Consider the following 43,441-nt stretch of genomic DNA (forward strand, 5'->3'; position numbering starts at 1 on the left):
GCCTGCACCGCCAGGTGCAACGCCACAAGCGACGACGAACACGCCGTGTCCACAGTCACCGCCGGCCCCTCGAACCCGAACGAGTACGCCACCCGGCCCGAGGCGATGCTGCCCGCGTTGCCGAGACCGAGGTAGTCCTCCACGCCCGCCGGCGGGGTCTCCGGCGGGTGGGCGTACCCGCTGTGGGTCATGCCGGCGAAGACCCCGACCCGGGCGCCCTTCAGGCTTGTGGGGTCGATCCCCGCCGTCTCGACGGCCTCCCACGAGGTCTGCAGCAGCAGCCGCTGCTGCGGGTCCATGGCGAGGGCCTCGCGCGGCGAGACCCCGAACAGCCGAGGGTCGAACTCGGCGGCGTCGGCCACGAATCCGCCCTCCCGGACCGAGGAGGTGCCCGGCCGGGACCGCTCCGGGTCGTAGAGCGCGTCGAGATCCCAGCCGCGGTCGGTGGGGAAGGAGGCGATCGCGTCACCGCCGGACGCGACGAGATCCCACAGTTCCTCGGCGGTGCGCACCCCGCCGGGGAACCGGCAGCCGATGCCGACGATCGCGATGGGCTGCTGCGCGTCGGCCTCGACGTCCCGGAGCCGTTGCCGGGTCCGCCGCAGGTCGGCGGTGACTCTCTTCAGGTACTCCCGGAGCTTCTCTTCGGTGTCCATCAACCCAGCCCATCGCGATTCACGGCGGAGACTCGACGTAAGCGACGGTACGAATGCGCAGAAGTCTCAGGCGACACCTGTATCTGTCGTTCGGCTCGCTCGGCCGAGAGCCACGCAGATCCCCATCTGCCGGGAGAAGTTATTGGTTGCGCGCGAGCGCGGACAACCCCTAACCAGGCAACCGACCAGCTAGGGGTGTCCGGTCCCGACCCGTCGCACTAGCGTCGCCTCGACCGGGTCCGCGCCGATCCGGTCGGCAACCGCAGCCGCCGGAAGGACCACCAGAGGATGACGACGCCAGATACCGACAACGGCTTGTGGGTGCGACGCTTCCACCCCGCTCCGGGCGGCGCGAGGCGGTTGGTGTGCCTGCCCCACGCCGGCGGGTCGGCAAGCTTCTACTTCCCGGTGTCCCGCGCCCTCTCCCCCGCCGTGGAGGTGCTGTCGATCCAGTACCCGGGACGGCAGGACCGGCGCCACGAGAAGTGCATCGGCGACATCCACGACCTCGCGCGCGAGGTGTTCACAGTGCTGCGGCCCTGGCGGGACGAGCCGCTGGCCATCTTCGGGCACAGCATGGGGGCCAGCCTCGGCTTCGAACTCGCCCGGCTCATCGAGCAGGACGGCGGCAGCGTCGCGCACCTGTTCGCCTCCGGGCGCCGGGCGCCGTCGAAGTCACGGCACGAGACGGTGCACCTGCTCGACGACGAGGGGCTGCTGGCCGACGTCCGGAAGCTGAGCGGCACCAACTCCGCCGTCCTCGGGGATCCGGAGATGCTGCGCGCCGCGTTGCCGGCGATCCGCAACGACTACCGGGCCGCCGAGCGGTACACCTACCGGCCGGGGCCGCCGCTGAGCTGCCCGATCACCGTCCTCACCGGTGCCGACGACCCGAAGACGACTGTCGAGGAGGCCCGGGCGTGGTCGGACCACACCACCGCGGCGTTCGACCTGAAGGTCTACCCGGGCGGGCACTTCTTCCTCGCCGAGCACCAGCCGGCGATCCTGCGGGCCATCTCGACGGCACTGAGCGCGGCGCCGGCGGTCTGATCCCACCGGACGAGGGGCCCGTCCGCCGGTCGTCACGACCGGTCGGCGGGCCCCTCGTCCGTGCGCGGTGTCACCGCTTGTGGCCGACCGCGATCACGTAGTCCATCTGCGCCAGCTCACGCTTCATGAGGTCCTGGTTCTTCCAGTGGGCCGCCATGCTCTTGCGGACGGCCGGCTTGACGACGGCCCGGAACGCGGGGTCGTTGGTCCGCTCGGCCATGTACGCCCGCCAGCCCTCCCAGGTCTGCTCCTTGATCGAGCGGACCTCCGGGTTGGCGAAGCCGGCCTCGACCAACTGCTGCCGGTACGTGTCCCGGTCGTGCCAGTTCTCCTTCGGGATGCTGAACTTGACGAAACTCAGCGGGCCGGACTGGATGGCGGCGCGGACGACGTCGCCGCTGACCGGGATGATGTCGGCCGTGGCGAGCACGCCGCCCGGGCGCAGCACCCGCAGCGCCTCGGCGAAGAACGCGCTGCGCGGGTAGAAGTGGAAGGCGGACTCCAGGGCGACGACCCGGTCGAAGGTGTTGTCCTCGAAGGGCAGTTCGGTGGCGCTGCCGAGCCGGAAGTCGGTCCGGTCCGCGAGCCCCTCCTCCTGCGCCCGGCGCTGTGCCGCCTCGACGTGGTGCGGGGTGATGTTCAGGCCGTACACCTTGGCGACCTGGCGCTCCCGCAGCCACTTGAAGTCCTGGTCCCCGTAGCCGAAGCCGACGTCGAGCACGGTGTCGTCCGGCTTGAGCCCGGCGGCGTCGGCCAGCTTGTCGGCCAGCGCGTCGGCGGCCGTGTCGATGTCGGTGACCCCGTCGGACCAGTAGCCCACGTTCATGTAGTGGGTACGGCGGGCCGCGAACTCCACGTCGGGTGACTGGATCTCGTAGAAGCGCCGGACCCGGGTGATGGGGTCGGCGGTGAAGACCGTGCGGATCGCCCGGCCGGCGATCTTCAGGTTCTCGAACATGTCGGTTCCTTCCGGTGGGTGGATGCCGATCAGCCGCGCCGGATCTGCCGGCGCAGATCCTCGACGAGCGCGGGCACAACGGCCGGGTCGGCGGCGGTGCCGAAGACGTAGAAGTCGGGCCGGACGAGCACCGCCACCGCGTCGTACCGCTTGAGGTGGGGCAGGTACACGTCGTCGAGGTCGAAGGCCGTCGGCGCGGCGCCGGATCCGGGTACGGGCGCGCCGGCGGGAACGATCCGGACGACCCGCGTGCCGAGCGTGTCCAGGAAGGCCCGGGCGTCGGCGTCGAGCAGGTCGTCGGGGTCCTCGGCGCAGAGCAGGACGAAGCCGGTGCCGACGACCTCGTCGAAGAGCCCGGCGCGGCCGTCGACCTCGACGCGGCCCTGCGGCATCGGGGCGCCGGCGGCCTCGCAGCCGCTGTGCAGGATCCCGCCGGACAGGGGCTCCAGCAGGGACCGGGTGCGCGGGCGGGCGGTACGCCGGCGCAGCTCGGCGAGCATCGCGGCGTCGCGGCCGGCCGCGGCGGCGCGGTCGGTCTCGCAGATCACCGTGCCCGAGTCCATGGACATCCGGATGGCGTGCTGCACGTGCGCGCAGCGCTCCTCCTGGTAGGTGTCCAGCAGGGCCTCGTTGGCGAGGCCGCGGTGCACCAGGTCGAGCTTCCAGGCGAGGTTGAGGGCGTCGCGGAAGCCCGAACTCATCCCCTGCCCCATGAACGGCGGCATCACGTGCGCCGCGTCGCCGGCGAGCAGGATCCGCCCGGAACGCCAGCGCCCGGCCGAGCATGCCTGGGTGGTGTAGACGCCGTACCGCTCCAGGGTGGCGTTGTCGGGGGTGATGTCGAAGAGGCCGAGCAGCCGCCACACGTTGGCGGCGCTCTCGAACTCCTCGCGGCTCTCCCCCGGCACCCGCATGAACTCCCACCGCCGGTGCCCCGGGCCGGCCGACACGGCCGTGCGGGGCCGCGCCGGGTCGCAGACCTGCAGGTTGTTCGGCTTGAACTCGCGGGCCTCGTGCGGGACCACGTCGCAGACCAGCCAGTCGTACGTGAAGCCGAGGTCGGTGACGCCGCTGCCCAGGTGCTCCCGCACGAAGCTGTTGGCCCCGTCGCAGCCGATGACCCAGCGGGCCGCGCGGACCTCCTCGCCGTCCGGGCCGGCGATGGTCACCTCGACCCGGTCGTCGTGCTCGACCAGGCCCGTCACCTGGTACGGGCGCAGCACCGTGACACCTGGCAGCTCCGCGCCCCGCTCGGCGAGCAGCGCCTCCAGTCCCGGCTGGTAGAACGAGACCGAGTCGGGCCAGCCCATCGGGCCGTTGCCGGTGACCTTGACGTGCAGCAGGGTCCGGCCGAAGCCGTTCTTGAAGGTGTACTCGCCGGACGACTCCACCACCGGCCCGAGGCGGTCGGCGACGCCGGCGGCGGCCAGGACACGGCTCGCCTCCCCGTCGTACGACACCGCGCGGGGGAAGTTGTAGGGAGTGGCCCACCGCTCGACCGCCGTGACGGTGAGCCCTCGCTGCGCCAGCAGGATCGTGAGCATCTCACCGACGGGGCCGTAGCCCACGATCAGGACGTCGGTCGTCAGCATCGGTATCGGTTCCTCAGGGGTCGGTCGGACACGGGGTCGGCTTGCGGCGGGCGGGGCGGCCGGACGGCCATCAGATGCCGAGTTCGGAGTCGATGAGGTCGAACAGGTCGTCGTCGCTGGCCAGTTCGAGATCGAGGTCGGGATCGCCGCCCGTGCCGGCGCGCATCGTCCGCCACTTGGCGATCAGCACCTCCAGGCGCGACCCGATCTGGTCGTGCAGCTCCGGTTCCACAGTGGCCTCGGTCAGCGAGCGCTCCAGGTTCTCCAGGTCCGCGAGGATCGGCGGGGCCGCCGGTCCGGTGTCCGGCGCCAGCTCGGACACCAGGTACGTGGCCAGCTCGTTCGGATCCGGGTAGTCGAAGATCAGCGTGGCCGGCAGGCGCAGGCCGGTGGCCGTGGTCAGCCGGTTGCGCAGCTCGACGGCGGTCAGCGAGTCGAAGCCGATCTGGCTGAACGCCCGGCCCGGGGCCACCGCCACCCGGCTGCCGTGCCCGAGCACGCTCGCCGCCTGCTCGCGTACCAGGTCGACCACGAGGGTGTGGCGCTCGGGCCCGTCCAGCGCCGCCAGCTCGTCGGCGAGCGTGCGCCCGCCGCCGGCCGGGGTGGCCGCCCGCGCCGTCGGCCGCTCCCGGCGCAGCAGCCCGCGCAGCAGCGCCGGGGGCCGCTCGGCCCGCTCGCCGAGCGCGGCGACGTCGATCCTCGTCGGCACCAGCACCGGCTCGGCCAGCCGCAGGCCCGCGTCGAACAGGGCCATCCCCAGCTCGGACGGGATGGCGAGCTGCCCGTCACGGGCGGTGATCCGGGGATCGGTCCGGTCCAGCTTGGCGGTCATCTCGCTGGCCTGCTCCCACAGCCCCCAGGCGAACGACCGGCCCGGCAGCCCCTGCGCACGGCGGGCCAGCGCGAGCGCGTCGAGGAACGCGTTGGCCGCCGCGTAGTTGGCCTGACCGGGGACGCCGAAGACTCCGGCGCCGGAGGAGAAGAGCACGAACCCGGCGAGGTCGAGGTGGCGGGTGAGCTCGTGCAGGTGCCACGCGGCGTCGAGCTTCGGCGCGAAGACCGTGTCGACGCGCTGCGGGGTGAGGGCGGTGACCACCCCGTCGTCGAGCACCCCGGCGAGGTGCACGACGGCGGTCAACGGGTGCCGCTCCGGTACCGCCGCCAGCACCCCGGCGAGGTTGTCGCGGTCGGACACGTCGGCCGCCACCACCGTGGCCTCGGCCCCCAGGGCCCGCAGTTCGTCGAGCGCCTCGGTCGCGCCGGGGGCCCGCTCGCCGCGGCGGCTGACCAGCAGCAGCCGCCGTACGCCGTGCGTCTCGACCAGCCGCCGGGCGACCAGCCGGCCCAGTGTCCCGGTGCCGCCGGTCAGCAGCACCGTGCCGTCGGGGTTCCACGCCCGGGGCATGGTGAGCACCACCTTGCCGACGTGCCGGGCCTGGCTGACGTGCCGGAACGCCTCCGGCGCCTGGCGGACGTCCCACACCTGGGTGGGCAGCGGGGTGAGCGTCCCCCGTTCGAAGAGCCCCAGCAGAACGACCAGCATGCGCTGCACCTCGTCGGGCTCCTGCAGGGTCAGGTCGAAGGCGGTGTAGGCCACCCCCGGATGGTCGACGGCGACGCGGGCGGCGTCGCGGATGTCGGTCTTGCCCATCTCGACGAACCGCCCGCCGCGCGGCAGCAGCCGCAGCGAGGCGTCGACGAACTCGCGGGCCAGCGAGTCCAGCACGACGTCCACGCCCCGGCCGCCGGTGGCGTCGGTGAAGCGGGTTTCGAAGTCGAGGGTCCGGGACGAGGCCAGGCGCTCCTCGTCGAGACCGAGCGCGCGCAGGGCGTCCCACTTGGCGGGGCTGGCGGTGGCGTACACCTCGGCCCCGAGGTGGCGGGCGAGCTGCACGGCGGCCATGCCGACGCCGCCAGCCGCCGCGTGCACCAGCACCGACTCGCCCCGGGTGAGCCCGGCCAGGTTGACCAGCCCGTGGTACGCGGTCAGGAAGACCACCGGCACGGACGCGGCCTCGACGTACGACCAGCCGGCCGGCATCGGGGCCAGCAGGCGGCGGTCGGTGACCGCGACGGGTCCGAAGCAGCCCACGAAGACACCGAAGACGCGGTCGCCGGGGCGCAGGTCGGTCACCTCGGCGCCGACCTCGACGACCTCGCCGGCGCCCTCGCCGCCGAGCGGGCCCGCGTCGCCCGGGTAGAGACCGAGCGCGTTGAGCACGTCGCGGAAGTTGAGGCCGGCGGCGCGGACGCGGACCCGGACCTCGCGGGGGCCGAGCGCGGCGTCGGCGGCGTCGGTGGCGACCAGGGTGAGGTTCTCCAGGCTGCCGCGCACCGGCGCGTCCAGCCGCCACGCGGCGGCGGGCGGTGCGGGCAGCTCGCCGGCCGACCCGGCCCGCGCCAGCCGCGGCACGTACGCCGCGCCGACCCGGATCGCGGCCTGCGGCTCGTCCGCCGCCAGGAGGGCGGCCACCTCGTCCGGGCCGATCCCGTCGCCGTCGACGTCGACGACGACGATCTGGCCCGGGTTCTCCGACTGGGCGGAGCGCACCAGGCCCCACGCCGCCGCGGCGGCCGGGTCGGTCACCTCGCCGGCGTGGTGCACGGCCACCGCGCCCCGGGTCACCAGCAGCAGCCGCGACGCCGCCCAGCGGGGCTCGGTGAGCCAGCGCCGGACCAGGTCGAGGGCCTGCACGGCGGCATGGCGCGCCGCGCGGGGGGTGGGCTGCGCGGGGTGCGCGCCGAGCGGCACGAGCACCGCCCCGGGCAGGGCCAGTCCGGCGTCCACCGCGTCGGCGAGCCCGTCCAGCCCGTGGTGCAGCGGGAACCCGTCCAGGCCGGGGGCGACGGCCACGGCGTCGACCGGGGTGGCCGTCTCGACGGGCGGCAGCGGCGTCCAGTCGACGCGGAACAGGGCGTCGCGGGTGGCCCGGTCGTCGGTGACGGCCAGCTCGGTGGTGGAGATCGGGCGCATCGTCAGGGCGGCCACCTCGGCCACCGGGGCGCCGGTCGGATCGGCGACGGTCAGCGCGATGGCGTGCGGCCCGACCCGGGTCAGCCGTACCCGCAGGGCGGTGGCCCCGGTGGCGTGCAGGCTGACGCCGTTCCAGGCGAACGGCAGCAGGAGCTGGCCGGCCCCGGCCCCGGCGAGACCGCCGAAGTGCGCGGCGTGCAGGGCGGCGTCGAACAGGGCGGGGTGCAGGCCGTACCGGTCGGCGTCGACCCGCTGGGCCGCCGGCAGCTCCACCTCGGCGTAGACCTCGTCGCCGCCGGTCCACACCGCGCGCAGGCCCTGGAACGCCGGCCCGTACGCGTACCCGTCGGCTTCCAGGCCGGCGTAGAAGCCGGTCAGGTCGACGGGCCGGGTGTCGGGCGGCGGCCAGGCGGTGAGCTGCGGCGACACCGCGGGCTGGTCGGCGCGGAGGGTGGCGCTGGCGTGCCGGGTCCACGGCTGTCCCGCCGGCGCGTCGGCGGGCCGGGAGTGCACGGTCACCGGCCGGCGTCCGTCGCCGGCGCCCGCGCCGACCGCCACCTGCACCTGCGTCGCGCCGTCGGCGGGCAGGGTCAGCGGGGCCTCGATGACCAGCTCGTCGAGGAACGGGTGGCCGACCTCGTCGCCGGCGCGCAGGCAGAACTCCACCAGGCCGGTGCCGGGCACCAGCACGCTGCCGGTGACCCGGTGATCGGCCAGCCACGGCTGCGCGTCGGCCGACAGCCGCCCGGTGAACAGGTGGCCCCTCGTCTCGGCCAGCACGACCGACGCGCCGAGCAGCGGATGACCGGCGGCGTCCAGACCGGCGGCGCCGACGTCGCCGGGGCCGGAGACCGGCCGGGGCCAGTAGCGGCGGTGGGCGAACGCGTACGTGGGCAGGTCGACGCGCCGGCCGCCGGCCAGCGCGGGCCGCCAGTCCACCGCGGCCCCGGACACGTGGAGCTGCGCCAGGGAGAGCAGGAACCGCTCCCGGCCGCCCTGGTCGCGTTGTACCGAGCCGACCACCACGGCATCGCCGTCGTGGTCGGCGAGGGTCTCCTCCACGCCGACGGTGAGCACCGGGTGGGGGCTGCACTCGATGTACGCGTCGTGGCCCTCGGCGGCCAGCGCGCGGATCGCCCGTTCCAGCTCGACGGGCCGGCGCAGGTTGCGGTACCAGTAGTCGGGCCCCATCTCCTCGCCGTCGAGCCAGCGCAGGTCGGTGGTGGAGAACAGCGGCACGGCGGCCGGGCCGGGGGCGATGCCGGCCAGCACCTCGGCCAGCTCGTCGCGGATGCGTTCCACCTGGGCGGAGTGGGAGGCGTAGTCGACGGCGATGCGCCGCACCCGGGCCTGCTCGCCGGCCAGCTCGGCGAGCAGTTCCTCGACCGCCTCCGGCTCGCCGGAGACCACGACGGCGGCCGGCCCGTTCACGGCGGCGACCGAGATCCGCTCACCGAAGCGGGCGATCCGATATCGGACCGTGTCGGCCGGCAGCGCGACGGAGGCCATCGCCCCGTGCCCGGCCAGGGCCCGTAGCGCGCGGCTGCGCAGCGCCACCACCCGGGCCGCGTCGGGCAGGGAGAGCACCCCGGCGACGCAGGCGGCGGCGATCTCGCCCTGGGAGTGGCCGACCACGGCGGCCGGCTGCACGCCGTACGAGCGCCACAGCTCGGCCAGCGACACCATCATCGCGAACAGGGCGGGCTGCACGACGTCGACCTCGTCGAGGCCGGGCGCGCCCGGCGCCTGGCGCAGCACGTCCAGCAGCGACCAGTCCAGGTACGGCCGCAGCGCCGCGTCGCAGGCCGCCATGCGTTCGGCGAACACGGGGGCCTGGTCGAGCAGGTCCAACCCCATGCCGAGCCACTGGGAGCCCTGCCCGGGGAAGACGAAGACGCACCGGCCGGTGGGCCGCGCCTCGCCGCGCGTGACCGCCGGGTCGGGCCGGCCCTCGACCAGCGCGTCGAGGGCGTCGGCGACCCGCTGCGCGGACGCGGCTACCAGCACCGCTCGGGAGTCGAAGGCGCCCCGGCTGGTGGCCAGCGACCACGCCACGTCGAGGGGCCGCTGGTCGGGCCGGGCGGCGAGGTGCTCCCGCAGCCGCCGCGCCTGGCCGGCGAGCGCCTGCGGGGTACGCGCCGACAGCAGCCACGGCAGCGCGCGCTCCTGCGGCGGCTCGGATTCGGCGGCCTCCGGCGGCGCCTCGGCGACCGACTCGACGATCACGTGGGCGTTGGTGCCGCTGATGCCGAACGACGAGACGCCGGCGCGCACCGGCCGGTCCGCCGCCGGCCACGGGCGGGCCTCGGTGAGCAGCTGCACCGCTCCCGAGTCCCAGTCGATCCGCGAGCTGCGGCGCTCGGCGTGCAGGGTGCGGGGCAGCCGCCCGTGCCGCATGGCGAGGACCATCTTGAGCACGCCGGCGACGCCGGCCGCGGCCTGGGTGTGCCCGAGGTTGGACTTGACCGAGCCGAGCAGCACCGGCGCGGCGCCGGCCGGGCGCTGCCCGTACGTGGCGAGAATCGCCTCCGCCTCGATGGGGTCGCCGAGTGACGTGCCGGTGCCGTGCGCCTCCACCACGTCCACGTCGGCGGCACTCAGCCCGGCGGCGGCGAGCGCGGCCTTGATGACCCGTTCCTGCGACGGTCCGTTCGGGGCGGTCAGCCCGTTCGACGCGCCGTCGGAGTTGACCGCCGAGCCGCGCACGACGGCCAGCACGGGGTGGCCCCGGCGGCGGGCCTCGGAGAGCCGCTCCACCACCAGCATCCCGACGCCCTCGGACATGCCGAAGCCGTCGGCGTCCTCGGCGAACGCCTTGCACCGCCCGTCGGCGGCGAGACCGCGCTGGCGGCTGAAGCCGGTCAGCCCGGCCGGGGTGGACATCACCGACACCCCACCGGCCAGCGCCAGGTCGCAGTCGCCCTGGCGCAGCGCCTGGACGGCCAGGTGCAGCGCCACCAGCGACGCCGAGCAGGCGGTGTCGACGGTGACAGCCGGCCCCTCCAGCCCGAGCGCGTACGCGACCCGGCCGGAGAGGACGCTGCCGGCGGTGCCGGTCAGCAGGTGCCCCTCGTCGGCGGTGACCTCGCCGTCGTCGGAGACGACACCGGGGGCGACCCGGTCGGCGTAGTCCTGCCCGTGGGTGCCGGCGAAGACGCCGGTGCGGCTGCCCCGCAGGGTGGCCGGGTCGATGCCACCGCGTTCCAGCGCCTCCCAGGAGGTCTCCAGCAGCAGCCGGTGCTGCGGATCCATGGCGAGGGCCTCGCGGGGGCTGATGCCGAAGAACTCGGCGTCGAAGTCGGCGATGCCGGTGAGGAACCCGCCGGAGCGCACGTACGTCCGGCCGGGCGTGCCGGGCACCGGGTCGTGGAGGTCGGCCAGCGGCCAGCCCCGGTCGTCGGGCAGGTCGCCGATGACGTCGTCGCCCGCGTCGAGCAGCCGCCACAGCTCCTCCGGGGAACCGATCCCGCCGGGGAAACGGCAGGCCATCGCGACGATGGCGACCGGCTCGTCCAGGGCGACGGTGCTCGCGTCGGCGACCTCGGTGGCGGCGGTGCCGAGCAGCCGGGCGTGCAGGTGCGCGGCGAGCAACTCGGGTGTGGGGTGGTTGAACACGGCGTGCGGGGCGAGCCGGACCCCGGTGACGGCGGTGAGCCGGTTGCTCAGCTCGACGGCCATCAGCGAGTCGAAGCCGAGGTCCTTGAACGGGCGGCGCGGCTCGACCTGCTCGGGGCCGGTGTGCCCGACCACTGTGGCGCACCGGGCGCGTACGAGGTCCAGCAGCAGTTCGGCGCGCTCGGGCTCGGCGAGTTCGGCCAGCCGGTCGGCGAAGCCCTTCGCGGCGGCGGGCGCGGAGGCGGCGTTGACCGCCCGGCGGGGCGGCGGGGGCAGCAGCGCCCGCAGCAGGGCGGGCACCTCGCCGGAGGTCCGTACGGCGGCCAGGTCGAGCCCGATCGGCACGAGCGCCGGCCGGTTCACGTGCAGGGCGGCGTCGAACAGCGCCAGCCCGGCGGCCGTGTCGAGGGGGCGGGTGCCGCCGCGGGCGAGCCGGGCCAGGTCGGCGGGGCTGAGCCGGCCGGCCATCCCGTCCTCGGCGGCCCACAGCCCCCAGGCCAGGGCGCTCGCCGGCCGGCCCTGGGCACGGCGGTGCGCGGCGAGCGCGTCGAGGAACGCGTTGCCGGCCGCGTAGTTGCCCTGGCCGGGGCTGCCGAAGGTGGCGGCGGCCGAGGAGAAGAGCACGAACGCGGCCAGGTCGAGGCCGGCGGTGAGCTCGTGCAGGTGCCAGGCGCCGTGCACCTTGGCGCGCAGGGTCCGGGCCCAGCGGGTCGGGTCGAGGTCGGTGAGCAGGGCGTCGTCGGTGGCCCCGGCGGCGTGCACGACGGCGACGAGCCGGTCGGCCAGCGGGGCGATGACCTCGGCGAGCGCCGCTCGGTCGGCGACGTCGGCCGCGACCACCCGCACTGTGACACCGGCGTCGGTCAGCGCGGTCGTCCAGTCGCCGGCCCGGCCGCTGCGGCTGACCAGCACCAGTTCGGTGACGCCGTGCGCGGTGGCGAGGTGGGTGGCGACGTGCCGGCCGATCCCGCCGGTGCCGCCGGTGAGGAGCACGGTGCCGCCGGCCAGGGCCGCGAGCGGCGCGCCGGCCGGGGGCCGCTCGACGGGGCGGAGGCGGGGCAGCAGTGCGCGGCCGTCGCGGACGGCCACCTCGGGTTCGTCGTCGGCGGCGGCCAGCGCCGAACGGATGGCGGCGTCGTCGGTGGTGTCGAGGCTGAGCAGGAGGAAACGGTCGGGCTGTTCGGCCTGGGCGACGCGGAGCAGCCCGGCCACGGGGGCGTGCACCGGGTCGCCGTCGCGCACGGCGAGGGCCAGGCGGGTGGTCTCCGCGCGGGGGTCGGCCAGCCAGGTCTGGAGCACGTCGAGCACGGCGAGGCCGACGGCGTGCGCCCGGTCGGGCACCGGCCGGCCCGGCTCGCCGTCGCCGACCCGCAGCACCAGCAGCGGCGGCAGCGGCCCGTCCGGCGGCGTGCCGTCGGCGAGCGTCCAGGAGGGCGCCGGGGTCGCCGGGAACGCGGCGGGCAGCCAGTCGACGGCGTACAGCCCGGCGGGGGTGGTCGCCGGCGCCGGCGGGTCGGCGGGCGGCAGGTCCACCGGCCGCAGCACCACCCGGTCGGCGTCGAGCACGGGCCCGCCCGCGTCGTCGACGGCGCTCAGCGTCACCGCGTCCGCCCCGGCGGGGGCCAGGCAGACGCGCAGCGCGTGCGCCCCGACGGCGTGGCGGCGCACGCCCGCCCACTCGGTGGGCAGCAGCCGGGCGGTGGGCCCGGCGTCGGCGACCGACGCGAAGCCGGCGAGCGGGAGCAGGCGCAGGGCCGCGTCCAGCACCAGCGGGTGCACGCCGTACCGCTCGGCGTCCGGGTCCCGGGCGTCGTCGGGCAGGCGTACGTCGACGTAGAGCCGGTCGGCGGCGACCCACGCGGCACGGGCCAGCTCCCCGGCCGGCGCGCGGTGCGGCGGGGCGCTCAGGTCCACCGGCCGTGCCCCGGCAGGTGGCCAGGCGGGGGCGAGGGCGCCCCGGCCGCTCTCCGGGTCGACGGGTGCGAGCACGGCCTCGGCGACCTCCCGCCAGGGCAGCCCCTCGCCGGCCCGGACGTGACAGTGCGCCACCCGGCGTCCGTGCTCGTCCGGCGCGCCCACGTCGATCTGCACCTCGAGGGTTGCCTCGGCGGGCAGCGGAACCGGCTCGGGCACGCGCAGCCGCCGCACGCTCGGGGCGCCGAGCTGGTCGCCGAGGTGGGTGAGCATGTCCAGCAGGGCGGTGGCGGGCAGCAGCGGCGCCGTGCCGTCGCCGGGCGCGGCCAGCCACGGCGAGGTGGCCGTGGCGATCTGCCCGGTGCAGACCACCTGCCCGGTGCCGGCGACCGCCAGCAGGCCACCGAGCAGCGGATGCCCTGCGTCGGCCAGTCCGGCGCCGACGGGACCGCCGGCGCCGGTGGGAGCGGGCAGCCAGTAGTGCCGGCGCTGGAAGGCGTACGTGGGCAGGTCGACGCGGCGGTGCGGGCCGGGGCCGGCGAGGGCGGCACGGTCCACCGCGACGCCCCGCACGTGCAGCCGCGCCACGGCGGCGAGCAGCGCCTCGGCCTCGCCCGCGGTGCCCCGTACGGCGGGGACGAAGGCCAGCTCGTCGGCCTCGGCGACGAGGCAGTCCTGGGCCATCGCGGTGAGCACACCGGCCGGGCCGATCTCCAGGAAGGTGGTGACGCCCTGCCCGTGCAGGGCCCGTACGCCGTCGTGGAAGCGGACGGTGCCCCGCACGTGCGCCACCCAGTGCTCGGGCGAGCAGAGCCGGGCCGGGTCGACGGGGTGGCCGGTCAGGTTGGACACCACCGGCAGGTGCGGGGTGCGGTACGTGAGGCCGGCCGCGACCGCGCGGAACTCGTCGAGCATCGGGTCCATGCGCGGCGAGTGGAACGCGTGCGACACCCGCAGCCGGCTGGTGCGGCGCCCGGCCGCGCGCAGGGTGTCCGCGACGGCCAGCACCGCGTCGGTGTCGCCGGACAGGACGACGCTGGTGGGACCGTTGACGGCGGCGAGGCCCACCCGGTCGGTCAGGTGCGCGGCGACCTCGGCCTCGTCGGCCTCGACGGCGACCATCGCGCCCCCGGCGGGCAGCTGCTGCATCAGCCGGGCGCGGGCGGCGACCAGCGCCGCCGCGTCGGCGAGGGAGAACACCCCGGCCACGTGCGCGGCGGCAAGCTCGCCGACGGAGTGGCCGAGCACCGCGTCGGGGCGGACCCCCCAGTGCTCCAGGAGGCGGTAGAGCGCCACCTCGAAGGCGAACAGGCCAGGCTGGGTGTACAGGGTCTCGTCGAGCAGTTCGGCCGGTGCGGTGCCCTCGGCCGCGAGGACGACGTCCGCGACGGGGAGCGGGGCGTGGCCGGCGAGGCAGCGGTCGAGTTCGGCGCAGGCCGCGTCGAAGGCGGCCGCGAAGACGGGGTACGCCGCGTGCAGCTCGTGGCCCATGCCGGCGCGCTGGCCGCCCTGCCCACCGAAGAGCAGGCCGAGTCGGCCGTCGACGACCCGGCCGGTCAGCACGCCCGGCAGGTCCGGGTCCGGTCCGCCGCGGGCCAGCGCGCCGAGCCCGGTCCGGGCGGACTCCGCGTCGCCCACCAGCACCACGGCCCGGTGTTCGAGAGCGGCGCGGGTGGTGGCGAGGGCGTGCCCGGTGTCGGCCGGGTCGGCGTGCGCCCCCGGCCCGTCGAGCCAGGCCAGCAGGCGGGCCGCCTGGTCACGCAGCGCCTCGCCGGAGGCAGCCGCGAGCAGCCACGGTACGGGCGGCCGAGCGGTGGCGGGCGGCGACTGCCGGGCGGCGTCCCCGGCGGCGGTCGGCGGATCGGCGGGGGCCTCGACGATGACGTGGGCGTTGGTGCCGCTGATGCCGAACGACGAGACGCCGGCCCGGCGGGGCCGGCGTACGTCGGGCCACGGGCGGGCCTCGGTGAGCACCTCGACCGCGCCGGCGGACCAGTCCACCTCGGACGTCGGGGCGTCCACGTGCAGGGTGCGCGGCAGTGTCCCGTGCCGCATCGCGAGCACCATCTTGATCACCCCGGCGGCCCCGGCGGCGGCCTGGGTGTGGCCGAGGTTGGACTTCAGCGAGCCCAGCCGCAGCGGTTCGGCGTCACCGCGGCCCACCCCGTACGTGGCGAGCAGCGCCTGCGCCTCGATCGGGTCGCCGAGGGACGTGCCGGTGCCGTGCGCCTCGACGGCGTCCACGTCGGCGGTGGAGAGCCCGGCCGCGTCCAGCGCCCGGCGGATGACCCGCTCCTGGGCGGGCCCGTTGGGGGCGGTCAGCCCGTTGGACGCGCCGTCGGAGTTGACGGCGGAGCCGCGCAGCACGGCGAGGACGGGGTGCCCGTGCCGGCGGGCGTCGGAGAGCCGTTCCAGCAGCAGCACGGCGACGCCCTCGGACCAGCCGGTTCCGTCGGCGCCGTCGGCGAACGCCTTGCACCGGCCGTCCGGGGCGAGCCCGCGCTGCCGGCTGAACTCCACGAACGCCTGCGGGGTGCCCATCACCGCCACGCCGCCGGCCACGGCGAGCGAGCAGTCCCCGGCGCGCAGGGCCTGGGCGGCAAGGTGCAGCGCCACCAGCGACGACGAGCACGCCGTGTCGACGGTGACAGCCGGCCCCTCCAGCCCCAGCGCGTACGCGACCCGGCCGGAGACGACGCTGCCGGCGGTGCCGACGCCGAGGTAGCCCTCGGTGCCGGGCGGCGCCTGGCGCAGGTTCGCGGCGTAGTCGTGGTGCATGACGCCGGTGAAGACGCCCGTGGCGCTGCCGCGCAGCGAGGTGGGGTCGATGCCGGCCCGCTCGAACAGTTCCCAGGACGTCTCCAGCAGCAGCCGCTGCTGCGGGTCCATGGCGAGCGCCTCGCGCGGGCTGATCGCGAACAGGGTGGCGTCGAAGTCCGCGGCGCCGGTGAGGAAGCCGCCCACCCGGGCGTACGAGGTGCCGGGGCGGTCGGGGTCGTCGGAGAACAGGTTCGCCAGGTCCCAGCCCCGGTCCGTGGGGAACTCCGTGAGCCCTTCCCGGCCCTGGTCGACCAGCTCCCACAGCTCCTCGGGGGAGGCGACGCCGCCGGGGAGCCGGCAGGCCATGGCGACGACGGCCACCGGATCGTCCCCGGTGGACGGCGTCACCGCCGGGTCCGTCGTGGGAGCGGCCTGCGCGGCGGCACCGCGCAGCCGGGCGGCGAGGTGCCGGGCGAGGGCCTGGGGGCTGGGCCGGTCGAACGCGGCCGTGGCGGAGAGCCGTACCCCGGTGGCCCGGGCCAGCCGGTCGCGCAACGCGACCGCCGCGACCGAGGTGAAGCCGAGTTCCTTGAAGGCGCGGCCGGGGCGGACCGCGGCCGGGCCGGGCAGCCCGGCCACCTGGGCGGTGGCGGCGCGGACCAGGTCGAGCAGGAGCCGGTCCCCCTCGGCGGTGGTGAGCCCGGCCAGCCGGCGGCGCAGCTCGGCGGCGTCCCGGTCGTCCGTGGCGTCGCCGGGCTCGGCCACGGGCCCGCGCCAGGCGGGGTGCGCGGCGTCGGCGTGGCCCGCCGGGCGGGCGAGCACGACCAGGTCGGCGCCGTCGTGGGCCACGTCGAACGCGGCGAGGTCGGCACGGACGGCCGCCGACGCGGTGCCCGCTGCGGGTCCGGTCGCCGCCGGCCCGCGCTCGGCGGGCGCGGTCGTGCCGACGAGCCGGGCCGGGTGACCGGCGGCCCGGCGGCGGGTGGCCAGGGCGTGCAGGGCTCCGACGGCCGAGGCGGCCCGTTCCCGGCCCGCGGCGCCCAGCAGGAGGGCGGACGGCGCGAGGACGGTGAACGCGGCCCCCGGGTGCCGGCTCGCGGCGTCCAGCGTCGCGGCGAGGCCGAGCAGCCGGGCTGCGGCCTCGGCGTCGGCCAGGTCGTCGTCGCACGGGCAGAGGAAGACGGCGCCGAACGCCTCGTCGCCCGCCCGCTCGGCGGGCAGCGGAACGGCTTCCGCACCGGCGGAGGTGAGTTCGGCGGCCAGGTCCGCCAGGGCCGGGGCGGGCGTCGCGCCAGTGTGCAGCAGCCGCAGCCGGCGGGCGCGGTGCGCGGCGACGAGGTGCCGGGCCAGCGCGGCGCCGGTCGGTCCGTCGGCGCCGGTGACCAGGACGGGGCGCTCCGGGTCGGCCACGGTCGCCGGCCGTCCCGGCACGGTCGCCGGGGCGGGCACGGGGGCCGCGTGCCGGGCCGCCCCGGCCCGCAGGGCGACCTGCGCGGCGCCGGCGTCCACGACGGCGGGCAGCAGGGCGAGCGAGCGGTCCGCGGCGTCGTGGTCGACCAGCACGATCCGGTCCGGGTACGCGGCCTGCAGGCTGCGCCCGACCGCCCAGACGGCGCCGGCCGCTGGATCGGGCCCGGCCCACCCGGCGGCGTCGCCCCCGGCGGCGGCTCCCCCGGCGACGTCTCCCGCAGGGGTTTCGCCTGCGGCGGCGTCTTGCGCGGGGGCGTCGCCCGCGCTGCCGGCACCGCTCGTGCCGGGGCCGTTGGCCGCGTCGCCGGCCGGGCCGGTCAGCAGCATCAGTCGGGTGCCGGCGAAGCGGTCGTCGTCGAGCCAGCCACGCAACCGGTCGGCGAGGTCCGCCGCGTCGGCGTCGGCCGGCCCGGCCAGCAGCACCGTCACGTCGGGCGCGTCGGGAGTCTCGCGCAGGGTGGCCAGATCCCGGTGGGCCCGGAACCGCTCCCCCGGCGACGCCGCGCGCAACGGCTCCACCAGCGGTTCGCTCCCGGCGCCGACGAGCGCCCAGCGGCGGGCCGGGGCGGCGGCGTCCTGCGCGGCCGCCGGGACGGGCGCCGCCACCGGCGGTACGGCCGCCAGGTCCAGCGGTCGCCAGGCGAGCAGGCTGAGCGCCTCGTGGTGGCTGCCGTTGACCGCCCGCAGCCGGGCCGGCCCGTCGAGCAGGAGCCGGCGGGTGACCTTGCCGGACGCGGTGCGGGGCACCTGCCCGATCTCGTACAGCGCCTCGGGGACCTTGTGGTAGCTGAGCCTCTCCCGGCAGGCCGCGTACCCGGCACGGGGGTCGAAGCCCTCCGGCCCCGGGACCACGAACGCCACCGGCACCTCGCCGAGCACCTCGTGCGGCCGGCCGGTCACCGCCACGTCGGCGACGCCGGGCACCGCGCGCAGCGCCTCCTCCACCTCGCCCGGGTGGATCTTCTCCCCGCCCCGGATGATCAACTCCTGGTGGCGGCCGGTGACGAAGATGTTGCCGTCGGCGTCGCGGCGGGCCAGGTCGCCGGTGCGGTACCAGCCGTCGCGCAGGGCGGCGGCGGTGACCTCCGGCAGGCCGTGGTAGCCGAGCATGACGCTCGGACCGCTGACCCAGACCTCCCCCTCGGCGCCGGTCGGCACGTCCAGACCCGTCTGCGGGCTGACCAGGCGCACCTCGACGCCGGGCACCGGGCGCCCGCAGGAGCCCTCGACCCGGGGCTGCTCCGGCCGGGTGACGGCGATCGAGCCGCAGGTCTCCGTGCTGCCGTACGCGTCGAGCAGCGGCGCGTCGAAGACCTCGTCGAACGCCCGCCGCAGCGCGCCGGTGGTGATCGCCCCGCCGACCAGGCAGACCCGCAGGGCCGGGGCGCGGAAGCCGGTCTCCCGGGCGGCGGTGACCAGGTGGTGGTACATGGCCGGCACACCGGCGAGCACTGTGGCCTCGTCCTCGTCGACCGCGCGCAGCACGTCGTCGGCGGAGAAGCCGTCGATGAGCCGGGCCGTGGCCCCGACCGCCGTCACGCTGAGCACGCACCCGATGTGCGAGAGGCTGTGGAACAGCGGCAGTGGCCAGACCACCCGGTCGGCGGCGGTGAGCCCGGGGATCGGCACGTAACAGGCGGCGACCGACCAGAGGCAGGTGCGCTGGGTGGAAAGGACACCCTTGGGCCGGCCGGTGGTGCCGGAGGTGTAGAGCATCCAGGCCACCTCGTCGAGGCCCAGGTCGTCGCGGGCCCCCACGGACGGCTCGGTGTCGACCAGGTCGCGCCAGGCGACGACCCCGTCCGGAACCGGGTCGTCCCCGGTGACCACGATCCGCAGGGCCGGCCGGCCGGTACGCAGCCGCAGCATCTGGTCGAGGTGACGCGGGTCGGTGACCACCAGCACCGCGCCGGAGTCGTCCAGCAGATGGGCCAGTTCCGCGTCGGTGCTGTGCGGATTCACCGGCACGCCGACCGCGGCGGCCCGCGTGACGGCCAGCCAGGTCTCCACCGTCTCCACCCGGTTGCCGAGGCAGAAGGCCACCCGGTCGCCCCGGGCGACCCCGGCCGCCGCCAGGTGACCGGCCAGCCGACGGGTCCGCGCCGCCAGATCGGCGTATCCGACCGCCCTGCGGTCGTCGCGGAATGCGACCTTGTTCCCCGACCTGGCGGCGTGCGCCTCGATCAGATCGGACAACGGCTGGATCAGGTCGCTCCGAAGCATGTCACCACATCCATCCGTCGGCGAGACTCCTCATCCGCGGCGTAGACCTCGCTCGCCGTAGCGGCCCAAGTCTTCCGAGCACCCTGCCGGTGTCCTACCCCTGTCACCCCCTAAGTCGTCCCCAGTTCGGAGCGCCGATCGGGTGGTGGAACGGGCCCGCGGGCCGATGATGGGGCGACCCCCGCGGACCGTCGAATCCCGTGCTCCACCCGCCCGTCAGCCGAGGTGCCGTCGTTGGAACGCTGCTGGTTGTTCGCCCGTTCGGCCGTACCGGCCGGCGGCTGCCCGGGCACGCGGCTGACCGAGCTGGTCGGCACCGTCCTGACCGGGCTGGTCGCCGCCGCCCGCCGGGCCGATCCCGGCATGGACTGGTTCTTCGACCCGGAGGACTCCCCCGCCGGGCGGCTGAGCCTCGGCTTCCATGCCGCCCCCGCCGCGCTCGACGCGGTACGGGCGGGACTGCTCGCGTACGACCCGGGAGCGTCCCTCGCCGAGGACCGGTACGTCGTGCGCGACCCCGCGCGGGGCGGCCCGCTCGCGTTCGCGGGCAGCGAACTGGCCCTCACCCTGCTCGGCGGCGACGTGCCCTGGCTGGCGGGCGGCGAGTTGCCGCTGGCCGTGGCGCACCTGCGGCACCTGACCGGGCTGATGCCGGCGGCCGACCGCCTGGCGTTCCTGTTCCTGCACTGGCAGGAACGCAGCCAGCGGCTCACCGGCGCGCAGCGGCGGGACCTGGCCGCGCAGGCCGACGCCGGGGCGGAGAAGATCGTCCTGTCGGCCGGTGACCTACCGCTGGGCGGGGACGTGGCAGTGGCGTGGCAGCGCTACCTGGACCGGGTGACCGACGTGGTGGGCCACGACCACCCGACGGCGCCTCCCGGGTTCCTGCTGGCGCACCACGCGCAGCTCACCCACGATCGGTGGGGCATCCGGCCGGAGGTCGACTCGCTGGCCGCGCTGGCGCTGCGCCTGTCGATGGTGCGGGGCAGCCCGGCCGCGACCGCGCCGGCCCGCGTTCCGCAGAGGAGGCAGCAACCACATGCACACGCCGGTACCTGACCGTCCCGCCAGCGAGCCGGCCCGCGTCGAGGTGGCACTCGGGGAACGGTCGTACCCGGTGCTGATCGGTCCCGGCGTGCGCCACCGGCTCCCGGCGGAGGTGGCGCGGATCGGCGCCCAGCGGGTCGTGGTGGTCTCGGCCCGGCCACCGGAGTGGACGCCCGACCCGGGCGTGCCGCACCGGGTGGTGCCGGCCCGCGACGGCGAGCACGACAAGAACCTGACCACTGTGGAACAGCTCTGCCGGGCGTTCGCCGAGTTCGGGCTGACCCGGACGGACGCGGTGGTCTCGTGCGGCGGCGGCACCACCACGGACGTGGTCGGGCTGGCCGCCGGCCTCTACCACCGGGGCGTACCGGTGATCCACCTGCCGACCTCGCTGCTGGCCCAGGTGGACGCCAGCGTCGGTGGGAAGACCGCCGTCAACCTGCCGGAGGGCAAGAACCTCGTGGGCGTGTACTGGCAGCCCCGGGCGGTGCTCTGCGACACCGAGCACCTGGGGACGCTGCCGCAGCGGGAGTGGCGCAACGGGTACGGGGAGATCGCCCGGGCGCACTTCATCGGCGCCGGTGATCTGCGTGACCGGCCGGTGGCGGAGCAGATCGCCGCGTCGGTGGCGTTGAAGGCCCGGGTGGTGGCCGCGGACGAGCGGGACTCCGGCCTGCGGCACATCCTCAACTACGGCCACACGCTCGGGCACGCGTTGGAGCGGGCCACCGGCTTCGGCCTGCGCCACGGTGAGGCGGTCGGCGTCGGCACGGTCTTCGCGGGCCGGCTGGCCGGCGTCCTCGGCCGGATACCGGCCGACCGGGTGGCCGAGCACCACGACGTGGTGGCGGGCTACGGGCTCGACACCACGCTGCCCGGCGGCGTCGACCACGACGAGCTGATCACGCTGATGCGCCGGGACAAGAAGGCCACCTCGGGCCTGTCCTTCGTCCTGGACGGACCGGGCGGAGTCGAACTGGTCGCCCGCGTCCCCGAGGCCGCTGTGCGTACCGCACTTTCCGGCATGTGAGGCCGACACCGCCGGGTGCCCGTTCGCCGGCCGGCGCCGCGGGGGCGGCCGGGCCGGCGAACGGATGACGAGCCGCCGGAGCCGAGCCCCGGACCGGCGCGTCAGGTGCCCAGGGCCCGCTGGATCTGCGCCACCAGCACGCCGCAGGCGTACCGGTCCGCGGCCCCGACCATGCCGACGATGGTCGCCGGCAGCGGGCCGTTGTCCGTCTCCGCCGGGTCGTGGTGCATGAACACGACGAACTGCCCCCGGTCGATGAACGGCGCGAGGATCGGTTCGGCGTCGACGCCGGGGGCCAGTGAGAAGAACGTGGTCATGGCGCACGGATGCCGGCCCAGCAGCGAGCTGCGGTGCAGCAGCGAGGTGGTGGCCCCGCTGACCCGGAAGTTCGGGTCGATGACCCGCAGGGCGCCGTCGCGGCCGATCCCGGCGTCGAAGGAGCAGTAGCCCCGGTACCCGAGCTCACTGGCCTTTCGGACCCCTACGGTCAGCGCTTCGACCAGTTCCTCCGGGGGCTGGTCGTCGTCCATCACACAACCGACCCACGTCGAGGTGGGCTGCGGCAGGTGTACCGACGATCCGAAGTAGTGCACCGATCCGCTCTCGGTCACGCCGAACTGGATACCCCAGATCGTCTGGAAGGGCACCTCCTCCTCGACGATCCACTGCTCGCTCACCTGTTCCAACTGGTTGAACAGGGAACGGTTCCGCCGGTCCGCCAACCGACGGGTGAAGATCGCAATTCCGCTGGACACCTCGACCCCGGCCGGTTTGATGACCGCCGGCCGGCGGTCCCGCGCCACGATCCGGCGCACCTCGGCGGGGGTGGCGACCTGCCGGCGGGGCAGGTACTCCGGCGCGACCAGAGTCTCCAGCACGGTCTTGTTGTTGAGGCGGGCGACCAGATCCGCGGGCACCCGGGCGCGAGCGGCCCGCAGCAGCGGGTCATGCGGAGGAAACTGGAACTCCAGCGTCTCGCCCCGCTCGACGGCTTCCCGCGCGTACCGCACCGCCTGCGCGCCGGAACGGAACTTCCGCAGGTCGCTGGGCGTCTTCAGACCACTCCGGCTGAGCAGACGCAGCGACTTGTCCGCGCTGGAGCCGGTGCTGCAGATCGCCGCCGACTGGTGCGGAAGGGTCAGGTGCAGACCCGTGATCATGTCCAGGCCGTTGTGGAGAGCGGCGCCCGCGCCGGCGAGATAGGGGCTGTCGGCGGTGGCCGACGGGTCGGGCGGTCGGGCCAGGACCACCCCGTCGTGTGCGAACACCTGTACCTGGATGGGCGCCTGCATCTAGTCTCCTGACATGCCGGCCCGGTGCGGGCCTCGGGGTGGCGGTGAAACCGGTGCGCCACGGCCACGAACAGCGGAGAACGTGGCCGAAGGGGTGGGCTCCCGGTCCTGATGCGGCCGCTCGGCCGCGAGAGCCGGGCGTGCCGCGTGCACCGACCGGACGGTCGTGAGCTGGACCGGCCGGGAAGCCGGCTGGCTCATGGCCAGCGTTGCGGCGGCGAGGTGCACACCGCCGGTCAGCGGTTGAGTTTCCAGCCACCGACCGGCGTCATGATCGAAAGATCATAGTCACTATGCACTGCCCCGGGATGGGCCAGACAGGCGAACGCGGACGGCTCTTTCGCCGCCGAGGCCGCCGATACTCCTAGCGGGACCATCGACTCGGGCTGACCGAAAAGCTGTTCTTCAGAAGGGCTGGAGTCGCCGGACGGCGCTGTCGCAGCCCGCGCTGTCGACTGCCCGGATTCCGACGGCCACGCCCCCTGCCAGCTCACATCGCCGGCCCGGCCCCGACGCGGCCGGCGGGCACCGCCGAAACGTCCCGGGCCTGCCCGGGGAGGAGATCTCCGGCTGATGCGCTAGGGGTCGACGTGCCGATCTCTAGGGGTGTACGTCACTGCACAGCGCTTCGTATGGTCGGGCCCCGTCGGCTCGTCGTTGCCACTCTCAGCGCACCGGATCGGGTGGCCCGCGAGCGGTGCCGCCCGTCGACGCGCCTCGCGCCAACCCCCGCCGTCCGGCGTACGGCATCCCGGCTGACCGATCGTCGCGGCCCTGAGCCTTTCGGTCGTCCCCTTTCGATCGGAGGTCGAGCTGTTGTCTGTCGGGTTCGATGGCGCCCAGGCCGCGGACGGCGCGGTTGCTCTGGAACTCGTGGGGGACCTGCGGAGGCCGGCGGTGTGGCCCGCGCGGGCGGCCTCGGTGCACCGGGTGCTTCCCGCCTGGCCGTCGCGCGTGACACCGGCCGGGCACGTCGTGGTGGCGGGGCTCGTGGCGGTCCTGGCCCGCTGGACCGGCCAGGACGAGGTGGTGCTCGGGCTGGCCCCGGCCGGTGGGTCGGTGGCGCGGGTGGACGTCTCGGGCGACCCGGGATTCGGGGAGTTGGCGGCGCGGGTGGGACTGGCGTGGACGGCGCCGGTGACGGGCCCGGACCGGCCGGACCCGGTGGCGGTGGAGTTCACCGACGGTCCGGTGGCGGAGACGGGACCGGCCGTGGTGGACGTCGACATGGTGGTGCGCGTGGCGGCGGACGGGTCCGTGCTGCGGGTGGACTACGCGGTGGAGGGATTCTCCGCGCAGTTCGTGCGGGGACTCGTGGCTCAGGTGGTGGTGCTCGTCTCCGCCGGTACGGCGGCGCCGCAGGTCGCCCTGTCGCGACTGCCGTTGCTGGACGCCGCGGAACGGGAGCGGTTGCTGACGTGGGGGCGCGGCCCGGTGCGGGAGATCCCGGGTGAGCCGATCCACGAGCTCGTGCTGAGCTGGGCGCGGCGGTCGCCGGAGGCGGTGGCGGGTGTCGCGGGCGACGAGGTGCTGACGTACGGGGAGCTGGATCGCCGGTCCGGGCTGCTGGCGGCGTACCTGCGGTCGGTGGGTGTCCGTGCCGGTGACGTGGTGTCCGTGGCGTTGGAGCGCGGGTTGTGGTCGCTGGTGGCGGCGATGGGCGTGCTGCGGGCGGGTGCCGCGTACACGCCGATGGACGTGTCGTGGCCCGCGGAGCGGATGCGGGTGCTGCTGGCCGACCACGGCGCGCGGGTGGTGTTGACGGTCGGTGCGGTAGCGGCCCGGATTCCCGCCGGGGACGGGGTCACGGTGGTGGCGCTGGACGACGGCTGGCCCGCGGTACCGGCCGGTGCGGTGGCGGATCTGCCTGCGGTGCCGGTGGACGCGCCGGCGTTCGTCATCTACACGTCGGGTTCGACAGGCACGCCGAAGGGCGTGGTGCTGTCACACGAGAGGCTGGCGAACTTCCTGGCGTGGATGACCGGCGAGTGCGCCATCGGCCCCGGCAGCCGGATGCTGCACTCGGCGGCACCGGTCTTCGACGCCGCGTTCGGGGAGATCTTCGCCGCGCTCACCGGCGGGGGCCGCGTCGTCGTGTGCCCGCGCGACGATCTGCTCGACGCGCGCCGGCTCACCGACCTCGTCAACACCCAGGGCGTCACGCACACGTTCGGACCGGCCACCAACATCGCCCCGCTCGACCCGGCCGCCTGTCCCGGCCTCCGCTGCGTCATCTTCGGCGGCGAGGCCGTCCCGCCGCGGCTGGCCCAGCGGTGGCTGACGGCGGGCACGCGGGTGGTCAACGCGTACGGGCCGGCCGAGATCGCCGTGGCGTGCACCTGGTTCGACGCGTCGGCCGGGTGGGGTGGCGCGTACGTGCCGATCGGCTGGCCGATGCCGAACCGGCAGGTCCGCGTCGTCGACGCGAACCTCGACCTCTTGCCGGCCGGGGTTCCCGGGGAGATCCTGATCGCCGGCTTCGGCGTCGCCGACGGTTACCTCAACCGCCCCGAACTGACCGCCCAGCGGTTCGTCACCGACCCGTACGGCGGCGGGCTCGCCTACCGCAGCGGCGACCTGGGGAGGTGGAACAGCGCCGGCGCGCTGGAGATCCTCGGCCGGATGGACCACCAGGTGAAGGTCAACGGCATCCGCATCGAGCTGGGCGAGATCGAGAGCATCCTCGCCCAGCACCCGGAGGTGGAGACCGCAGTCGTCGTCCGCCGCGAGGACCGGGGCGTGGCCCGGCTCGTCGCGTACGTCACCGGGCGCGACGGCCGCACCCCGGCCACCGGCGATCTGCGCGATCACGCCGCGGCCCACCTGCCGAGCTACATGGTCCCCGCCGCCGTCGTCGTCCTCGACCGCTTCCCCCTCGGCGGCACCGGCAAGATCGACCGGAGTGCCCTTCCCGCACCCGGCGCCCAGCGCCCCGACCTCGGCGTGCCGTACGTCGAGCCGGCCACCGAGGGCGAGCGCCTCGTCGCGGAGGTGTTCGCGAGCGTGCTCGGCATCGAGCGGGTCGGCGCCCGCGACAGCTTCTTCCACCTCGGCGGCACGTCGTTGCAGTCCGCCGCCGTCGCCGCAGGCATCGACGAGGCCGCCGACGTGGTGGTGCCCGTCTCGCAGATCCACCGCACCCCCACCCCGCACGAGCTGGCCCGGTGGCTCGCCACCGCCCCCCGCCGTACGGACACCGGCTCGACCGCGGGACAGGCCCGGCAGCGCCCAGGACCGGTCCCGCTCGCGCAGCAGGTGGCGAAGTGCCTGATGTCGCCGCTGGAGGTCGTCGTCCCGGTCACCTGGTGGATCGAGGGTGAGCTGGACCTGCGAGCCCTCATGGCCGCCCTCGGCGACCTCCACCACCGCCACCAGGCCCTACACGCCCGCTACCGGCGCACCGACCCACCAACCGCAATCATCCCACCCAACCCCGGCATGCCCCAGCTACGACTCCTCGCCGACGCCGCCACCGAACACGACGCCCTCGACCAACTCGCCGAAGCAGTACAACAACCCCTCGACTACACCCAAGGCCGCAACTGGCGCGCCGCCCTGATCCGAAACAAAACCACCAACCGAATCCTCTTCGGCATCGGCATCCACCACATCGCCTTCGACGGCTGGTCATACGGACTACTCGTCCGAGACCTCACCCACGCCTACACCGCACGACACACCGGCCACAAACCCACCTGGACCCACCCCGCACCCACACTGCACCAGTCCCACGACGAATACACCCGCCTCCGCAACGCCGCCGACCTGCAAACCCAACGAACCTACTGGCGCGAACAACTACGCGACCTACCCCGCCAAGGCGAAGGCCCGGCCACCGCGCCCCTGGAGCAGGCCCTCGCCTGGGGACCGAAGGCGGGCCACACCGTCACCGTCACCCCCGAGGTGCTCGACCGCTGGGACCGGGCCGCCCGCGACCAGCGCTTCAGCCGCTCCAGCTACTTCGTGGCGGCCTTCGCCTCGGCGCTGCGCGCCATCCATCAGCAGGACGACATCGCCCTGCTGATGGTGGTCGCCAAACGCGGCAGCCGCGTCCTCGACTCCGCGTTCACCACCCGGCTCAACCTCAACTGCGTGCGGGTGCGCTTCGACGGGCCGCACGACGACAAGCTGGTCCTGCGGGTCGACGAGACGATCCGCGATCTCATGCGGGCCCAGGACGTTCCCTTCGCGGAGACCGCCGACGATCCCGCCGCCGGGCTCTCCGGCGAGGTGGTCGCGAGCCTGCCGACGTTCGTGTTCCAGGACAACGTGGTGGTGCCGCTGGAGCTGCCCGGCTGCCGGGCCGAGGAGGTCGTCGACCCGTACGCCCGGGAGGTGCCCAACGGGCTCACGGTCGAGGTGCTGCCCCGCGTCGACCATGCTCTCCTGCGCGTCACCATCCGCACCGACTACCTGCCGTACAGCTTCGCCGAGGAGCTGAACCACCACATGCTGCGCTTCCTCGAAGACGGGCCGGCGGGTACGCCCACCGCCGGCTGACCGTCCGCCCCTGCGTACCGGACCGCTCGTCGCCGCGTGGCACGCGGCCCGTTGTCCCGAGAGTTCGTGGTTGTCCCTTCCGGCGCACCCCTCTGGGTGGCGCCGGCCCTGATCGGAGGCTGGCTCAATGTCTGTCGGAATCGTCGGTGCGCAGACCACGGATGTCGCTGGGCCCGGCTTCGAGATCCTCGACCTGATGGGGGACCTGCGCCGGCCGGCCGCGTGGCCGGCCCGGGCGGCCTCCGCGTACCGGCGGGTCGACCTGCCCGTCCCGGCGGGGGCGCGCTCCCCCGGCGCGGTGCTGCTGGCCGGTCTGCTGGGGGTGCTGGCCCGGTACACCGGCCAGGCCGAGGTGGCGGTCGGTCTGTCGTCGGGCGGCGTGCTGCGGGTCGACGTCGCGGACGAACCGGGCTTCGGCGAGCTGACGTCGCGGGTGGCCACGGCGCTGGCCGGACCGGTCGCGCACAGCGCGGGCGCGGCGGGGCCGGTGGTCGTCGGGCTGGTGGACGCCCCGGTGGCCGAGGTGGGGCCGGACGTGGTGGACGTGGACATCGTGGTGACCGTCGCGGGGGACGGGTCGGCGCTCCGGGTGGACTACGCCGCCGACGGCTTCTCGGCGGACTGGGTGCGGGGCCTGGTGGACCAGACCGTGTCGTTGCTGTCGGCCGGGGTCCGGGAACCCGGGGTGCCGCTGGGCGCGCTGCCGCTGCTGGGCGCGACCGAGCGCGAGCGGCTGCTCGCGTGGGGCCGGGGCCCGGCCCGCCCGGTGCCGGGTGCGCCGCTGCACGAGCTGGTGCTCGAATGGGCGCGACGCACGCCGGACGCGGTGGCCGGCGTCGCCGCCGGGGAGGTGCTGACGTACGCGGAGCTGGCCCGCCGCTCGGGGGAGTTGGCCGCGCGGCTACGGTCGATGGGCGTACGGCCCGGGGACGTGGTGTCGCTGGCGCTGGACCGCAGCATGTGGACGCTCGTCGCCACCCTGGCGGTGCTGCGGGCGGGGGCGGCGTACACGCCGATGGACGTGTCCTGGCCGGCGGAGCGGATGCGGATGCTGCTGGCCGACCACGGCGCCCGGGTCGTCCTCACCGTCGGCGAGGTCGCCCCGCGTGTCCCCAGACCTGACGGCGTACGGGTCGTCGCCCTCGATGCCGACTGGCCCACCGTGACGGCGGCCGAGGCGGCCGACCTGCCGGTGGTGGCACCCTCCCGGCCGGCGTTCGTGATCTACACGTCCGGCTCGACCGGGACACCGAAGGGCGTCGTGCTGACCCACGAGCACCTGACGAACTTCGTCACCTGGATGCGGGAGGAGTGCGCGGTCGGGCCGGACAGCCGGATGCTCCATTCCTGTTCCCCGGTCTTCGACGTGGCCCTCGGCGAGATCTACACCGCGCTGACCTCCGGTGCCCGCGTCGTCGTCAGCTCCCGCGACGATCTTCTCGACGCCCGCCGGTTGACGGAGCTGATCGCCAAGGAGCAGGCCACCCACGCGTTCTGCCCACCCACGAACCTCGCCGCCGTCGATCCCGCCGACTGCCCCAGCCTGACGTGCGTGACCCTCGCCGGGGAACCCATTCCGCCCCGCATGGCGCACCGCTGGACGGCCGCCGGTGCCCGCCTGATCAACGCGTACGGGCCCGCCGAGGCATCCGTCGCCTGTACCTGGTACGACGCGTCGAAGGGCTGGCCCGGCGCGTACGTGCCCATCGGCCGACCCATGCCCAACCGGCAGATCCGCGTCGTCGACGCCAATCTCGACCTCGTCCCCATGGGCGTCCCCGGCGAGATCCTCATCGCCGGCGCCGGCGTCGCCGACGGTTACCTCAACCGCCCTGAACTGACCGCCCAGCGGTTCGTCACCGACCCGTACGGCGGCGGGACCGCCTACCGCACCGGCGACCTCGGCCGGTGGAACGCCGCCGGAGCGCTGGAGATCCTCGGCCGGATGGACCACCAGGTCAAGGTCAACGGCATCCGGATCGAACTCGGTGAGATCGAGGCGACTCTCGAACAACACCCGGACGTCGGCACCGCCGTCGTCACCCGTCGCGAGGACCAGGGCACCGCCCGGCTCGTCGGCTACGTCACCGGACGCGACGGCCGCGCCCCCGTCACCGCCGACCTGCGGGCACACGCCGCCGCGGTGCTCCCGCCCTACATGGTCCCCGCCGTGATCATGGTCCTGGACCGGTTCCCCACCGGCGGCACCGGCAAGATCGACCGGCGGGCGCTACCAGAGCCGGGCTCGCGCCGTCCCGACCTCGACGTGCCGTACACCGAACCGGCCACCGACTCCGAACGCCTCGTCGCGGGGATCTTCGCGACGGTGCTCGGGCTGGACCGGGTCGGAGCACTCGACGGGTTCTTCCACCTCGGCGGGACCTCCCTGCAGTCCGCCGCCGTCGCTGTCGCCCTCGACGAGGCCGCCGACGTCGCCGTGCCCGTCTCGCAGATCCACCGCACCCCCACCCCGCAAGGGCTGGCCCGCTGGCTCGCCACCGCCCCCCGCCGCCCCGGGGCCGAGCCGGCGCCGTCCGTCACCGGCCGTCCCGGCCCGTCGAAGCCCGTCCCGCTGACCCCGTCCGTCGCGAAGTGCGTCGTGCTCCCCTTCGAACTGGTCTGCCCGACCACCTGGTGGATCGAGGGTGAGCTGGACCTGCGAGCCCTCATGGCCGCCCTCGGCGACCTCCACCACCGCCACCAGGCCCTACACGCCCGCTACCGGCGCACCGACCCACCAACCGCAATCATCCCACCCAACCCCGGCATGCCCCAGCTACGACTCCTCGCCGACGCCGCCACCGAACACGACGCCCTCGACCAACTCGCCGAAGCAGTACAACAACCCCTCGACTACACCCAAGGCCGCAACTGGCGCGCCGCCCTGATCCGAAACAAAACCACCAACCGAATCCTCTTCGGCATCGGCATCCACCACATCGCCTTCGACGGCTGGTCATACGGACTACTCGTCCGAGACCTCACCCACGCCTACACCGCACGACACACCGGCCACAAACCCACCTGGACCCACCCCGCACCCACACTGCACCAGTCCCACGACGAATACACCCGCCTCCGCAACGCCGCCGACCTGCAAACCCAACGAACCTACTGGCGCGAACAACTACGCGACCTACCCCGCCAAGGCGAAGGCCGGCCGCAGGAGATCCTGGAACAGACCCCGACCTGGGGCCCCAAGACCGGGCACATCGTCGCCGTCCCGCCCGAGCTGGTACGGCGCTGGGACCGGGCCGCCGCCGAACACCGCTTCAGCCGTTCCACCTACTTCGCCGCCGCCTACGCCTCGGCGCTGCGCGCCATCCATCAGCAGGACGACATCGCCCTGCTGATGATCGTCGCCCAGCGCGGCAGCCGCGTCCTCGACTCCGCGTTCACGAGCAGGATCAGCAGCAACTGTCTCCGGGTCCGGTTCGGCGGCCCGGAGAAGGACCTGATGCGCGCCCTCCAGCAGACCGCGGACGAGCTGATGGCCGCGCAGGACGTCTCCTTCCTGGAGATGGTCACCGACGACCCGGTCCTCGACCTGCCCCGCGAGGTGATCAACAGCCTGCCCTCGTTCGCCTACCAGGACAACCTCGTCCTCCCGCTGGACCTGCCCGGCTGCCGGACCGAGGAGGTCGTCGAACCGTACGCCCGGGAGTGGTCCGGTGCCTGCGTCGCCGAGGTGCTGCCCGGCGACGAGAGTGTCCTCCTGCGGGTCACCATCCGTACCGACCTGGTCCCGGCCCCCGCCGCCGAGATCCTGGCCACCGGCATGCTGCGCTTCCTGGAAGCCGGCCCCGAGGCGGTCAGCGACACACGCTGACCACAGCCTGGCGGCAGCGCGCCGGGCTGCTCACGTGAGCAGCCCGGCGCGCTCCGGTCCGGGTCAGTGGACGAGGGCCGCCGGGCAGTGCGCCAGCAACTCCGCCGGGGCGTGCACGACCAGGTCGGGGCCGGCCGCGAGCAGCGCCGCGATGTCCCCGCCGTGCCACGTCGTGGCGACGGCCGTCGCCCCGGCGTCCCGGCCGCTGAGCAGGTCGATCACCGCGTCGCCCACCATCATGGCCTCGTGCGGCGGCACGTCGAGGTTGCCCAGTGCCTGGAGCACGATGTCCGGGGCAGGCTTGGGACGGGCCACCTCGTCGGAACCGATCACCTGGCCGAAGAGGCCCAGCACGCCGAGTTGGTCGAGCAGGGAGCGGGCCCTCGGGCCGGCCTTGCCGGTGGCGATCCCCATCCGGATGCCACGCGAGTGCAGGGTCTCCAGGGTCTCCCGGACGCCGGGGAAGAGCGGCACGAGGTGGGCCATCCGGTAGCTCTCGCGGACGAACGGCCCCTCCATCTCCAGGGGCAGCCCCATCAGGCGCATGATGTCCGGGAAGTACCGGCCCATGTGCCGGTTGTACTCCTCGAACGGTGCCGGCCCGTCGCCCACCACCTCGGCGTACGCGATGCTGAACGCCTCACGCATGACGGCCGAACTGTCGACGATGACGCCGTCGAGGTCGAACACGACCGCGCGGATCGGGCCGCGCGCCGGCGACGGCGGGGTCACCTCGACTGTGGACGATGGACGGCTCATGGCTGCTCCCGGAAGGGGTTGGGGCCGACGGTGGTTCTCACCCGGCGCGATGGCCCACCAGTGCGTGCTGGCGCTCCGGCCGGGTGGGCCGGGCGCACTGGTAGATCCGTTCGATGATGTCGATGGTCCGGCGGGCCTCGGCGACGGCCGCGCCCCGGGCGGCCGGGTCGGCGAGCAGCCCGGGCAGGGCGTCGAGCTGGTGGTCGTACTCCGCGCCGATCGGCTCCCCGGGCAGCGGCAGCCGCGCGGTCCGGCCGTCGCGGGTACGCGTCAGCACCGGCGTGGGCTCCCGGTTGGGACTGAAGCCGAACGTGCAGCGCAGCGTCGCCGACCCCGCGGCGCCGTGCACGGTGACGGTGGTGCGGTCCAGCGACTCGTGCGAGGCCCAGCAGGCGTGCAGGGCGACGGAGGCGCCGGTGTCGGTGAGCAGGAACCCCCGGGCGGTGTCCTCGACGTCGCCGGGAACGTGGCCTGCGGTGTCGGCCCCGCCGCGCCAGGCGGCGTGGGCGGCGCTGTCGTTGACGAAGTCGTCCGAGACGCTGCCGATCGCGTGAGTGACCCGGGCCGGGCCGAGCAGCGGCAGCACCGTGTCGAGCAGGTGCCAGCCGAGGTCCACCAGCGCGCCCCCGCCGGACTGGTCGCGGCGGGTGAACCAGCCGCCCGCGTCGGGCACCCCTCGGGCGCGAACCCAGGCCACATCGACGTGCCGGATCGGGCCCAGCTCACCGGTCAGGTCGGCCAGCGCCCGGACGTCGGCCCGGTAACGGGCGGCGCTGCCGGCCAGCAGCACCGCGCCGCCGTCGCGCTCCGCGTCGGCCAGGATGCCCGCCTCGGCGGAGGTCAGGCAGACCGGCTTCTCCAGGAACACCGGTACGCCCCGGCGCAGCAGCCGGACGGCGACGACCGCGTGCAGGTGGTTCGGTACGGCGACCACCGCCAGGTCGACCGTTCCGGCGGGCAGGTCCTCGACGTCGGCGTACGCGGACGCGACGGCGTGCGTGTCGCGGGCCTGATCGCGCACCACGGGCTGCGGGTCGACCACGGCGACCACCTCGAAGCCGGGGTGTGCGGCGAGCCGGGGCAGCCAGATCTCCCGCCCGGCCCAGCCGAGGCCGACCACCGCGACCCGCACCGGCCGGCCGGCCGCGGCCGGGGGCCGGGCCGTCATCCGGCGAGGATGTCGGCGAGCACGGCGGCGATCTCGTGCATCTGCTGCTCCGTGCCGAGCAGCGTGCGGTGGTGCAGCCAGAGGCAGTCGGAGTGGATCTGCTCGGTGTTGGGGCAGCGGGCCGCGATCTCCTCTACCGACTCGTCGGGCGCGCCGGCCTTCCAGAAGCCCTCGCACCGGTAGATCGCCCGGAACGCCACGAACGCCGGGACGCCCCGGGCGATGAGCGCGTCCACCACGGCACGGCGACGCTCGATGCCGATCCCGGGGATACGGAACATCGCCATGTAGTGCGGGTTGCGGTCGGTGCGGGGGTCGGTCGCCTGCGGCACGACGCCCGGGATCTCGGCGAGCAGGCTCGACAGCAGCGGCCAGCGCTGCTCGCGCAGCGCGATCTGCTCGTCGAGGCGGGTCAGCTGGGCGCGTAGCACAGCGGCGGTGAACTCGCTCATCCGGTAGTTCGAGCCGGTGGTGCTGTGCAGGTATTCGCGGTCGGTGCGGGGCCGGCCGCAGCTGTGCACGAGGAATGCCCGCTCGCGCAGTTCCTCGTCGGGGAAGACGACCGCTCCGCCCTCGCCGGCGGTCATGAGCTTGCCGTTCTGGAAGCTGAAGGCGGCCACCGAGCCGAGCGCGCCGGCCCGCCGGCCGCGCCACTGCGCGCCCTGGGCGTGTGCCGCGTCCTGCAGCAGAGCCACCCCGGCGTCGGCGGCGAGCTTGTCGAGCGCGTCCATGTCGGCGAACTGCCCGGCCATGTGCACCGGCATGATCACCTTGGTACGGGGGGTGATCGCGGCCTCGACGGCGGCGGGGTCGACGCAGTAGGTGTCCAGGTCGACGTCGACCGGCACGGCGACCGCGCCGAGACGCTGCGCGGCCAGCGAGGACGAGATGAACGTGAACGCCGGGACGATCACCTCCGTACCGGGGCCGACGCCGAGCACCTCCAGCGCGACTTCCAGCGCGTGGGTGCCGTTGGTGACGGCAAGCGCGTGAGGGCTGCCGTGGTAGTCACCGAACTCCCGCTCGAAGGAGTCGACCTCACTGCCGCCCATCCGCCACCACTGACCCTGTTCGAGGGCGCGGATCAGTCCGGTTCGCTCCTCGTCGCCGTACTGCGGCCACTCGGGGAACTCGGACACCGTCGAGGGCTGACCACTCATGACTTCCCACTTCCCAACTCGGGCAGACCAGGGGCTTGGGCGGACCATCGGGCGGGACGACCCGAGACCGCCGGTGCGCGGGCCGGGCGCAGCGGAGCAGCGGATGGCCGCGCGGTACGTGACGCCTCCGTCTGGAGCCGGCGGCGTCGCTTCAGCAGGGAGGACGGTAACCGACGCGGATACGCGGTCACCGCCCCTAACAGCCCCTAGCCACCCCTTAGTCCGCCGTGCGTCGGGCGCCGCCGGTTCGCCGGGAGCCGTCGGCGTAGTAAGACTGCGGTGACCAGTCATCAGGCTCTGCGGGACCAGGGCCGTGCCCCACGAGGTGAAGCGTGTCGGACGTGCTGCTGCTGAACGGCCCGAACCTGGGCATTCTCGGCCGGCGGGAACCGGAGATCTACGGCACCGACACCCTGGACGACATCGAACGCGCCGTCGGCGAGGAGGTCGCCGCCCGGGGCTGGGGTGTGGTCGCCGAGCAGCACGACTGCGAGGGTGCGCTGATCCGTAAGATCCAGAACAGCTACGACACGGTGGGCGCGATCGTCAACCCGGGCGCCCTGATGATCGCGGGCTGGAGCCTGCGCGACGCGCTGGCCAACTACCCCCGGCCCTTCGTCGAGGTGCATCTGTCCAACGTGTGGGCGCGGGAGAGCTTCCGGCACGACTCGGTGATCGCCCCGCTGGCCAGCGGGGTGATCGTCGGGCTCGGAGCGCTGGGCTACCGGCTGGCCGCGCGCGCCCTCACCGCGACCGTCCGATGACGACCGGGCACCTCGCCGTCCGGTGCCGTGGGCGCCGGCGTGCCGGCGGTACGGTCGTCCGCACGTCCCGACTCTTCCCGAAGGACCTCACGTGGAGATTCCCGTCCTCGTCCTGACCCTCGTCCTCGCGGCCGTGTTCGCGGGCACCGCCGTGCCGAAGCTCACCGGGCAGGCACAGATGCGCGAGCGGATGGACCACCTCGGCGTCTCGCCGGGGCTGACCCGCGTGCTGGGGGTGCTGGAACTCGCCGCGGTCGCCGGGCTGCTGCTCGGCCTGCTCTGGCCGCCCCTGGGCATCGCGGCGGCGATCGGTCTCGCCCTGCAGATGACGGGCGCGGTCGTCTACCACGCCCGGGCGAAGGACCCGGCCGCGACGATCCTGACGCCGGTGATCTTTGCCGTCGCCGCCCTGGCGCTCGTCTACCTGCACGTGCGGCTGGGCTGAGGCCGGCCGTGTCCGGTCCGCAGCGCCACGGCGGCGTCCTCGGCATCGACGTCGGYGGCACCAAGGTCGCGTTGCACGCGGAGGCACCCGGGCGGCCGGCGTACGACCGGACCTTCCGCTGGCCCCGGGGGGCCGCCGACCCGGCCGACGACCTGACGGTGCTGGCCGTCGAGGTGGACCGGCTGCTCGACCGGTGGGGGCCGGTGGACGCGGTCGGGGTGGCCATGCCGGCGACCACTGACACCGGGGGCATCGTCACCACCTGGCCTGGGCGCCCCGGCTGGGCGGGCCTCGACCTCACCGGCGCGCTGCGCCGCCTCTTTCCCGACGCGGCGACCGCCGTCGCCGACGACGGTGATCTCGCCGCCCTGGCCGAGGCGCGCTGCGCCGGCGCGGACGACGTGGTCTACCTGGGCGTCGGCACCGGGATCGGCGGCGGCGTCGTGCTGGCCGGCCGGCCGGTGCCGGGCCGGTCCTCCGCCGAGATCGGCCACATGGTCGTCGCCCTCGACGGTGAGCGCTGCGACTGCGACCGGCACGGCTGCCTCCAGTCCGTCGCGTCCGGCCCCGCCACCCTGCGCCGCGCCGCCGCCCGCCGGGGCGGCGAGGTGGGCTTCGACGACCTACGGGCCGGACTCGACGGGCGCGAGCCCTGGGCGGTGGCTGCGGTCGAGGAGAGCTGCCGGGCGCTGGCGGCGGCGGTGGTGAGCCTCGGCGAGATCCTCGATCCGGCGCTGGCGATCGTGGGCGGCGGGTTCGCCGCCGGCCTGCCCGGCTTCGTGCCGCTCGTCGCGCAACGGGCACGTCGCGCCGGCCGGCCCGGGCGCCCGGCGCCACCGGTGCGTCCCGCCGCCCTCGGCGGGCTGTCGTCCCTGCACGGCGCGGTGGAGCTGGCTCGTGACCTGACCGGCACGCCGGCTCCCGCGCGCCCCGTCCCCATCGCCTAGAGGAGAGCAGCATGGTCAGGATCGGTGTCATCGTCGGCAGCACGCGACCCGGCCGCAAGGCCGACGCCGTGGCCCGCTGGGTGCGCGACGTCGCCGCCAAGCGGGGCGACGCCACTGTCGAACTGGTCGACATCGCCGACTACGCCCTGCCACACTTCGACGAGGTGCTGCCGCCGTCGATGGCGCCGTCGCGACGCCCGGCCGTACGCCGCTGGGCGGCGACCGTGGCCGGGTTCGACGGCTTCGTCTTCGTCACGCCGGAGTACAACCACTCCATCCCGGGCGCGCTGAAGGATTCCCTCGACTTCCTCTACCAGGAGTGGCAGCACGCCGCCGCCGGCCTCGTCAGCTACGGCGTGCACGGCGGCACCCGGGCGGCGGAGCACCTGCGGCTGGTTCTCGGGCAGCTCGGCGTCGCCGACGTCCGCTCCCAGGTCGCGCTCTCTCTGACGACCGACTTCGTCAACTTCCGCGACTTCCGGCCGGCCGCGCACCACGAGCAGGCCCTCGGCACCATGCTCGACGAGGTGGTCGCCTGGGCCGGCACACTGCGGACGCTGCGCCGGGCCTGACGCCGCTGCGGCTGCGCGTCGGCGACCGGGGTCGGGCACCGGCATCGACCCGCTGGCACGGCACGGCGGGAAACGAGTTCGCGCCGGCCACGGCGGAGGACGAAGGGACACCCTGGAGGGACGCCCGCCGTCGTAGGCCGGGCCGGCCCGCGCAGTGCGGCGACCGCCACCGCGAGACCACCGGCGGCGGTGGCCTCCACCCATGATCGGCTGTCCTCTGTCGTCGCTGCGGCATGACACGATGGCCGTGCCCTGCGCCGCCGGTGGCCGGGCACGACACTGATGGAGTCGGGATGTCAGAACTGGCCGGCACGCCGGTGCCAGGATTGGCGAAGCTGTGGACGCACGACCCGGTCACCGCCGGCCGGTATCGGCTGCTCGGCCGGCTGGGCGCGGGTGGGCAGGGGGTCGTCTACCTCGGTGAGGACGACGCTGGTGACCGCGTCGCGGTCAAGATGGTCAACGTCGATCTGACTGATCCACGGGCGCGGTCGCAGTTCGTGAAGGAGATCGCCGCCGCGCGCCGGGTCGCTCCGTTCTGCACCGCGCAGGTGCTCTTCGCCGAGGTCGACGGCGAGCGTCCCTACGTGGTCAGTGAGTTCATCGAAGGCCCGACCCTGCACCGGCACGTCCGCGAACGCGGCCCGGTGACCGGTAACGCCCTGCACCGGCTCGCGGTCGGCACTGTCACCGCGCTCGCCGCGATCCACAGTGCCGGCGTGGTGCACTGCGATCTGAAGCCGGACAACGTGGTGCTGGGCAGGGACGGCCCTAGGGTGATCGACTTCGGCATCGCTCGCGCGCTGGGCGTGACCGAGACGGCGTCCAGCCGGGTCATGGGGACCACCGCGTACATGGCACCCGAGCGGTTCCGCAACGACGCGGTCGGTCCGCCCTGCGACGTCTTCGCCTGGGCGGCCACGATCGCGTTCGCTGCCGGTGGCCGGCCACCCTTCGGCGATGATTCGCTCTTCGCCGTGATGCACCGGGTGCTGCACGATCCGCCCGACCTGCCGGCGTTGCCTCCGGTGCTGGACGAGCTGATCCGGGAGTGCCTGGCGAAGGATCCGGCGGATCGGCCGGGTGCCGAGCAGGTGCTGGTGCGGCTGCTGCGGCAGGACGCCACGGCCACCGTGCCGCTACGTCGGGAGAGCCTGCTCGAGGTCGGCAACGAGACCGCGGGCACGCCGACGCCGAACCATCCCCTTCCCCGGATCACGCCGACGGCACCGCAGCCGCGCCCGACGCAGCCACAGCCACAGCCGACCCAGGCCCGGCCGACGCAGCCGGCACACCCACGGATGACGACCCAGCCGGCGTACCTGCCGGCGACGGAGCCCGGCGTCGGCGCCGGGTCCGGCGGCGCGTTGCGGCGACTGCGTCGTGAGGCCCTCGACGCCTGGGGCATCTCGACAGCGCTCTTCCTCGGCTCGGCCGGCGCCGCCGCCGGCTACGTCGCGTCGAGCGCGATCGGCCCGGCCGCCGCAGTCGGGGCGGTCGCCTTCGTCGTGGTCTACCTGGTCCGGCTGCTGGTCGCTACGGCGGTCGGGGGGCGGTCCGACCGCCCGTGACGCCGCGGCAGGGGTCCGGGTCGCCGGCTGGCGCCGGATCGATAGGTTGACGGCCACCAGCCGCCCGCCGAGGAGGACGCCCCGATGACCCCATCCGTTACCCGCACGCGGCAGTGGTTGCCCTACACCGCTGCCGTCACCGCCGGGCTGGTGGTCATCGCCGGGGCGTTCGTGTTCGTCCAGCAGCGCGATGCGGGCGGCGAGGTGCCCCGCACCGACTGCGCCACCACCCTCCAGGTCAACTCGTCGACGGAGAAGGCGGCGCTGCTGGTCGACCTGGCCGAGCGCTACAACCGCAGCAGCCGGTCGATCGACGGCGGTGGCTGCGCCCAGGTGCACGTCAGCGCGCTCAACTCGGGCCAGGCCGCCGAGGCGCTGGCCACCGGCTGGACCCACACCGGCCTGCCGCGACCACAGGTCTGGCTGCCGACGTCGAGCCTGTGGACCGGCCAGCTCCGGCTGCTCGACCAAGCCGCCGGGCGAGCACCGCAGACCCCGGACCGCTACCCGTCGATCGCCAACAGCCCACTGGTGATCGCGATGCCGCAGCCCAAGGCCGAACTGATACGCCGGCGCGGGCCGCTGGGCTGGGGGGAGATCCTGGGCCTGTCCGGGCGGGACGGGTGGGCGGGCTTCGGCAAGCCGGAGTGGGGCCGCTTCACCTTCGGCAAGGACAACCCCAACCTGTCCACCTCCGGGCTGGCGGCGACCATCGCCACCTACTACGCGGCGGTGCAACGGTCCAGCGACCTGACCCGGTCCGACCTTGCCGACCCCGCGGTCACCCAGTTCGTCCGCCGGATCGAGGCCAATGTGTCGCACTACAGCGACGATTCGGTGGACCTGCTGCGCAGCCTCGCCGAGGCGGACCTGGCGGGCGGCGCGGGCAGTACGGACGACATGAGCGCCATCGTCCTCCAGGAGGAACTCGTGGACCTCTACAACACGGGTGCGCTGAGCCCTCGGCAGGACGGGCAGGAGCGGGGCCGCAGGCCGAACGTCCCGCTGGTCGCCGTCCACCCCAAGGAGGGCACGTTCAACCTGGACCACCCGTTCGTGGTGCTGCCCTCCGCCGACGAGCGGCAGCGGGCGGCGGCGACCGACTTCCTGGCCTTCCTGACCGAGGACGCCCAGCAGGAGAGCTTCGCCCGCCTCGGCTTCCGGGACCACGAGCGCCGAGCCTCGGCGGAGCTGCTCGCCAACGTCGGCGCCGAGCCCACCGGTGGGCTGAGCTACTTCGAGCCCCCGGACCCGCAGGTGGTCGGCGCGATGCTGGACGGCTGGCGGACGCTCCGCAAGAAGGCCAACATCCTGATAGCCCTGGACACGTCCGGGTCCATGCAGGCGATGGTCGGCACCCGCACCCGCTTCCAGGTCGCCTCAGCAGCGGCGGGCAAGGGCCTCGCGCTGCTCAACACCGAGGACCGGGTGGGTCTCTGGTCGTTCTCCTCGGAGACCCGGAAGCGGCCGAAGAGCCCCTACCGGGAGGAGATCCCTCTCGGCGAGTTCGACCAGAAGCGGATCAACAGCAAGATCGCCGGCCTGCACGTCGACGGCGGCACCGCGCTCTACGCGACGGTCCGGGCCGCACACCGAGAGCTGCTCGACCGGTACGACCCGCAGCGGATCAACGCGATCGTCGTGCTGACCGACGGCAAGAACGAGTACCGGCAGGACAACGACCTGGCCGGCCTGCTCGCCGAGGTCGCCCTCGACCCGCGGCGTCCGGTGAAGGTGTTCTGCATCGCCTTCGACCGGGAGTCGGACTTCGCCACCCTGGACCGGATCGCCAAGGCATCATCGGGCAAGGCCTTCGACGCGACCGATCCGGCCAAGATCGACGAAGCGTTCGTGAAGCTGGTCAGCAGCTTCTGACGCCGTCGCGCGCCGCTCGCCACGAGCCCGCGGCGCGACCGACGGTCTCCGCAGCCCCGCCGGTGAACAGCGCCGGCCGGAGTAGGGAGCACCCCGACACCGGTCCGGTCCGCCGACGCCCTAACCTCGGCGTACAACGAGTGCCGGGCCTCCGGGATGACCAGCAGGTCGCCCTCCCCACCGGTCCACGGCTGATCCGGCGCGACCAGCCGGACCCGCCCCCGCAGTACCTGGAGCGTCGCCTCACCGATCAGGCTCCCGGTGCGACGACCAACCGCTCCGCGGCGACCTGCGCCGCGTCGGTGCGTACGACGCCGGCGAACTCGCGGGCGCGGGCGGCCACCTCCGGCCGCAGCGCGGCGCCCAGAGCCTCGGTCAGTGACTCGACGGTCGGCACGGAGCCGGGGTGTGCGGTGCCGATGCCGAGCGCGGGCACCCGGCGCGCGAAGTAGTGCTGGTCGTACACCTGCGGTACGACGACCTGCGGCGTCCCGGCCCGCGCGGCCGTGGTCGTGGTGCCCGCGCCGCCATGGTGGACCACCACGGCCACCTCCCGGAACAGGTCCTGCTGGTTCACTTCGCCGACCACCAGGCAGTCGGGGGACCGGTCGACCGGCGAGAGCGGCGCCCAGCCCCGGGAGGCGACCAGCCGGCAACCGACCGCGCGCACGGCCCGCACGGCCGTCTCCAGCAGACCCGGGGGTGCGGCGACGCTGCCGAATCCGACGTAGACGCACGGCCCGCCGGCGTCCAGGAAGGCCGTCAGCTCGGCGGGCAGGGCCCGCTTGTCGGGCAGGAGCCAGGCGCCCGGTTGGTAGACGGCCGGATCGGCGACCTCCGGCCAGGGTGCCAAGGCCGGGTCGGCGGCCAGCCACGGCCGGTCGGTGTGGATGTGGTCGCTGACGTCGTCGACCGTGCCCAACCCCACCGCCGACCGCAGCGCGTTGAGGGGCGCGGCGAAGGTGTCGTTGACGTGCCGCAGGTTGGCGGCCCACAGGTCGCTGTTGTCTGCCGACGCGGGCGCCGGGACCTCCCCGAGCACCGGCAGCGGCAGCGGAGGGTGGTGGGGTGAGGGAAGGGCCGCCGGGCAGAGCGCCGCGAAGACGTACGGGATGCCGCGCTTCTCCGCCACGGTGCGGGCGGCGATCTGGAGGCCCGTCGACGCGACGAGGACGTCACAGTCCCGGGCTGCGGCCGACAGCACCTCGAACTGGATGCCGATGGAGGACTCGGCGAACTTGCGTACCTGCGCGGGCGAGGGTTTTGGCACGGCGGCCCGCGACCTGGGCGCCGCCGACCTGCGCCAGGGCGGGCCGACGGGCACGAAGGGAATCCTGAAGCTGGCCACCCAGCGGGCGAAGTCGGGCGGGGCGCAGAGGCGGGCCTGGTGGCCGAGGGCCGTCAACCGCGACGCGAGCGCCACCAGTGGTTGGACATCGCCACGCGACCCGAGAGTCGACAGCAGTACGCGCATAATACTCGCCTTTCCGTCTTTTACGCCGGATCCGGGCGCGGCTGGGCCAGGCCCGACAGCGTTGTCGGGCCTAGCCGCACCGTCGATCTGCTATCCCCGCGTCGTGGAGCGCCCCGGCACCAGGGCAGCGGGTCGCGCCCTGGCGGCGGTCTGAGTGGGTACCCGGCGCGCGGCGCCGGGCGCGGGTCGGAGGGGCCGCAGGATCAGTACGTGGCCGAGCCCCTCGACCGCGCGCAGCTCGGCCGCGCAGGCCGCGGCCTGCGCCTGGCGCAGGTAGTCCAGCGTCTGCGGGTCGGCGGCGCACATCCCCGGCGTCGAGTCGGCGGTGGCGACCAGGTGGACCTCGCCGGCCAGCAGCAGCGAGGCCGAGATGAACTGGCAGAGCTCCGGCCACAGCAGGTACCGCCAGAAGTCCACGCTGATCACCGCGTCCAGGCTGCCCGGCGGCATGGGCGGGGCGACGCCGAGCAGGTGGAAGTTGGTCCGCCCGATGGGTGCGGCGTAGTCGAAGGTCAACGCCGAGGCGGGCAACCCGGAATCGGCGCGGCCGGTGCCGATCCAGAGCGTGCGGTGCCCCCGCACCTGGCCGGCGAGGCGCGCGGCGGCGGGGCCGATGGCGCAGGCCGACCGCTCGACGCACTCGTCGATGAGCGCGCGATAGTGCAGGATCCGCCGGATCGCCTCGTACCCCATGACGGCGGTGAGGAACTCCCACTCCAGGCACGGATAGAGCCGGGCCGCCTGCTGGAAGTTGGCCTTCATCTCCATCCAGTTGCGGGTGATGTTCTTGTGGTGCGGCAGGTGGACGACCCGGGCGTCGTCGTCGTAGCCGAAGTTGACGCCGTCGGGGAGGCTGCGGTCGACGCGGTAGAACAACTCGACGTCCTCCACGCCGTAGCTCAGACCGAACGCCTCGCGGTAGCCACCGACCTGCGCGAAGTGCGCGCTGGACAGCGAGATGTTGTGCGTGTAGGCGATGACCCAGCCGGCCCGGAGCCACTCGCCCCCGTCGTCGGGAAGCCCCGTGGCGAACCGAAGGTCGCCGCCGTGCGGGAAGGCGCGTGCGACCGCGTGCGACTCCCCGGCCAGCACTGCCGGCAGGTCAGCGAGGCCGATCTCGTCCCGCCGGCCGATCAGCACCGCCGCGTTGCCGGGCACGCTGTGCCAGGCCAGGTGCCGCTCCAGCAGGTCGGGCACCGCCCACGAGTCGGCGTCGAGGAAGACCAGCAGCGGTGCGCAGGCACGGCGCGCCCCCTCGTTGCGGGCGACGGAGCGGCCCTTGCGCTCGGCGAGTTCCAGCACGCGCAGGCGGAGACCGGCGCCCTCGGCGAGCGCCTCGGCGTACCCGTCGGACGAGCCACCGTCCCGGACCACGATCACCTCGAAGCGTTCCGGCGGCAGCGTCTGCCGGGTCAGCGCCCTGAGGGTCAGCGCGAGGCACTGCGGATCCTGGTAGGTCGGCATCACCACGCTCAGCGCCGGAGCGTTGGTGGGCAGCGACATGGCGATCCTCTCCGTCAGACGATCTTGCCGTCAGAGGGCGGCGACACCGTCAGACGATAACGCTCCGCAACGACATCACTACGCATCAATAGGGGTCTATAGGGGTGCACTGTCCCGACACGACAGTCGCCGCCCGACCGGAACCCACCCACGCGCAGGAGCAGCAGCCGCGACAGGAAGCAGCGGGTTAGATCAGCCTGAGCCGCCCCCGCTTTTATGGAGCTTCTTGACCATGGTCTGATGGCCGTGGGGGAGGAAGTCGTCCGTGGCAGCACCGAAGAAGTACCCCGATG

21 protein-coding genes are annotated in these 43,441 nt (G+C 74.6%); 11 read left to right on the plus strand and 10 right to left on the minus strand.

The window, feature by feature from the left end; all coding sequences use genetic code 11:
- A partial coding sequence (locus tag A8711_RS17020) for a beta-ketoacyl synthase N-terminal-like domain-containing protein (protein ID WP_255365636.1) occupies positions 1-656 on the minus strand: 656 nt, incomplete at its 3' end.
- A gap of 288 nt (positions 657-944) precedes the next feature.
- On the opposite strand from A8711_RS17020, the gene A8711_RS17025 reads away from it, so the two are divergent.
- Positions 945-1,706, plus strand: coding sequence for a thioesterase II family protein (locus A8711_RS17025; RefSeq protein WP_069088790.1), 762 nt, complete (start codon positions 945-947; stop codon positions 1,704-1,706).
- Positions 1,707-1,776: 70 nt separating this feature from the next.
- Here A8711_RS17025 and A8711_RS17030 read toward each other — a convergent pair whose 3' ends face one another.
- The 3 genes from A8711_RS17030 to A8711_RS17040 all read right to left on the minus strand — a co-directional run bounded on the left by A8711_RS17030 (position 1,777) and on the right by A8711_RS17040 (position 19,212).
- Complete coding sequence (locus tag A8711_RS17030) at positions 1,777-2,664, minus strand: class I SAM-dependent methyltransferase (protein ID WP_043329884.1); 888 nt, start codon at positions 2,662-2,664, stop codon at positions 1,777-1,779.
- A gap of 29 nt (positions 2,665-2,693) precedes the next feature.
- Positions 2,694-4,256, minus strand: a complete 1,563-nt coding sequence (locus A8711_RS17035) for a bifunctional 3-(3-hydroxy-phenyl)propionate/3-hydroxycinnamic acid hydroxylase (protein WP_069088791.1) — start codon at positions 4,254-4,256, stop codon at positions 2,694-2,696.
- Between the two features lie 70 nt (positions 4,257-4,326).
- A complete protein-coding gene (locus A8711_RS17040) occupies positions 4,327-19,212 on the minus strand; it encodes a type I polyketide synthase (protein WP_069088792.1) in 14,886 nt (4,961 codons plus the stop codon).
- A gap of 225 nt (positions 19,213-19,437) precedes the next feature.
- On the opposite strand from A8711_RS17040, the gene A8711_RS17045 reads away from it, so the two are divergent.
- A complete protein-coding gene (locus A8711_RS17045) occupies positions 19,438-20,271 on the plus strand; it encodes a hypothetical protein (protein WP_231915406.1) in 834 nt (277 codons plus the stop codon).
- Positions 20,252-21,289 carry a 3-dehydroquinate synthase gene (locus A8711_RS17050; RefSeq protein WP_069088793.1) on the plus strand — a complete coding sequence of 346 codons (1,038 nt, stop codon included), beginning with the start codon at positions 20,252-20,254 and terminating at the stop codon, positions 21,287-21,289. Before A8711_RS17045 ends, A8711_RS17050 begins: the two co-directional genes overlap by 20 nt.
- A gap of 101 nt (positions 21,290-21,390) precedes the next feature.
- Here the strand turns inward: A8711_RS17050 and A8711_RS17055 are convergent, their stop codons facing one another.
- A complete protein-coding gene (locus tag A8711_RS17055) occupies positions 21,391-22,581 on the minus strand; it encodes a hypothetical protein (RefSeq protein WP_064445420.1) in 1,191 nt (396 codons plus the stop codon).
- A gap of 816 nt (positions 22,582-23,397) precedes the next feature.
- Here A8711_RS17055 and A8711_RS17060 point away from each other — a divergent pair.
- Both A8711_RS17060 and A8711_RS17065 read left to right on the plus strand, forming a co-directional pair.
- Complete coding sequence (locus tag A8711_RS17060; protein WP_069088794.1) at positions 23,398-27,081, plus strand: amino acid adenylation domain-containing protein; 3,684 nt, start codon at positions 23,398-23,400, stop codon at positions 27,079-27,081.
- A gap of 127 nt (positions 27,082-27,208) precedes the next feature.
- On the plus strand, positions 27,209-30,910 hold the full coding sequence (locus tag A8711_RS17065; RefSeq protein ID WP_069088795.1) for an amino acid adenylation domain-containing protein: 3,702 nt from the start codon (positions 27,209-27,211) through the stop codon (positions 30,908-30,910).
- A 63-nt stretch (positions 30,911-30,973) separates the two neighbouring features.
- Here the strand turns inward: A8711_RS17065 and A8711_RS17070 are convergent, their stop codons facing one another.
- The 3 genes from A8711_RS17070 to A8711_RS17080 are packed head-to-tail and all read right to left on the minus strand — an operon-like array spanning position 30,974 to position 33,997.
- Positions 30,974-31,669, minus strand: a complete 696-nt coding sequence (locus A8711_RS17070) for an HAD-IA family hydrolase (protein WP_064445417.1) — start codon at positions 31,667-31,669, stop codon at positions 30,974-30,976.
- A 37-nt stretch (positions 31,670-31,706) separates the two neighbouring features.
- Positions 31,707-32,837, minus strand: a complete 1,131-nt coding sequence (locus A8711_RS17075; protein WP_069088796.1) for a Gfo/Idh/MocA family protein — start codon at positions 32,835-32,837, stop codon at positions 31,707-31,709.
- Complete coding sequence (locus tag A8711_RS17080; RefSeq protein WP_069088797.1) at positions 32,834-33,997, minus strand: DegT/DnrJ/EryC1/StrS family aminotransferase; 1,164 nt, start codon at positions 33,995-33,997, stop codon at positions 32,834-32,836. Before A8711_RS17080 ends, A8711_RS17075 begins: the two co-directional genes overlap by 4 nt.
- 332 nt (positions 33,998-34,329) lie before the next feature.
- On the opposite strand from A8711_RS17080, the gene A8711_RS17085 reads away from it, so the two are divergent.
- The 6 genes from A8711_RS17085 (at position 34,330) to A8711_RS17110 (ending at position 40,171) form a co-directional block, all read left to right on the plus strand.
- Complete coding sequence (locus A8711_RS17085) at positions 34,330-34,761, plus strand: type II 3-dehydroquinate dehydratase (RefSeq protein ID WP_069088798.1); 432 nt, start codon at positions 34,330-34,332, stop codon at positions 34,759-34,761.
- A 91-nt stretch (positions 34,762-34,852) separates the two neighbouring features.
- The gene (locus tag A8711_RS17090; protein WP_030500471.1) at positions 34,853-35,206 is read left to right on the plus strand and encodes a DoxX family protein; all 354 of its coding nucleotides are present in this window, start codon (positions 34,853-34,855) and stop codon (positions 35,204-35,206) included.
- A gap of 8 nt (positions 35,207-35,214) precedes the next feature.
- On the plus strand, positions 35,215-36,153 hold the full coding sequence (locus tag A8711_RS17095; RefSeq protein ID WP_069088799.1) for an ROK family protein: 939 nt from the start codon (positions 35,215-35,217) through the stop codon (positions 36,151-36,153).
- 11 nt (positions 36,154-36,164) lie between these two features.
- A complete protein-coding gene (locus A8711_RS17100) occupies positions 36,165-36,725 on the plus strand; it encodes an NADPH-dependent FMN reductase (protein ID WP_043329859.1) in 561 nt (186 codons plus the stop codon).
- Between the two features lie 293 nt (positions 36,726-37,018).
- Positions 37,019-38,296, plus strand: coding sequence for a serine/threonine-protein kinase (locus A8711_RS17105; protein WP_069088800.1), 1,278 nt, complete (start codon positions 37,019-37,021; stop codon positions 38,294-38,296).
- Between the two features lie 84 nt (positions 38,297-38,380).
- Entirely contained in the window at positions 38,381-40,171 is a 1,791-nt protein-coding gene (locus A8711_RS17110; RefSeq protein ID WP_069088801.1) for a substrate-binding and VWA domain-containing protein, read from the plus strand.
- A gap of 250 nt (positions 40,172-40,421) precedes the next feature.
- Here the strand turns inward: A8711_RS17110 and A8711_RS17115 are convergent, their stop codons facing one another.
- Positions 40,422-41,645, minus strand: a complete 1,224-nt coding sequence (locus A8711_RS17115; protein WP_069088802.1) for a glycosyltransferase — start codon at positions 41,643-41,645, stop codon at positions 40,422-40,424.
- Between the two features lie 90 nt (positions 41,646-41,735).
- Positions 41,736-43,148 carry a glycosyltransferase family 2 protein gene (locus A8711_RS17120; protein WP_069088803.1) on the minus strand — a complete coding sequence of 471 codons (1,413 nt, stop codon included), beginning with the start codon at positions 43,146-43,148 and terminating at the stop codon, positions 41,736-41,738.
- Positions 43,149-43,441 lie beyond the last annotated feature (293 nt).

Origin of the sequence: Micromonospora sp. II, assembly GCF_001709195.1 — a bacterium.
GTDB classification, from domain to species: domain Bacteria; phylum Actinomycetota; class Actinomycetes; order Mycobacteriales; family Micromonosporaceae; genus Micromonospora; species Micromonospora chalcea.

Coding starts and splice junctions, on each gene's coding strand:
- A8711_RS17025 (WP_069088790.1), top strand. CDS start 945: ATGACGACGCCAGATACCGACAACGGCTTGTGGGTGCGACGCTTCCAC.
- A8711_RS17030 (WP_043329884.1), bottom strand. CDS start 2,664: ATGTTCGAGAACCTGAAGATCGCCGGCCGGGCGATCCGCACGGTCTTC.
- A8711_RS17035 (WP_069088791.1), bottom strand. CDS start 4,256: ATGCTGACGACCGACGTCCTGATCGTGGGCTACGGCCCCGTCGGTGAG.
- A8711_RS17040 (WP_069088792.1), bottom strand. CDS start 19,212: ATGCTTCGGAGCGACCTGATCCAGCCGTTGTCCGATCTGATCGAGGCG.
- A8711_RS17050 (WP_069088793.1), top strand. CDS start 20,252: ATGCACACGCCGGTACCTGACCGTCCCGCCAGCGAGCCGGCCCGCGTC.
- A8711_RS17055 (WP_064445420.1), bottom strand. CDS start 22,581: ATGCAGGCGCCCATCCAGGTACAGGTGTTCGCACACGACGGGGTGGTC.
- A8711_RS17065 (WP_069088795.1), top strand. CDS start 27,209: ATGTCTGTCGGAATCGTCGGTGCGCAGACCACGGATGTCGCTGGGCCC.
- A8711_RS17070 (WP_064445417.1), bottom strand. CDS start 31,669: ATGAGCCGTCCATCGTCCACAGTCGAGGTGACCCCGCCGTCGCCGGCG.
- A8711_RS17075 (WP_069088796.1), bottom strand. CDS start 32,837: ATGACGGCCCGGCCCCCGGCCGCGGCCGGCCGGCCGGTGCGGGTCGCG.
- A8711_RS17080 (WP_069088797.1), bottom strand. CDS start 33,997: ATGAGTGGTCAGCCCTCGACGGTGTCCGAGTTCCCCGAGTGGCCGCAG.
- A8711_RS17100 (WP_043329859.1), top strand. CDS start 36,165: ATGGTCAGGATCGGTGTCATCGTCGGCAGCACGCGACCCGGCCGCAAG.
- A8711_RS17105 (WP_069088800.1), top strand. CDS start 37,019: ATGTCAGAACTGGCCGGCACGCCGGTGCCAGGATTGGCGAAGCTGTGG.
- A8711_RS17110 (WP_069088801.1), top strand. CDS start 38,381: ATGACCCCATCCGTTACCCGCACGCGGCAGTGGTTGCCCTACACCGCT.
- A8711_RS17115 (WP_069088802.1), bottom strand. CDS start 41,645: ATGCGCGTACTGCTGTCGACTCTCGGGTCGCGTGGCGATGTCCAACCA.
- A8711_RS17120 (WP_069088803.1), bottom strand. CDS start 43,148: ATGTCGCTGCCCACCAACGCTCCGGCGCTGAGCGTGGTGATGCCGACC.